The sequence below is a fragment of the Marinobacter sp. EVN1 genome (genome assembly GCF_000475375.1).
Classification (GTDB): Bacteria; Pseudomonadota; Gammaproteobacteria; order Pseudomonadales; family Oleiphilaceae; genus Marinobacter; species Marinobacter nauticus.
In genome coordinates this window covers 56,364-114,034 of sequence record NZ_AXCB01000014.1, presented here as the reverse complement: position 1 = coordinate 114,034, position 57,671 = coordinate 56,364, and the positions used below count along the sequence as shown (strand labels likewise).

Here is a 57,671-nt window from a genome sequence, read left to right as displayed (position 1 = left end):
TGCATGAGGTTGCGGGTCGGGCTCAGCATGCTGGTGGCGTGGGCCTGGGCCCGGGGCAGCAAGCGCTCATAATAGAACTCGGCGGTCGCCAGCTTGGTGCGGTAAAAGGCGTCAGATTCATCGCCGCCGTTTTCCAGTTTATCGCTGGCCACCGCCGCCTGGCGTAGCCACATATACGCCATGGTCACGTAGCCGCTGTACATCAGGAAGTCGTTGGCGGCGGCGCTGACCACGTCGCGATCCTTGCGTGCTGCCAGCATCACGCGCACGGTCAGCAGGTTCCACTGGGCGGTCAGTTTCAGCAGCTCCACCGCCATCGGCCGCAGTTGTTTGTTGGTCAGGTGCTTGCGGGCAAAATTGGCCACCTTGAGGGTGAATTCCCGCACTGCTCCGCCCTGGGTCATCAGCAAGACCTTGCGCCCGAGCAGGTCCAGCGCCTGGATGCCGGTTGTACCTTCGTACAGGGTGGCAATACGGGTATCCCGGACAATCTGCTCCATACCGTGTTCGCGGATGTAGCCATGACCGCCGAACACCTGCATGCCCAGGTTGGTGGCCTCACAGCCCAGCTCGGTCAGGAATCCCTTAAGGATTGGCGTCAGGAAGCCGAGTTTGTCGTCATATTTCTCAACCTTGGCGGTATCGCCTGCGGTATGCGCTTCCACCATATGGTCCGCGATCTTGGCGGCGTAATAGAGCATGGAGCGGCCGCCTTCCGCGATGGCTTTCTGGGTCAGCAGCATACGCCGGACATCGGCATGGTGAATCAGGCTGTCTGCAACCTCATCCGGCTCTTTCTTGCCGGACAGCGCCCGCATGGAACGGCGCTCCCTGGCGTAATCCAGAGCCCACTGATAGGACAGCTCGGCGGGGCCAACCCCCTGAATTGCCGTACCGATGCGGGCTGTGTTCATAAAGGTGAACATGCACTCCAGGCCCTGATTCTCCGGGCCGATCAGATAGCCGGTGGCGCCATCGAAATTCATCACACAGGTGGCCGAAGCCTTGATGCCCATTTTCTTCTCCAGCGCGCCGCAACTGACGGCGTTGCGCTCACCGACACCGCCCTGGGCATCGGGCAGGAACTTGGGCACGATAAACAGGCTGATGCCTTTGGTGCCTTTCGGGGCATCCGGCAGACGGGCCAGCACGATGTGAACGATGTTTTCGGTCAGATCGTGCTCACCTGAGGAAATGAAGATCTTGGTGCCTGTGAGTTTGTAGCTGCCGTCGGCCTGGGGTTCGGCCCGGGTTTTGACCTGGCCCAGGTCGGTACCGCACTGGGGCTCGGTCAGGCACATGGTGCCGCCCCAGCGGCCTTCGGTCAGCGGCGCCAGATAAGTCTGTTGCTGCTGCTCATCGCCGTGCAGATAGATGGTGTTCATGGCCCCCAGGGACAGGCCCGGGTACATGGAAAAGGACCAGTTGGCGGTGCCCATCATTTCCTGCTTCAGCAGGCCCATGGAGGCCGGCAGGCCCTGGCCCCCGAATTCCTCCGGTGCCGAAAGGCCCTGCCAGCCGCCCATCACATATTGCTCGTAGGCTTCTTTATAGCCCTTTGGGGTGATCACTTCACCGTTTTCCAGGTGGCACCCTTCTTCGTCGCCGGACTGATACAGCGGGCTCAGCACCTCTTCGCAGAAACGGCCGCATTCGCTCAGAATGGCGTCGACAATGTCGGGCGTGGCGTTCTCACCGGAGGCCAGTGTCTGGTAGTGCCGCGGGTAATCGAATACGTCATTGAGCAGGAATTTCATGTCCCTCAGGGGCGCTTTATACACAGGCATAGCCAGTCCTCACATGCATTGATCATCCGGAATTGGTTGGGCCAGAAAGGCCACTGTGTGTGCAGTTGTACGGTATTCCCGGCGGGCTGCCATTGACGGAAAGCGCTGGTGCTGATGTCAGAATGGACAATTGGCTGAAATGACGGTTGGGCCCGGGGACTGATCGGGCACGGTCATGGGACCGTAATGCTGTAAACGTTCTGTTGCTATCCGGTAGTCGCCAAGGAGTGTAAAAGTCATGCAAACGCAGCCTTTCCCCGGTCTTTTCCATGGTCTTCGAAGCGGTGGTCTTATACTGTTAATGACCCTGATGCTGGCAGGGTGTGCCGGGCCGAATCTGGAGGATTATCAGGGCCAGGCACCGGAGCTGGTGCCCTCGGAGTTTTTCCGGGGCGAACTTTCGGCCCGGGGTGTGGTCAAGGACTACGCCGGCCAGGTTATCCGTACCTTCGACGCAGACATTGTGGCCAGTTGGGATGAAAACGGTGTCGGTACGCTGGATGAAGTGTTCCGTTTCAACGACGGCGAGGTCCAGACCCGGATCTGGACGCTGACACCGGACAACGGCAGCTATCACGCCAGCGCCGGCGACGTGGTGGAAGCCGGCACCATGCGCTGGCAGGGCAACGCCATACACATGAATTATGTCCTGCGGGTGGCATACGGCGATGGCACGATCGATGTCCGGATGGACGACTGGATGTACCTGGTTACTCCCGACACCCTGATCAACCAGACCACCATGAGCAAGTGGGGTGTCGATGTGGGTGAAGTGGTGTTGGTGATTCAGAAACATGAAAGCGGGGCTGTCCCGCAGAACTGAACTCGGAAAGGTTTGCGATACCCATGTGGAAGCAATGGCTGATTGCGGTGGTACTGGTTGCAGCGGGTGCCGGAAGTGCGGTGTTCTTTCTGTCAATGGATTCCTCGTCCACAGAACAGGCCGGTGAGGAGCCGAGGGCCAGCAAAGTCAGTGCAGTGGCGCCCAGATTGCAGCAGGTCAGGGATGAGATTCGTTCGGTGGCCAACCTCAAGGCACTGAATGCCGTGGAACTGACCACCGAAGTCACCGGTCGGGTGGTGCAGATCAACCTCGAACCCGGACAGAAAGTATCTCAGGGCGATGTCCTGTTACGTCTCGACGATCGTCAGGCCCGTGCCGATCTCCAGGTGATTGAAGCCCAGCTGGCCGATGCCAGGCGGCAACTGGAGCGGGCCCAGCGTTTGCGCTCCAACAATAGCGTGTCCCAGTCCCAGGTGGATGAACTGGTCACCGCCGTGAGTGTGGCTGAAGCCCAGCGACAGGCTGCCCGGGTGCGGCTGGAAAACCATCGCATTGAAGCGCCGTTCTCCGGTGTGGTGGGCCTGAGCGACATCAGCGTGGGGGCGTATTTGCAAGCGGGCACCACCATTACCACGCTGGACACCACCGATCGTATGGAAATGGGTTTTGCGGTTCCGGAACGTTTTGTCGGCCAGGTTCGGGTAGGCCAATCGGTGATTGCCTCCTCGCCGGCATTCCCAGACGAGGTCTTCCGGGGAGAGCTGGTGGAATTGGCCACCCGCATCAGCGAATTGAGCCGAACCCTGTCGGTGCGAGCCATTATCGATAATCCGGACGGTCGTCTGCGGCCGGGCCAGTTCATGTCGGCGTCACTGACCCTGCAGGAACGGGAAGGGCTGGTGATTCCGGAGCAGGCAGTGATGATTCGTGGCGACGACAAGTATGTGTTTGTTGCCGAAGACGGCGTGGCACGCCGGGTATCGGTGGCGACCGGTTCGCGCATGCCCGGTCTGGTGGAAATTACCTCCGGCCTGACCCTGGACGACGCCGTAGTGGTAACCGGGCAGGATCGCCTGAGTACCGGCGACCGCATTGAAGTACAGAGTAACGACCAGGCGATTCCGGAAAACCGGTTTGCCCGGACCGTGGAGTCCTGATCGATGGTGCTGTCCGATGTCTCCATCAAACGCCCGGTGTTTGCCACCGTTCTGAGCCTGCTGATTGTCGTATTCGGCGTGGCCGCCTTGCTGGGCTTGCCGGTTCGGGAATATCCGGATATTGATCCGCCGGTGGTTTCGGTGTCCACCGATTACACCGGCGCTGCGGCGGAAGTGGTCGACACCCAGATTACCCAGGTGATTGAAGGGGCCATCAGTGGCATTGAAGGCATTCGCTCCATCGAATCCTCAACCGAACAGGGTGAATCCAGAACCTCAATAGAATTTGATACCTCCCGGGATGTAGACATTGCCGCCAACGACGTACGCGATGCGGTGTCCCGGGTTCTGAACCAGTTGCCGGATGAGGCCGATCCTCCGGTGGTTCAAAAAGCCGATTCCGATGCCCGGCCAATGATGTGGATAACTCTGATCAGTGACGTCTGGGACAGTGCCGAACTCAGTGACTTCGCCGATCGGGTTCTGGCAGACCGGTTATCGGTTCTGGACGGTGTTGCCGATGTCCGGATTGGCGGTGAACGCCGTTACGCCATCCGGGTCTGGCTCGACCGCACCCGCCTGGCGGCCCGGAACATAACCGTTGCTGAGGTGGAGCAGGCACTGCGGCAGAACAACGTGGAGTTACCGGCCGGTTCAGTGGACTCCTCCACCCGCAACTTTACCGTGCGCGCGGAAGGGCGGTTGTCAAATGTGGAAGATTTCCGCAATCTGGTGATCCGCCGGGATGGCAACGACCTGTTGCGCCTGGGCGAGGTTGCCAATGTTCAGGTCGGGGTGGAATCGGATGTTGGTCGTTTGCGGGCCAATGGCGAAACCGCTATCGGGATGGGGGTAATCCGCCAGTCCAAGGCCAACACGGTAGCGGTGTCGGATGCGGTGAAGGCGGAGCTGGTGAAGATTCGCGAGACCTTGCCGCCGGAAGTGCGTATTGCCGAGAGCTATGACGAATCGGTGTTTATTCGGGCTTCGATCAAAGAGGTTCTGACCACGCTGGCGATTGCGGTATCGCTGGTGATACTGGTTATTTTCCTGTTCCTGCGCTCCTGGCGCGCAACCCTGATTCCGGCGGTCACCATTCCGGTGGCGGTGATCGGTGCGTTTATCGGCCTGGGTTTCCTGGGCTTTTCCATCAACGTGCTGACCCTGTTGGCCATCATTCTGGCCATCGGCCTGGTGGTGGACGATGCCATTGTCATGCTGGAGAACATCCAGCGTCGCATTGATGAAGGCGAACCACCGTTGCTGGCGGCCTACCGGGGCGCCAAGCAGGTGGCTTTCGCGGTGATCGCCACCACGCTGACTCTGGTGGCGGTATTTGTGCCCATCTCGTTCATGGGCGGCAACGTGGGCCGGTTGTTTGCGGAATTCGGCTTCACCCTGGCTGCCGCCGTGGTGGTCTCCAGCCTGGTAGCTCTGACCCTGGCGCCGATGCTCTGTTCCAAGTGGCTCCGGCACAGTCCCGAAAGTGCCGAGGGGCATCGGCTCTGGGCCTTCAGTGAGCGCATCCTGAACGGCCTCACCCACGGCTATCAGAGAATGCTGCGGTTTTCCCTGAACCAGCCCGGGCTGTTGCTCGGGCTCGGTATCGTCGGGCTGATTGTGGCGGTGGTGATTTTTCCCCGTTTGCCCCAGGAACTGGCCCCGACCGAAGACCGCGGCGTAATCATCATGCCCGTCAGCGCGCCCCGGGGTTCGACGGTTGAATTCACCGATCACTTTGTCAAACAGGCCGAAGAGCGACTGTTGCCCTACCTGGATGACGGTATCGCCGAGCGTTTCCTGTCCATCGTCGGATTCCGGGATGAAGAAGACAATGCCTTCATGATCATGGGGTTGGTGCCCTGGGAACAGCGGGAGATCAAGCAGCAGCAGGTCACCACCGAGATTCGCGACAAGCTGTCTGACATTTCCGGGGTGCGGATCAGTGTCATTAACCCGCCGGGGCTTGGCCAGCGCGGCTTCAATCAGCCAGTGGAGTTTGTCATTGCCGGCCCCGACTACGAGTCGGTGCAGGCCTGGAGTGAGGAGATCGTTGAACGGGCAAAGGAAAACCCGAATCTGCTGAATGTCGACACAGATTTTGAGCTGACCCGGCCGGAACTGAAGGTCAACATTGACCGCGACCGGGCAGCGGATCTGGATATCACCATCGAAGACGTAGGCCTCACCCTGCAGACCATGCTCGCTTCCCGGCAGGTAACCACCTATCTGGATCGGGGCCGGGAATACGACGTCATTATACAGGCGGACGATGCCGACCGGGCCACGCCCGGTGATATGGAGCAGATCTTCCTGCGGCCTCGGGCAGGTGGGGAACTGATTCCGCTCAAGGCTCTGGTATCTGTGGAAGAGATCGGGGCCAATCCGGATCTGCGCCGGATTGACCGGCTGCCGGCGGTGGTGGTGAGTGCGTCCCTGGCCGAGGGCTATGACCTGGGTTCAGCGCTGACCTACCTGAATAACCTGGCTGTGGATAACCTGCCGCCGGAGGCTCGCCTCAGTTACAAGGGCCTGTCCCAGGAATTCCAGGATTCCTCGGCGGCCATCTACCTGACCTTCGGGCTGGCGTTTATTATCGTGTTCCTGGTGCTGGCGGCCCAGTTCGAGAGCTGGATCCACCCGCTGATTATCATGCTGTCGGTGCCGCTGGCGGTGACCGGTGCGCTGATCGCGCTGGCCTGGTCGGGCATCAGTCTGAACATCTACAGCCAGATTGGCATCATCATGCTGCTGGGACTGATGGCCAAGAACGGAATTTTGATCGTGGAATTTGCCAACCAGCTTCGGGACAAGGGCTACGAGGTGAAAGAAGCCATTCTGGAAGGCGCCAGCCTGCGCTTCCGTCCGGTACTGATGACCACCATATCTACGGTGTTCGGGGCGGTTCCGCTGGTGATTGCCACTGGTGCCGGGGCCGAGAGCCGGGCGGCTATCGGCATGGTGATCCTGGGTGGCCTGATTTTCGCCACCACCCTGACTCTGTTCATTATCCCGGTGTTGTACAACCTTCTGGCCCGCTTTGCGAAATCCTCGAACGCGGTGGAGCAGGAGCTGGAACGCCTGGCAGCGGGCCCATCCGGCGGTAGCAGTTCGGCGGCGGTGCCACAGCGCAAGGCGGACGATTTCTGAACCCGACCGGGTGAAATCCCGGTATCAAAGGGTGTCCGGGAACAGAACCTGACCGTCCAGGACCTCATCCGGATGGATATCCACGCAGAAGATCCGGTGGCCCTGGGCCTGACGACAGCGCTGGCGAGCCTGCGTGGAAATTGGCCCTTTGTTGGTGCACTTGCGTTCAGGGGTACCGGTTGTTGCACCGTATATAGGCATTCGGTAAAAACGCTGTGGATAATTACTGGGATAATTTGCGAATAATGCCAGAGTAATTTAACTAAATTTTTATTTAACAAATAGTTACCGACGTTTTTGGCTGTAAGTGAAGGCATCAATTGTGTGGATAACTTTTTGAAAACTTTTTTGAACAATGTATGACAAGGCTATGAAATCCTGAAACTTTCGGAATTTCCTTATCCTGTACGAACCCTGTCAGAGAGCCGCGTCGCACTGATATTCGGCCAAGGCCAGCCGACAGGGTTTTTATTCACCTCGTTGCTGGTTAAAATTTGCACATTCCGACTGCAATTTCCCGGGCGAGGCGTTATACTCGCCGCCCTGTTTTTTTCCCCGATTTCCGAGGTGTAGTGTGGAGTTTCCGACCCGTTTCGATGTCATTGTCATTGGTGGTGGCCATGCCGGTACTGAAGCCGCCCTGGCGGCAGCGCGTATGGGTTCGCAAACCCTGCTGCTGACCCACAACATTGAGACTCTGGGGCAGATGTCCTGTAACCCGGCCATCGGTGGCATTGGCAAGAGCCATCTGGTGAAGGAAATCGATGCCCTGGGCGGTGCCATGGCCCGGGCTACAGACCAGGCCGGTATCCAGTTCCGGGTACTCAACAGCCGCAAGGGCCCGGCCGTACGCGCCACCCGCGCCCAGGCTGACCGGATTCTGTACAAGGCAGCCATTCGCCACATGCTGGAAAACCAGCCCAACCTGACCCTGTTCCAGCAGGCGGCCGATGACCTGGTTGTGGAAAACGACCAGGTTGTGGGCGTGGTCACCCAGACCGGCATCCGTTTCAACGCCAAGACGGTGGTGCTGACCACCGGCACCTTCCTTGGCGGCGTTATCCACATCGGCATGCAGAACCATGCCGGTGGCCGTGCCGGTGATGCGCCGGCCAATGCCCTGGCCAGGCGCCTGCGGGAACTGCCGTTCAACGTCGGCCGCCTGAAAACCGGTACACCGCCGCGTATCGACGCCCGCACCGTGGATTTCTCCGCGATGCAGCAGCAGTGGGGCGACGACCCGACCCCGGTGATGTCGTTTATCGGCAGCCGTGACGAGCACCCGGAGCAGATCTGCTGCTACGTGACCCGCACCACCGAAGAAACCCACGACATCATCCGCAGTGGTTTTGACCGCTCGCCCATGTTTGCCGGCAACATCGAGGGCGTGGGCCCGCGTTATTGCCCGTCCATCGAGGACAAGGTCAACCGCTTTGCCGACAAGGATTCGCACCAGATTTTCGTCGAGCCCGAAGGCCTGACCACCAACGAGCTGTACCCGAATGGTATTTCCACCAGCTTGCCGTTTGATATCCAGCTCAAGGCAGTGCGCTCGATTCCCGGTTTCGAGAACGCCCACATCCTGCGCCCGGGCTATGCCATCGAGTATGACTACCTGAACCCGCAGGACCTGCGCCACACCCTGGAAACCAAGTTTATCCAGGGCCTGTACTTTGCCGGCCAGATCAACGGCACCACCGGTTACGAAGAAGCTGGCGCCCAGGGCTTGCTGGCGGGCATCAACGCCTCGCTGCGGGCCCGGGACCAAGAAGAGTGGTACCCGCGCCGGGATGAGGCCTATCTGGGCGTACTGGTGGACGACCTGATCACCATGGGCACCCAGGAGCCCTACCGTATGTTTACCAGCCGTGCCGAATACCGGCTGATCCTGCGGGAGGACAACGCCGACCTGCGCCTGACCGAAACCGGCCGCAAGCTGGGCCTGGTGGACGACGAACGCTGGCAGAAGTTCAGCGAGAAGTGCGAAGGCATTGCCAAAGAGCGTAGCCGCCTGGAAAGCACCCGCATCCATCCGAACACCGAGGCGGGTGAGCGAGCCAATGGCTACCTGAAACAGCCGATGACCCGTGACCAGTCTCTGGCAGAGCTGCTGCGCCGTCCGGAGATTGTCTACGATCACATCGCCGAGATCGGGGCCGAACGGGCGGAGGACCCGAACGTTGCCGATCAGGTGGAAATCGAGATCAAATACGAAGGCTATATCTCCCGGCAGGCGGACGAGATCGAGCGCCTGCGCAAGAACGAGAACACCGCGTTGCCGCTGGATCTGGATTACGACGTCATCGGTGGCCTGTCCAACGAAATCAAGCAGAAGCTCAAGGACGTGCGCCCGGAAACGGTGGCTCAGGCGTCCCGTATCCAAGGTGTGACCCCGGCGGCGGTCAGTCAGATTCTGGTGCATCTGAAAAAGCGCGACCTGTTGAAAAAGCAGAGCGCCTGAGATGAGTTATCCACAGTGGCCCGGCCAGCTTCGGGACGGCCTCGCGGCCATGAACCTGTCTTTGTCCGACAGCCAGCAGCAACAGTTGCTGGCTTTTCTGGCTCTGCTGAACAAGTGGAACAAGGCCTACAACCTGACCGCCGTGCGGGATGAGCGGGTCATGGTCTCCCGCCAGTTGCTGGACAGTCTGAGCATCCTGCCCTGGGTGACCACAGACCATTTGCTGGATGTGGGCGCCGGCGGCGGCCTGCCGGGTATTCCGCTGGCCATTGTGTTCCCGGAAAAACGCTTTACCCTGCTGGACAGCAACGGTAAGAAAACCCGATTCCTGAATCAGTGTGTGCTTGAGCTCGGGCTGGACAACGTTGAAGTTATCCACGGCCGGGCGGAAGACTGCCAGCCCGATCAGCCCTTCACCCAGATCAGCAGCCGGGCCTTCACCGCGCTGGAAAACCTGGTGACCTGGTGTGGTGGTCTGCTCGCGAATGACGGCGAGTTCCTTGCCATGAAAGGCCAGTATCCGGATGATGAAGTAGCTGCCCTTCCGGCGGGCTGGCAGGTAGAATCCAGCCATTCCCTGACCGTCCCCGGAGCCGACGGCGAACGGCATTTACTGATCGTCGCCCGGGCTGAACGACACCGGTAACCCTCAACAGCAGGAGGCAAAGCATGGCGCGCGTGATTGCAGTGACCAATCAGAAAGGCGGTGTGGGCAAAACCACCACCTGCGTCAATCTTGCCGCGTCTCTGGCGGCCACCAAGCGCCGGGTGCTGCTGGTGGATATGGATCCCCAGGGCAATGCCACCATGGGCAGCGGTGTGGATAAAAATTCCCTGGAGCTGTCCGGATACGATGTGCTGACCAAACGGGCTACTCCGGCGGACGTGATCGTCCACGCCGAGGCCTCCGGTTTTGACCTGCTGCCCGCCAACGGTGACCTGACCGCCGCCGAAGTGGAGCTGATGAACGAGATTGGCCGGGAACACCGGTTACGGCTGACCCTCAACACCGTTCGGGAAAACTACGACTACATCCTGATTGATTGCCCGCCTTCACTCAGTCTGCTGACCGTGAATGCTCTGTCTGCCGCGGATTCGGTACTGATCCCGATGCAGTGTGAATATTATGCCCTGGAAGGGCTGGCGGCACTGATGAACACCGTCCAGCAGATTCAGGAAACGGTCAATCCCAATCTGGAGATTGAGGGTATCCTGCGCACCATGTACGACCCCCGCAATAGCCTGACTCTGGATGTCTCCGGTCAGCTCAGTGAATATTTCGGTGACAAGGTTTACCGGGCGGTGATTCCCCGCAACGTCCGGCTGGCAGAAGCGCCCAGCTACGGCATGCCGGCACTCAAGTATGATCGGGTGTCCAAGGGTGCGGTGGCATATCTGGCGCTGGCTGGCGAGATGGTACGCCGGCACGGATCGAAAAAGACATCGCCCGCGGTTGCGGTGTAACATAGACCGCCGTCAGGCAACCATGCACCCACTATTTCAACAGGAAGAATGACAACTACCATGGCGGCGAAGAAGCGAGGCTTGGGCGAACGGGGACTGGGGGCACTGCTCCAGGGCTCGAAGGTGAATCTCAATCAGGAGATCAGTGATCACGATGGTGAACTGCGTGAGATCCCGGTCGACCTGATCCAGCGTGGTCGTTATCAGCCGCGCCGGGATATGGACCCCGCCGCTCTGCAGGAACTGGCAGACTCCATTCGTCAGCAGGGCGTGATGCAGCCGGTCGTGGTGCGTCCGGTTTCGGAAGGCCGTTATGAACTGATTGCCGGTGAGCGCCGCTGGCGTGCCACCCAGCTGGCAGAACTGGACCGTATTCCTGCCATTATCCGCGATGTCCCGGATGAAGCCGCCATTGCGATGGCGCTGATCGAGAACATCCAGCGCGAAAACCTGAACCCTATTGAAGAAGCCTTCGCCCTGCAGCGCCTGCAGGACGAGTTCGGCCTGACCCAGGCTCAGGTGGCCGAGGCGGTGGGCAAGTCCCGAACGACGATCACCAACCTGTTACGGTTGATCGGCCTGACCGAAGACGTAAGGGTAATGCTGGAGCATGGTGATCTGGAAATGGGCCACGGCCGTGCCATGCTCACCCTGCCACCGGAGCAGCAGATGCAAGTGGCCCGTCAGGTGGTCGCCAAATCGCTGTCGGTACGCCAGACTGAAGCCCTGGTGCGCCGGGTTCAGCAGGAAAAACCGGAAGACAAAGCCAGCGCTAAGCCGGCTCTGGATCCGAACATCCGGGCCCTGCAGGACGATCTGTCTGACCGGCTCGGTGCCCGGGTGGCGATCAATCATGGTAAACGCGGCAAAGGCAAGCTGGTGATTGAGTACAGTTCACTGGACGAGCTTGACGGCATTCTGGGCCACATCCGTTAGTCGGTCCGATAAAACCTGAAAATCATCCTAAAGTCCCGTCTGGTGCCGGAAACACCACATGTGGTTGTGGTGATCGATGAGCAACACAACCTGTGTAAAACTTCAGGTTTCGGCGGCAAAATCTGCTCACTTTTTCGCCAATTTTTCCGTGCGGTTATGTTGAACACCTATCGGTTAACACATATAATTCCGCGCGCTTGGAATGACAGCTGGTGATATGAACCGTTCTTCGAGAGCCATCACGTACGTACCACTTGGCAAGTGGTTGATTATAGAGATGGCGGTTCTGCTGATTCTGAGCCTGTTGTGGTTGTTGGAAAGTCGTTTGGCCGGGTATTCCGCCCTCATTGGCGGTCTTATTTTTGTCATACCAAACGCGTACTTTGCTCACCGCGCTTATCGTTATCAGGGTGCCCGACAGATGCACCTGGCAGTGAGCAACATATTCAGGGCAGAGAGCATCAAGCTGGCCCTTACCGCAGTGTTTTTTGCGGCCGTTTTCACTTTAATGGAGCCAGTCCACGTACCGGCTCTGTTATTCACTTTTGCTGTGATGGTTGTGTTGGGTACGGCATTGCGCTGGCTCATCCGGCCGCGACCACAGCGATGACTGGACGAGAGCAGTATGGCAGCTGATACCCCAGTAGAGTATATAAAACACCACCTCACCAACCTTACCTATGGCAAGCTCCCGGAAGGCTATGAGCGCGCGGATGGCAGTGTCGTGCAGGAGGCCACCTGGACCTTCGCACGAACTGGTCAGGAAGCCACAGACATGGGCTTCATGGCAATCCACGTCGATACCCTCGGCTGGTCAATCGCCATGGGTATTCTGTTCCTGGGCCTGTTCCGCTTTGTGGCCAACCGGGTCACCGAAGGCACGCCGAGCGGCTTGCAGAACCTGATCGAGATGACCTTTGAATTTGTTCAGGGCATCGTGCGCGACGTTTTCCACGGCAAGAATCCGCTGATTGCGCCCCTGGCGTTGACGATTTTCGTCTGGATTCTGCTGATGAACATCCTGAAGCTGATCCCCATCGACTATATTCCGTCGATCGCTCACGCGCTGGGGCTTGAGTACTTCAAGATTGTTCCGACCACCGATCCAAATGCCACCTTCGGCATGTCGATTGGTGTGTTCCTGCTGATTCTGTTCTACAGCTTCAAGGTGAAAGGCGTCAGTGGTTTCAGTAAAGAACTGGCCTTCAACCCGTTCAATCATTGGATCATGATCCCGTTCAACCTGCTGCTGGAAATCCTGGCACTGATCATCAAGCCAATCAGTCTGGCGCTGCGTCTGTTCGGTAACATGTACGCTGGTGAAGTTGTGTTTATCCTGATTGCGCTGTTGCCACTGTGGATTCAGTGGACGTTGAACGTTCCCTGGGCGATCTTCCACATTCTGGTTATTCCGCTTCAGGCCTTTATTTTTACGGTGCTTACTGTGGTTTACCTCAGCGCGGCACACGAAGATCACTGATTAACCCTTAAATAAACAAACCCTTAACTATCTGAAAAAACTGAGGAGTCTTCAATGGAAATGGTATTTATCGCAGCTGCGTTGATCATCGGTCTGGGCGCTCTGGGCGCTGGTATCGGTTTCGGTCTGCTGGGCGGCAAACTGCTTGAGTCCACTGCCCGTCAGCCGGAAATGGCCAACCAACTGCAAACCAAAGCCTTCATCATGGCTGGTCTGCTTGACGCGGTTCCCATGATCGGTGTTGGTATCGCGATGTACCTGATCTTCGTTGTTGCTGGTTAATTAAACCGAGAGCTGTGGGCGCCGGCTAAGGCCGCGCCCCTCCTTCCGGAAACCAGGACGCAACGAATAGCAAGAGGTATATCGCCGTGAATATAAACCTTACGTTGATAGGGCAATCGATTGCCTTCGCTATTTTCGTCTGGTTCTGCGTCAAATATGTATGGCCGCCGATTACGGCTGCCATGGAAGCGCGCCAGAAGAAAATTGCAGATGGCCTATCCGCGGCCGATCGGGCATCACTCGATCTCGAACTGGCCCAGGAAAAAGCCACCAAAGAACTGCAAAAGGCGAAAGAAGAAGCTGCAGCCCTGATTGACCAGGCCAACAAGCGTGCCGCCCAGATTGTGGAAGCCTCCAAAGAGGATGCCCGCAAAGAAGGCGAAAAGCTTATTGAGCAGGCCAGGGCGGAAATTCAACAGGAGCGTGTTCAGGCTCGCGACGCACTCAGAGCAGAAGTGGCCACCCTGGCCGTTGCCGGTGCCGAGAAGATTCTGGAAACCTCTGTAGACGCCAAAGCTCACAGCGAGATGCTGGAAAAGCTGGCCGCAGAACTCTAAACGAGGGTCATCATGGCAGAACTTACAACGTTAGCCCGACCCTACGCGAAGGCCGTTTTTGATGCCGCGCAGGACCAGAACGCCGTTGATCAATGGGATCAGGCTCTGGCTTTTGCCGCTCAGGTTGCGGCTGACCAAGAGGTAAAGAACATCCTGGCCAACCCCGGCCTGTCTGAGCAACGCAAGGCGGAACTCTTCGCAGAGTGTTTTGAAGAGCCGCTGCCTGAAGCACTCAGAAACTTCCTGTTGATTCTTGCTGAAAACAAGCGTCTGGCCCTGCTGCCGGAGATTTCTGCTCTGTTCCGTTTGTATCGTGCAGACCTCGAGAAGTCTGTACACCTGACAATCGATACCGCATTCGACTTGTCTGCAGACGAGCAGCAGAAACTGATCGACGCACTGTCCAAAAAGCTGGAGCGCAAGGTCGAACTCGAGACCACCGTGGATCAGTCCCTGATCGGTGGCGTGATCGTACGAACAGGCGACCTGGTTATCGACGCTTCAGTCCGTGGCAAACTGGCCAGAATGGCCAGGGCTCTGGGCTCCTGATTTCAGCACAAGGTTTGAGGACAAAGGCATGCAGCAACTGAATCCATCCGAGATCAGTGACATCATCAAGAAGAGAATCGAGAAACTCGACATCTCTTCCGAAGCAAAAAACGAAGGTACGATCCTGTCTGTATCTGACGGTATCGTGCTGATCCACGGTCTGGCCGACGTTATGTACGGCGAGATGATTGAATTTGCCAACGGCACATACGGCATGGCGCTGAACCTGGAGCGTGATTCTGTTGGTGCGGTTGTTCTGGGTGACTACGAAGGTCTGGCCGAAGGCCAGAAGGTACGTTGTACTGGTCGTATCCTGGAAGTACCCGTTGGTAACGAACTGCTGGGCCGTGTGGTTGACTCCCTGGGTAACCCCATCGACGGTAAGGGCGAGCTGGGCAACAGCCTGACCTCCCCGGTCGAGAAGGTTGCACCGGGCGTTATCGCCCGTCAGTCCGTTGACGAGCCGGTACAGACTGGTCTGAAAGCCATCGATACCATGGTTCCCATCGGCCGCGGCCAGCGTGAGCTGATCATCGGCGACCGTCAGATCGGTAAGACCGCGGTTGCCATCGACGCGATCATCAACCAGAAGCACACCGGCATCAAGTGTATCTACGTTGCCGTTGGCCAGAAGCAGTCTTCCATTGCCGCCGTTGTGCGCAAGCTGGAAGAGCACGGTGCCATGGACCACACCATCGTGGTTGCTGCTGGTGCCGCCGATCCGGCCGCCATGCAGTTCCTGGCTCCGTACGCCGGTACTTCCATGGGTGAGTTCTTCCGCGACCGCGGTGAAGACGCCCTGATCGTATACGATGACCTGTCCAAACAGGCCGTTGCCTACCGTCAGATCTCCCTGCTGCTGCGTCGTCCGCCAGGACGTGAAGCATTCCCGGGTGACGTTTTCTACCTGCACTCCCGCCTGCTGGAGCGTGCGTCCCGTGTAAATGCTGACTACGTTGAGCAGTTCACCAACGGCGAAGTGAAAGGCAAGACCGGTTCCCTGACCGCGCTGCCGATCATCGAGACTCAGGCTGGTGACGTGTCTGCGTTCGTACCGACCAACGTAATTTCCATTACCGATGGTCAGATCTTCCTGGAAACCAACCTGTTCAACTCCGGTATCCGTCCGGCCATGAACGCCGGTATCTCTGTATCCCGGGTAGGTGGTGCAGCCCAGACCAAGATCATGAAGAAGCTCGGCGGTAACATCCGTCTGGCCCTGGCCCAGTACCGGGAACTGGCGGCGTTTGCCCAGTTCGCTTCTGACCTCGACGAAGCAACCCGTAAGCAGCTGGAGCATGGTCAGCGCGTCACCGAGCTGATGAAGCAGAACCAGTACAGCCCGATGACCGTTGCGGAAATGGGTACCGTACTGTTCGCAGCGAACGAAGGCTTCCTGGACGATGTGGATGTCAACAAGGTTGTGAAGTTCGAAGCCCAACTGCTGGACTGGATGCGGTCCGAGCAGAAGGAACTTCTGGACAAGATCGGCCCTGAAGGTAACTTCAACGACGACATCACTGCCGGCCTCAAAGCTGCTCTGGAGAAATTCAAGACCACTCAGAGCTGGTAAATCCAAAAGGCCCGCCGTTGTGCGGGCCTGCTGGTCCATTTGAGTGTCTAACTTGAAAAGGCAGTGACATATGGCCGTCGGAAAAGAAATACGTAACCAGATCGGAAGCATCAAGAGCACGCAGAAGATCACGTCTGCCATGGAAATGGTAGCCGCGAGCAAGATGCGTAAGGCTCAGGAGCGTATGCAGGCAACTCGCCCGTACGCTGAAAAGATGCGCCAGGTAATCGGACACATTGCGAAGTCCAACAAGGATTACCGCCATCCGTTCATGCAGGAGCGCGAGGTCAAGCGGATAGGCTACATTGTGGTCTCCTCTGATCGCGGTCTTTGCGGTGGTCTGAACACCAACGCGTTCAAGCTGCTCGTCAGAGAAATGCGTGAATGGAAACAACAAGGTATTGAGACCGATATCTGCGCTATTGGCCAGAAGGGTGCCTCCTTCTTCCGCAACTACGGCGGGAACGTGGTGGCAGCCGTGACGCACCTGGGCGATAGCCCGAGTGCAGATCAGCTGATCGGTAGCGTCAAGGTGATGCTGGATTCGTTCGTGGAAGGCAAGATCGACCGCCTGTTCCTGATCAGCAACGAATTCGTCAACACCATGACCCAGAGCCCGAAGGCGCTGCAGTTGCTGCCGCTGCCGGAAGGCGATGATGAAGAAATCGGTCACCAGTGGGATTACATCTACGAGCCGGATTCCCGTCCGATCCTTGACGGGCTGATGCCACGTTATATCGAATCCCAGGTGTATCAGGGTGTGGTAGAAAATCTGGCCTGTGAGCAGGCTGCCCGGATGATTGCCATGAAGAGCGCGACAGATAACGCTGGCAGCATCATTGACGAGCTTCAACTGGCCTACAACAAGGCCCGTCAGGCAGCGATCACACAAGAGATTTCGGAGATTGTGAGCGGCGCGGCATCTGTTGGTTAACGCTCACAGACCTACTGGTTTTATTGACTATCAAGATAACGAGGAACCGAGCATGAGTAGCGGACACATCGTTCAGATCATTGGCGCGGTTATCGACGTGGAATTTCCACGTGACTCCGTTCCAAGCGTTTACGACGCACTGCTGCTTGAAGGTGGCGAAACAACTCTGGAAGTCCAGCAGCAGCTGGGTGACGGCATTGTTCGTACCATCGCCATGGGCAGCACTGAGGGCCTGAAGCGTGGCCTGAAAGCAGAAAACACCGGCAAGCCGATCTCTGTACCTGTTGGTACACAGACTCTGGGCCGGATCATGGACGTTCTGGGTCGTCCCATCGACGAACAGGGCGACATCGGCGAAGAAGAGCGCTGGGCTATCCACCGCAAAGCACCGGGCTATGCCGATCAGGCAGCGTCTGCCGACCTGCTGGAAACCGGCATCAAGGTTATCGACCTGATCTGCCCGTTCGCCAAGGGTGGTAAGGTTGGTCTGTTCGGTGGTGCCGGCGTAGGCAAGACCGTAAACATGATGGAACTGATCAACAACATCGCGAAAGAGCACTCCGGTCTCTCCGTATTCGCAGGTGTTGGTGAGCGGACCCGGGAAGGTAACGACTTCTACTACGAAATGAAGGAGTCCAACGTTCTCGATAAGGTTGCCATGGTTTACGGCCAGATGAACGAGCCCCCTGGAAACCGTCTGCGTGTGGCCCTGACCGGTCTCACCATGGCTGAGAAGTTCCGTGACGAAGGCCGTGACGTACTGCTGTTCGTTGACAACATCTACCGTTACACCCTGGCCGGTACTGAGGTATCTGCACTGCTGGGTCGTATGCCTTCTGCGGTAGGTTACCAGCCGACCCTGGCGGAAGAGATGGGTCAGCTGCAGGAGCGTATCACCTCTACCAAGACCGGTTCCATCACTTCTATCCAGGCGGTCTACGTACCGGCGGATGACTTGACTGACCCGTCTCCGGCCACCACCTTCTCGCACCTTGACGCGACCGTGGTACTGAGCCGTGACATCGCTTCCAAGGGTATCTACCCGGCGATCGATCCGCTCGACTCCACCTCCCGTCAGCTGGATCCGCTGGTGATTGGTGAGCAGCACTACAACGTTGCTCGTGGTGTTCAGAACGTTCTGCAGCGCTACAAGGAACTGAAAGACATCATCGCGATCCTGGGTATGGACGAGCTGTCTGAAGACGACAAGCTGATCGTATCCCGCGCCCGTAAGATTGAGCGTTTCCTGTCGCAGCCGTTCCACGTTGCTGAAGTATTTACCGGTTCTCCGGGTAAGTACGTGTCTCTGAAAGAGACCATCGCCAGCTTCGAAGGCATTCTCAACGGTGACTACGACGACATGCCGGAGCAGGCGTTCTACATGTGCGGCGGCATCGAAGAAGCGATTGAGAAAGCTAAGGCAATGAAAGAGAAGGAAGGTAAGTAAGACACCTTTTTTCCTTTCTGACCCAAGAGGCGTATGAAATGGCTATGACCGTACATTGTGACGTCGTAAGTGCCGAGGAAAAAATCTATTCGGGCCTGGTGGAGATGCTGATCGCCACCGGTACCGAAGGTGAGCTTGGCATCCAGTATGGCCATGCTCCGCTACTGACCGAGCTGAAGCCCGGCGCAGTGCGGATCATCAAGCAGGGTGGCAGTGAGGAGATTCTGTACGTATCCGGTGGTTACCTGGAAGTACAGCCCAATCTGGTTACCCTGATGGCCGACACCGCCGTTCGTGCAAAGGATGTGGACGAAGCAGCGGCCCTGGAAGCCCAGAAGCAAGCCGAGAAGGCACTGGCGAACAAGACAGGCGAGTTCGAGTACTCGCGTGCTGCCGCCGAGCTGGCCGAAGCTGCCGCTCAGCTGCGCACCATCCAGAAGCTGCGCAAGCACCTGCGTTAAGCAGAGCCTGTGTCAGCGCCCGGACTGGCCTGACAGTGAACCGCATCCTCAGGTGGAGGGCCCGGTATTCCGGAAACGGAGTGTCGGCGATTCCACCGGGACGCGGTTTTTTCATTTATGGACGTTTTGAATACCGGAGCTGATTGCCCCATGAGCCCGTTACACGTTGTGATCCTGGCCGCAGGCCAGGGCTCCCGCATGAAATCCTCCCTGCCTAAGGTGCTGCACCCGGTGGCGGGTAAAGCCATGCTGCACCATGTGGTTGATACCGCAAAACAACTGGGCGCGGAGAAAATTCACACAGTGATTGGTCACGGGGCCGATCAGGTTCGGGCGTCTCTGGAAGACGACTCGGTGAACTGGGTGTTGCAGACCGAACAGCTGGGCACCGGCCATGCCGTGGCCCAGGCACTGCCGGCACTGCCGGATGATGCCCGGGTGTTGGTGTTGTACGGTGACGTCCCTCTGACTCGCAAAGATACCCTGGAAACCATGGTCGCCGACCTGGACGAACGGAATCTGGCTTTGCTGACGGTGGATATGGACAACCCCCACGGTTATGGCCGGATCGTTCGCAACGAACAAGGCCTGGTTCAGGCCATCGTTGAGCAGAAAGACGCGACCGCTGAACAGCAGCAGATTCAGGAAGTGAACACCGGCATTCTCGCGGTATCCGCCCGTCATCTGAAGCAATGGCTGCCCGCTCTGTCCAACAGCAATGCCCAGGGCGAGTATTATCTGACTGACATTATCGCGATGGCGGTCGACCACGGCTTGTCAGTGACGGTTTCCCAACCGCTGAATCCGTTTGAGGTTCAGGGCGTGAACAACCGCCTGCAACTGGCGGAACTGGAGCGCTGGTACCAGCGTCAGCAAGCCGAGCGTTTGATGACCGAGGGTGCATCCCTGGCGGACCCGGCCCGCATTGAGGTGCGCGGTGAGCTCACCATTGGCAACGACCTGTGGATAGACGTAAACGCGGTCTTTGAAGGCCGGGTGAGCCTCGGCAACAACGTCGTGATCGGACCCAACTGTGTGATCAAAGACGCCACCATCGCCGACGGTGCCGAGATCAAGGCCAACAGCGTGATTGAAGGTGCTGTAGTGGGTGCCAACGCCCAGATCGGGCCATTCGCGCGTCTGCGCCCGGGCACTGAACTGGCCGCCAACACCAAGGTTGGCAATTTTGTCGAAACCAAGAAGGCCGTGGTGGGTGAGGGCAGCAAGATCAATCACCTCAGTTACGTTGGTGATGCCTCACTGGGCCGTAATGTGAATGTGGGTGCAGGTACCATCACCTGCAATTATGATGGTGTGAACAAACACCAGACGGTATTGGGTGACGGGGTATTTGTCGGCTCCAATACCTCACTGGTCGCCCCGGTGAACGTAGCGGAACAGGCCACCATTGGTGCCGGCTCGACCATTACCCGCGATATCAGCGAAGGGGAACTGGCGGTGGCCCGTGGCAAGCAGCGCAACATCGCCGGCTGGGAACGGCCGAAAAAAGCGTAACCAACGATTAACGAACAGGTGATAACAGCATGTGTGGGATTGTAGGAGCGGTATCTGAACGGGATGTCCAGGGTATTCTGCTGGAGGGCCTGCGCCGCCTGGAATACCGGGGGTACGACTCCGCCGGCATGGCCGTCATCAATGGCCAGCACCTGGTGCAGCGAGCCCGGGAAGTTGGCAAGGTGGCGGCCCTGGCTGATGCCATTGAAGCAAACCCCCTGGCTGGTCACCTGGGTATCGCCCACACTCGCTGGGCCACCCACGGCGAGCCCTCTCAGGTAAACGCCCATCCCCATATGTCCGGCGAGCGGCTGGCCATCGTCCATAACGGCATCATCGAGAATTACCAGGAACTCCGGGATGAACTCAGGGCCGAGGGTTTTGAGTTCACCTCCCAGACCGATACCGAGGTGGTCGCGCACCTGATCGAGAAATACTTCCGTGAACAGGGCAAACTCTATGAGGCGGTAAAGTCGGCCATTCAGCGTCTGCGCGGTGCCTACGCCCTGGCCGTTGTTCATGCCGATGAGCCGGATCACCTGGTGGTCTGTCGCGAGGGCAGCCCTCTGGTGGTTGGCGTCGGTATTGGCGAGAACTTTATCGCGTCTGACCAGCTGGCCCTGTTGCCGGTGACCGACCGCTTCATGTTCCTGGAAGAGGGCGATATCGCCGATATCCGCAAGGACAACATCCGCATCCACGATCGCAGTGGTCAGCCGGTGGAGCGGACCATTACCCGTTTTGAACACGGTGCTGACTCTGCGGACAAAGGTGAATACCGCCACTTCATGCTCAAGGAAATCTACGAGCAACCGAAAGTGATCAAGGCCACCATGGAAGGCCGGATCACCGACAGCCGGGTCCTGGAGCAAGCCTTGGGAACCGATGCGGCCAACCTGCTGGATAACGTCCGTCACGTCCAGATCATCGCCTGTGGCACTTCGTACCATGCCGGCATGGTGGCCCGCTACTGGATTGAGGAACTGGCCGGCGTGCCTTGTTCGGTGGAAGTCGCTTCCGAGTTCCGCTACCGCAAACACGTGATTCAGCCCGACACCCTGTTCCTGTGCATTTCCCAGTCCGGTGAAACCGCCGACACTCTGGCGGCATTGCGCCAGGCCAAACAGGCGGGCTTCCGCGCGGCTCTGGCCATCTGCAACGTGCCGGGCAGCTCGCTGGTGCGGGAATCCGATCTGGTCATCATGACCCAGGCCGGTCCGGAAATTGGTGTGGCGTCGACCAAGGCGTTCACCACCCAGCTGACCGCCTTGCTGATCTTCACCCTGGCGCTGGCGCGCCATAATGGCCTGAGTGAAGAGAAAGAGGCAGACATCGTTGCCGCCATTCATCAGTTGCCCAAGCAGGTGAGTGATGTCCTCGCCCTGGATGCCGACATTGAAGAGATGTCCAAGGCGTTTATGGACAAGAACCACAGCCTGTTCCTGGGCCGCGGTTCCCAGTTCCCGGTGGCGATGGAAGGGGCCCTCAAGCTCAAGGAAATCTCTTACATCCACGCCGAGGCCTATCCCGCCGGCGAGCTCAAACACGGTCCGCTGGCATTGGTGGACAGTGAAATGCCGGTAGTCACGGTGGCACCGAACAACGACCTGGTGGAAAAGCTGAAATCCAATCTGGAGGAAGTTCGCGCCCGTGGCGGTGAGCTGTTCGTTTTTGCCGACAAGGCCGCGAATGTGAAGCCTGAGGAAGGCATCCACGTAATGCAACTGCCGTCCGTGCACGAGATCACCGCGCCCATCGTGTACACCGTGCCACTGCAGCTGCTGTCTTATCATGTGGCGGTGTTGAAGGGTACGGATGTGGACCAGCCGCGGAACCTGGCCAAGAGTGTGACGGTGGAATAACCGGTTTTCCCTTCCAGGTGTTTGTTGTGGCCTGGTAATAAAGTCGGTAACAAGGTAATAAAGTTGGTAACTTCCGGCTTCGCCGCAAACCTGAATTCATTAAGTCACAAGGTTTATCAACAACTTAACCGACCACCACCGCACCTTAGTTCGTTCTGAGAACGTGACTTTCCGCCTGAAAGTTACCAACTCTATTTTTTATTCAGGTTTTTTCAGTGCGGAAGAATGCGGACTATAGCGGCGTTTTGTTACCAACTTTTTTATGATCTGACAGTTTGATGTGGAATGGTAATAAAGTTGGTAAAAAGGTAAAAGAGTTGGTAACTTTGGAATAAAGTTGGTAACAGACGGCCGGTGTGGCAAAGTTTGGCTATTCTCCTATGGAGCTCTCGGGAATGGCCAACTACAAACTCGACAAAAAAACTGAAAAGTGGATCAAGGAAAACCGTGGCAAAGGTAATGGTAAAGACTACCATCCATGGCTCACCGTCAGAGACCTACCCTCCGAGGGGCGTTCACACCGGGTGATGGGCCACCTGACAGGGCGAACCCATCATTTCTTTTCTGACACAGAACTTGCGGCTTTTTTGTTAATTGAATGGAACCCGGATGTCATCGATATCCGTGAGCAGTTTCCGCTAAGAATAGAAGACACTTTCTCACTGGCTGAACAAGCGAAAATTCCTCATCCCGCAGCAAGCGGATACCTCCAGATCATGTCCAGCGATTTTTTTGTCGACCTATCCACGTCGACTGGGCCACAGAGCATGGCCATCCAGGTGAAAGTCTCATCCGACCTAATGGATCCACGAACAGTAGAAAAACTGGAAATTGAGCGTCGGTATTGGAAGCTTAAAGGTATCCCCTGGTATCTGATAACCGAGAAGCAGATGCCCTCCACTGTAATGGCGAATCTTGATCTGCTTTATTCCGCGCGAGTGCAAGATGAGAGCCTGGAGGTCCTATTTCAGAGTTTGCCGATCTATGTAAGTACGTTGGCAGATAACCCTAATACCAGACTCCCGGATATTGGAATGCTGATTGACCACTCTTACTCACTTGAGCCAGGCACATCGCTGGCTAGGTTACGGGCGCTGGCAGCTTTGAGAGTATTAACGTTCGATATCTCCATCCCGTGGAACAAGCTGGTATCACGAGACCTGCATGTAGTAGAGGATATAGGGTTACTGAGGGCGGGTTATGCTGCGAATCAATGACGTCTTCAAGCTCGGGCAGGAGCGGTATCGCATATTGGCATTGGTGGGCCAACACGCTATCTGGATGAATATTGACTCAGATAAAGCGTGGCCTGAGCTAGTCAAAGCCACAGAGATCGAGCAATGGATATTGGATGAATCACTTCGCCGGGTAGAAGATCCCTACTCGGAGCTCGCCTCGCTAGCCGTTGAACAGGGCAGTAAAGCCCAAGTGATTCGGGACCAGCGGTATGAGTTAATAGCGCCTTTGATTGTTGATGAAGAAATTTATTACCGCAGTGGCAGGGGCCGGTTAGTCCAGTCTCGTAGTGACGAAACCGACAAACCCAGAAAATCGCTTTATAAAAACCTCCGTCAGTTTTGGCAGAGAGGAGCGGTGCCTAATGCCTTGTTGCCTGATTACCGAAAGTCCGGAGGAAAGGGCCAGAGAAAAGTATCCAGGAAGAAATTGGGTCGACCCCGGAAAATTTCGCCGGGTACCGGGATTACCGTCGATGGCGCCATCGGAAAGATGTTTCGTCTGATACTTGATCGCTACTACGTGAACGACAAGGGCTATAGCCTGCCGTATGCCCATCGACGATTCATCGACATGTTCGAGGCTGCTAATCCCGATGTACGGCCAGAAGATTATCCAACACTTGATCAAATCAGATATTTCTACCGCAGAGAATATGAAAACGCCGATCGGATTCGCTTAAGAGCAAACAGAATTTCCTACCAGAAAGATATAAGACCGTTAACAGGGACCGCCACAGCAGGAGTGCTGGGCCCAGGCTCAAGATATGAAATTGATGCAACGATTGCTGATGTTTACCTGCTATCGGCAGACCGGCAACGGATCATCGGTCGTCCGACTCTGTATGTGGTGGTTGATGTCTTTAGTCGCATGGTAGCGGGCTTTTACATAGGGTTGGAAAATCCATCCTATGTCACAGCCATGAGTGCTCTGACTACCTCCATGTCAGACAAGATTGAACTCTGCGCCCATTATGATCTGGAGATTACGCAAGAGCAGTGGCCAACCGTTGGGATCCCAAATGCCATCCTTGCGGACCGTGGGGAATTACTAGGGCATCAGATTGAATCCCTGGAGAAAGCGTTTGGCGTGCGTATTGAAACTGCACCTCCATATCGCGGAGATGCGAAAGGGATAGTTGAGCGTTATTTCCGAACCCTGCAAGCAGAATTCAAACCGTTTACGCCGGGTGTCGTGACAGGAACAAAAGTCAGAAAACAGGGGGGAAAGGACTACAGGCTTGATGCAACACTCACGCTGGATGATTTCACCCAAATTATGCTCGCCTCGATCCTTCACCGGAACCAATATGCCGTGCTGTCAAAGTACGACCGCGATCCGGACATGCCAAACGATATGGCGTTAACCCCTCTCAACATCTGGAATTGGGGTATACAGAATCGAACCGGTCGCTTGAAGAACGTATCGGAGCAAGCCTTGCGCATTGCTTTGTTGCCACGCCAAAAAGTTCACCTTTCTGATTTGGGGGTTAGCTGTTTTGGTGCTTATTACACGTCTAAGGAGTTATTAGCATCTGGCTGGCTGCACAGGAACGGAGATCGCAGAGTCACCGGCCTCCAGGCAGCTTATGATCCTGCAGTAGCTGATTATATTTATCTGTTCCCGGAAAAAGACAGTTCGGAATACTGGGTGTGTTCTCTAACAGATCGTTCGCGCCAGTTTCGCGGCAAGTCTATGTGGGAGTTATGGGCCAGTCAGGAAGAACAACGAAAAGCGATGAGCGTTGCCAAAGTGGCCGAGACAACCAGCAAACGGGAGTTGGAAAATCTGGTCAGCAACACTATCAAAAACGCTGAGCGTTCGCGCCCCGCCATCAAAAAACAGCAATCGAAAGCCGCGACAGTCCGAGGCATACGTGATAATCGCAAGCAAGAGCGAGATGCTCAAAGAGCTGAACAAACGAAGGCGCGGCAACCTGACACTAGTAAACCGAAATCTGATGTAACCTACCTACATGGCAAGCCCGACGATGGCGCCTTCCCGGATTTTTTGGATGAGCTGTTTGGAGACGATGAATGACTTTACCTTCAGGCATGGTGAGGGCCGTTTACCAGGACACCGGGATACCGTCATATCATGGCAATCCATTGATTGAGGCTTTACCGCCAATACCAGACCGTAAACAGCTCATAGCGGGGCTCAGTGAGGCTATGGAGCTTCGACCGACAGAAGTATATCTGGACGGCCAGACACGAGTGCACATTATCGCCCAGCTTCTGGACGGTTTTTTTCAGCCGTTGGCGCGCCACATCGAGCTTGAATCAAAAATCTCGATCATGCTGCGTCAGGGATATGTGGGGCGCAATATTGCCACTGGTGATCTTTCGGCCCACCTACAAAACGGATATGAGCGAATCAAGAGCGGAGACTTGAAGGCATTTCGCTTTGATCACGTGGAGTCGACTGCGAAAAGCCTGGTGTTTATCGGGTGCTCAGGTTCCGGGAAGACGAGCTCTCTAAACCGTATTCTGGCAACGTATCCGCAGATGATTCACCACCCGGAACACAATTTCACACAGATTGTTTTCCTGAAAATCGACTGCCCCCACGACGGTGCTCTCAAGAGCCTGTGCCATAACTTTTTCCGGGAAATTGATTCCATCCTTGGGACAGATTATGTCCGGCGCTATGGCGAAAAACGCCACGGCGTAGAAACAATGATTGCGTTGATGTCGCAGCTGGCAAACACCTATGCTATTGGCCTACTGGTCATTGATGAAATTCAGCACTTGAATGTTCGTGCCTCCGGCGGTGCAGAGAAAATGCTGAACTTCTTCGTAACGTTGGTAAACGAGATTTCTGTACCGGTGGTAATGGTCGGTACACCGAAGGCTCGACCGGTCTTTGAAACAGACCTGAGGTCTGCTCGGCGAGGGGCAGGATTTGGATCAATATTATGGGAACCCTTGCGCCAGCCTGCGCCTGAAGAAAACATAAATAAAACCGAATGGGGCGCATTCACAAAAAAGCTCTGGAGATACCAGTGGCTGAAAAAGGCCAGTGATACTATCTCGGATGATTTGAGGGATCTTTGGTTTGATCTGTCTCAGGGCATCATGGATGTCGTCATCAAGTTGTTCGTGTTGTCCCAGATACGGGCGGTTGTAACAGGCACGGAACGAATCACGCCCAATATCATGAAAAAGGTTTATCACGACGAACTGAAGCCGATACACCCGATGATGGAAGCTCTGCGTTCCGGAGACCCGAGCAAGATAGCCCAATACTCAGACCTCACGATCCCTGATGTGGATAAGAAGATTCTGGAACTCAGTGCCCTCTTGGAATCAAGTAAAGACCAGATCCGGAAATCCGTTCAGTACAACGGCAACGATCAGGCAATTCGGCTGCACAACCTGCTGGTCGATATGGGCCATGAATCAGACCTTTTGGAGCCGTTAATTCAACGAGCGTTCGAGGAGTACCCTGACTTACAGCTGAAATACCTGATGCCCATCATTCTTGACTGGTACCATTCTTCCGAAAAGACGCTACCGGTGACGGGAAAGCGAAAAATCAAATCGATTAAAGTGAAAGAATGGCACACCCTTGAGTCAGACGATTTGCGATTTCTGCACTCCCAGGCGGCAAACGAGGACGAAATGCTGGATGCCGCGCGTCAATCGGGTCTGGTTTTTAACAGCGACGAGTGGCTCGGTTCTGGTAACCAGGCATAGCTGCCATGTTGAACTTCCCGATTCCGTACCCTGAAGAGCTGATATATAGCACCGTGGCCAGGGCAGGTATTCGGAAAGGAATTGCCAGCCCCAAGGAATTACTGACCGAAATTTATGGCAACCGCAATGTTATTGCAACGCTGGATTTGCCCAATCAATTGTCGAGGATTTCTCGGTGGCTGCCCCCTGATTATAGCGTTGAAGTGATTGCCTACTGCCACACGCTATTCCCCTTGTATGCCCCGTTTATCCCGGAAGAACGCCGAAAACGGTGCCTGGCATGGATGGCTGGAAAATCTCGAGGTGCGGCCCACCTGGCGATGGGTGTCGCTGCATCGCTTGTAAAAGTGCCTGGCCGTGTTCGATATTGTCCCGGGTGCCTCAAAGAGCAACAACGTACCTATGGAGAGTATTTCTGGAAGCGGGAGTGGCAGATAGCCGGAGTGGACTGTTGTGAGAAGCACGGCGAACTCTTACATACGGCCATTACCCGCCCCTTAGTTGATCAGCACCGCTACCATGACGCTTCGCCAGCCACTTGTCCGATATTCCCTCAAAAACCTGCTCGTAACGAATCAAAGATGGTTCTGACTCAGGTTAGGGAGCTATTGGAACAGCGACCGGCCATTTCACCGAGTTATGACCAGTGGTCTTCTCACTACCACCGATTGGCTCAACAGTCTGGTTTTATTCGCGGCCAGGCTCACATTGACCATGCTGCCATTGCCAAGTCTGTTTCAGATCACTGGCCTGCGAGGTTTTTGCGCCGATATGGTTTGGGGATAGATCGGAATTCGGATTACTGCTGGCTACGAGCGATTTTCCGGAAGCACCGGAAATCCTTTAGCTATCTGCAGCACATCGTTGTTCACCAAGCGTTGATCCCTGAGTGCTGGTCTATTACCGATGTTATTGAGGGTGTCAGAGAGTTGCCCTTGCCCGTACCTCCAGAATCATTAGAGTCAACCGGAAAGGCACACATTGGGTCTAAAGATGGTTTGACGCCAGATCAGAACGACTGGATTAAAATGCTGGCAGACCGGTCACCGAAAAAGGCCCGTGTGGCGGCCCCGGCACTTTACGCCCGGTTGTATCGGTACGATCGATTGTGGCTGAAGCAGGTCAATCAAGCTCAACCACGAACACAGGTTCTTAAAAGAAAACCGAGAATTGATTGGCGGCAGCGGGACCGGCATTATTTAACCAAACTGCGGGAAATTCTCAGGTTTTTGCGTGCGGCCCCACGCGGCCCCCGGCATTCACAAACGTATTTGCTGAAACAACTGGGTAAGCTCTCCACGCTGGAAAAGGCACTCAATCGGTTGCCGCGAACCCGTCGACTGCTGGCACGTTATACCGAAAGCGTTCCCGAATACCAGGTACGGCGGCTGAGAAATGCTTGGTGGGAATTAAAGCAGGAGTTTCAGTACCCACCACGTTGGCGTTTGATCCGTATCGCCGGGCTAAGTGAAACACGACTTACAGACCAAGCACGGAAATACCTGCATGGCCTCGAAGAAAACGAAGAAGACACCAACGTTCAGGGGAATCAAGGACAATAGCCAGGTTAAAGAAATCGGCTCAATGGTTCGTGATCTGCGAAATCCAAACTGGTACATCGAGGTGAAGCTGGATCCGGCCCAAGACAAGGAAAAGTTTGGCATATCGCAGCTGGGTCTGATACCGAGGCGACGTGTATTAAATGTGACACACGCCGGAGCCTCCAAGGTCGCCGGTTATGAAAAGGGCTTAAAGATAAACAGTACCAGCACCTGGTCACATTGCCGGATAGCCGACTGTCCAATAGTCAACATTCGTAGGCAGGGAGACCGGCAACAATGGTGTTTTAGCTTTAAAGCCGGCGATACACAGTTTTTCCTGCCACAAATAGAACTGGCCCGGGCTCTTTTTTTCCATTCGGCCTATCTGACCCGCCTGGCATTGAATTCAAATGGACTAGACGAGGAGTTCGACGTTCAGATGGGTGAGAACCCGAATAGGGCAGAGATACATATCTTGCCAAGTAGTTCTCTGCCCATGGTAGTGCGAGGTAACCCCAGCCAACGCAGAATTCTGGCGTGGCTGTTGTTGAATAAAGAGGTCCGGAACTCGTTTCAAAGCATCGCCCAGTACCAGCTGACAGAGGGCGAGATTAGGAATGGGCGCCGGTACTGGCCGTTCCGTTTTGATCCTCCTCCTTTGGAAAAGGTGAAAATGAAGGTGCGAGGTCAGTACGTCAAAGAATCCGAGCTTTTCTTCGTGTATGAAATCCACAGCCTTACAAACCTGAGTAGCCAGATCCCGAGAGAGATTGAGTTCATTGATCCGAAATTCACTGAGCAAAAAACAGGGAAAAAAGGAAATTCTATAGAAAGGAGGAGATCGGATGGCCCGCCTGAGATTAATGATGACGAGATGCCAACCACGGATGCAGATGAGTATGTTCTGGACGTCCCAGAAGTAGAATTGGAGTTCTCCGAACCTGCTTATACCACCCGCAAGTCTTCGGATGGCAGACGCCGGTCTGGCTCCAGTAAGGGACAATCAGAGGAAGGCCTTGATGATTCGACTAATAGCCAAACGGATGTCAGTACTGATGAGCCAACCGTTCGGGGAGAGATACCAGTCGGCGTTCCTGATGGCATTGATGACCAAAGTGACGATTCACATCTATTCACCCGCAAATTTGAAGCATTTATTGCCATGAGCAACCTATTGGAAATCAAAGGTTGCCGAATCGTGGCTGAAGAAATGATTCCGCTACCGGCGTTGAAAGGACACTCGAAACATCGACTGCCAGATGGTAACCCAAGATACTTGCTTTACCGTGTGTTCAGATATAAAAACCAGAATTATGCATTGGTGGAGGTTGATACCGTAGACTCTGAAGCAAGACTCTCGACACTGCTTCTGAAGCAACCATCTGAAAAATATGATTGGCACTCAAAGCTTTCGAATATGGGCTGGTCGTTGGTGAAGACTTCCTTACGTTGGCCCACCAATAAGAGGCTTGAAAAGGACTTTCCTGCCGGGTTTCGTCGAGTTCCTCATCAACAAAACATCCAATCAAGACTGGGCCGAAAAGACACCGCTACATTGAGCCATTGGATGGGCCGGCTCTATTCTGTACTTGCTGATTTACATACTACTCAGTTGCCCTAGGTACACGAGCCCAATCCTGGCTTAGTGCTACTCCATAGGTTCGATGGTTACTGCCCCTGTCATATCCCGCCCATTGTTCACCAGCAGAGTGAACTCATCATCCGGATGGATTCCCTGCTGAAAACATTGCGTATGCCGTAGCCATCCCTCACTGCACAAGCCACTGAAATAGGGAGGTAGCCCACCCTCTGTGACATACGGCTCTTCCCGCAGAGGAAGGCTCAAAGAGAGTATGGGGAGGCCGTTCCTTACATAGTCCCGGTCGTACTGAAACGACACCATGTTGCCTGTGCGTTCGAGTATGCCGGCGACGCGGTCATGCAGTTTAACGATGGCTTTCATATCACTCCGATAGGCATAAATTGATAGATGCCTGTGGCTACAGACTTAATCAGCGTTGGATTTGTCATGTCGGGATGCGATGGCGTACTGCACCGTTCTGGTGATGCCGACAACAATCGGTGCTGCGGTAGCCACAATTATGGGATGCATGGTGATGACCTCAAAACAAAGTTGATGAATTCAGTATAACCCGCGTCAGGGATCGAAGGTCTGGCCTGGCATTGGGTTCTTTAGTCAGCCTACATGCGTTCTGCAAATTTCGTTGGTTCAAGTGTTTTAGGTGACCTGACCGTGATGATCGTAAAAGACGTTGCGAGTTCGCCGTCACACTCCCTCTGCTCGTATAGATCGGTAAAGGCAATGACGCTGTGTTTTGGGTGTATGTTATAGCACTCACCCTCCATAGCTCGTGTCAGATTGGCTATCCACCAGATTTGACAATCTCTCTGACAGCATCGCGCAGCAGTTAAGAGTCCTTGCCTTCACTCTATGGAATTTCAAGTCTTTATGAGAAATTTACAACCTCTATTTCTTGCGCAAATTATACGCCCCTCGTCATCAAGGCCCTTCACATACTCTAACCCTTCAAGATCTGCCACATCGAAGATTGGATTCCAAAACTCAATGTCGGTATAGCTCTTCGGAATCTTATCGTAACGATACTGGCATTCAGAAAAGCCACCTTTCAATTCAATAAACAGAGACTCACCAGCACTCACGCCAACAACTATCTTCGGGACGAAGCGATTGTAGTACCAGGACAATTCCAGTTTTCTTTTTCTGAGTCGAACGCGGCAGCCGAAGCACCCGGGATAGCCGCGTGTCTTGTCGGTACGATGAGCTATGTTGTGGGACCAGAAGTGACCACAGAGTCGCTGCGCCAGATAGCGGTATCTCGCTTGCTCCTATTTGAAACGGCACTCGCGATCCTAATCGCACGATGGGTCAGAGCTGCCACGGGCTTTTGCCCTTTTCGGGCACACAAGGCAGATTCAAGTGCTAAAGCAACGGAGGTGCTTCAAGCCAACGCTGTTTCGGCAGTGTAAAGATCCAATTGATATCAATGTTGAGAGAGAAATCCGATGACAATCGAACTAAAGCCTACCCTCGGAGCGACGAACAAAGTGAGGAACGCAATGGGCCTTCAGCAGCGGCAAATCGTTTCTAGCACAAAATCGGCTCGGTCGGTCACACTGGTGTACGGAAGCAACCTGACTTCGTAGCCAAGTGCCCGGTAGGTTGCATCCAAGTGAGCGTATTCAGCCTTAGCCTCGAGAAAGGTATGCCGCCGTGCCTCGTCGACGCAATAGATTTCCGGCCAAGGCGGTGCGAGGAACACGAGCCGCCCATAGGGGCGGGATTTGCCCAGACTTCGCGCCAACGACACACCACAGAGTCGCTGAAGCGCTGCAGCGGCGTCGATCAGCCCGCGATCGAAGAAAACCGGTCCAGCTACCCATGCCGCCCCTTCGAGATCCATTGTGGCGACACGCAGCACCTCACGCAGAAAGGCCTCCATGTCGGTCCATGGCAGTGCGTTGCCGCCTTGCTGAATCTGATCAAGGATGACCCTCCGCCCAGGTTCGTCGATGGTCGCACGATCACGCCGCCGCAGCTCCCCGAGCAAAGTCGACTTGCCGCCGCCAGAGCACCCCGAAATGACTACCTGAGATGGCATCGACATCACCAGACCGGTGCATCGGTGCCTGGCGGCGCTGATGGTCGCGCATAGCCTGCCGGCGTTTTCGACAGTTGTGCGCTGGGGCGCACAGCGCGCAACTGGCCGAAGTGGGAGATTTCGTCGGCGAGCCAGGGGCTGAGGTCCGGTTTGCCGGCCCGCAGCCCCTCTTCGATGCGCCCCAGCCCGCGCAGCCAGTGCCCGGTTTGCGCCAGCGACACCTGCACGTGCCAGCTTCCCCCTACGCGCGACTGTCGCCACAGCGCGGCGGCGGCGCCGAAAGCCATCAGGAAGCCGCTGGCCTGGTCGAGGATCTGCATCGGCAGCGCGCGCGGCTTGTCGTCCCCCGCCGCCTCGCCCTCGGCGTGGTTGAAGCCCATCGCCGTCTGCACCAGCGAATCGAAACCGCGCCGGCCGGCCCAGGGCCCTTGCGTGCCGTAGGCAGTCAGCGACACGGCGACGATGCCTGGCCGGCGCGTGGCCAGGGCCTCGGGCGAGAAGCCGAGCTCAGCCAGGCCGCCGGGCCGGTACCCCTGCGAGAACACGTGGGCGCCTTCCACAAGCCGCCACAGCGCTTCGCGCCCGGCCTCGCCGCGCAGGTCGATATGCGCCGAGCGCTTGCCCCGGCTGGTTTCGGCAATGGCGGCGATGTTGGGCAGGTTCGGGGAATTGACCAGCATCACGTCCGCGCCGAACGACGCCATCGCCCGCCCACCGACGGGACCGGCCAGGATGCGCGTGAGGTCGAGCACGCGCAGGCCGGCGAGCGGCTGCTCATCGGCCGCCAGAGGCGGCAGAGCGCGCGGTGGGGCATCGGCGATTCGGGTGATGGTTATCAAGGGTAGCGAGGCCACCGCCTGACCCTGGGGCGTGGCATCCCACTCGGCGAAGCTGCGCAGCGCCGTGGCCACCAGCGCGTGGTCGGCCGCGGCCTGCTCGAAGTCCAGCGCCTTCCAACCCCGCAGGGCCTGCTCTGCGTCGGCGCGTGTGGCAGTTGCGGGGTCCAGGCCCAGCAGGTGCAGCGCGCCATCGCGGTGGTGCGGGAAGTTGGTGTGGACACGCACGTGGCCATCGGCGCAACGGTAAAGGCCGGCGAGTGGGTCCCACAGATCGGGCTCCTGGCCGTCGACCGTGAACCAGCCGGTGCATTCGGCGGCGGCGTGGGCCATGTCCACGGCGACACGCTGGCGCGGAGCACCCCGCTCATGGCCCAGTTCGCAGGCGGCGAGTGCGGCCGCGGCAATGCTGGCCTGCGCGGCGGTGCCGACGGCGAAGGACGAGGGAAACACCGGGTCGCTGCCCGTCAGCGCGATCCCGGCCAGCGCCTGCGGCGGCAGCCCGCCCAGCGACCAGAGCGCAGTCAGTGCATCGAGTGGATTCATCGTATGGACTCCTCACAGAAAATTACAGATGCCGCCGGTCATGCCGGCACCGGCCAGTAGCATGAAGGTTTCGATGTCTATGCCGCTCGCACCTCAGCTCGTCGGCCTGGACAGGGCCAGACGCAGGCCAAACCCCATCAGCGCCAGGCCCGTGAGCGCATCGAGCGAGCGCATCACCGTGGGCCGGCGCAGCCAGCGTGCCAGGGGCCGCGTGGCCAGCACCAGTGCGGCGAACCACAGCAGTCCCATCGCGGCGTGGATGCCCGCCAACAGCACGCTGAACCCGACCATCGGCACGTCGGCGGGAACGAACTGTGGTAGGAGGCTCACGTAGAACACCCCGACCTTGGGATTGAGCAGATTCGTCAGCAGGCCGCGCAGGAACCAGCGCTCGCCACGCACGAGCGGCGGATCATCTGCGGGCAGCGCCGGCTGGCTCTTGAGCGCGCCAGAGATCAGCTTCCAGCCGAGCCAGAGTAGATAAGCCGCGCCCGCGATCTGCAGCAGGGTGTAGGCGAGTCGGGAGACCGCGAGCACCGCGCCGAGCCCGAGGGCCGCGACCAGCCCCCAGATCAGCACGCCGGTCACGATGCCGCCGCCCGCCCTCATCGCCTTGCGCCCCCCTTCCACAGCGACCGTGCGAAGTACCAGCGCCGTGTCCAGGCCGGGGGTCAAGGTGAGCAGCAGCGCCGTCAGTGTGAAGCCCAGGATCGCAGTCGATGCATTCATTGGGGGATCTCCGTCAGAGCACAGGCAAGTTGAGTGACTCGCTGCACGTCGTCGATTCGTTGTTCTTGACGATGGCCTGGCCGCAGATCACTGCGCCACGCGCCGAGTCGTAGGTCAGGCTCGGCTCGCCATACAGCTCCCAGCCGCTCTTCAGAGTGGCGGTGACGGGGTGGCAGAACGCCGCGTCGTCGATGCCGGTCAGGTAGCGATACGCGAGCATGCTCATTCTCCCGCTCGATTCGATGCCGGCATCTGGACGCGCAGCCCCGCTCCGAATGCCTGCAGCAGATGCCAGCCGGTATCCCAGTCGCCCACGCCGCTGGCGGCATTGATATGCCCGAGGGCGCCGACTTCCACGCATCCCGCTGCCCAACCCATGGCCATGCGCCGGGCGTGCTCCGGCGAGCCATAGGGGTCGTCGCTGCTGGCGACCACCAGTGCGGGAAACGGCAGGGGTTCGGTCGGTGGCGAGCCGAACTCGCTCGCCTCGCCCGGAAACGCCGGTGCGCCGTGGTCAGGGACGGCAACGAGGAAGGCGCCTCGGACCTGGGCGATCCGGTGCTGGTTGTCGTCTCTGATTCCCCCCCGCAATGCCCAGTGCGCGACGAGCAGGCACGAAAGGCTGTGTGCGACCAGGACGACGGGACCGGCGCACTCGTCGATGGACGTATCCAGAGCCTGTAGCCAGTCGGCCAGATTTGGCCTGTCCCAGTCGGCGGGTTGGAATCGCTGGCAACCCTTTTGGCGCGAAGCCCAAAGTGTCTGCCAGTGTCGGGGCCCAGAATTGCCGATACCGGGGAGCATTACAGGGTGAGCGATCTGATTGCTGGTCATAGTGAGTTATTTGGATATCCGGAACGAGTTTTTTTTGATCGAAAATGCTATGACTTACAGGTCGAATTGGCGAGTGAGAAGGCCTCAGCGAGCATAGAGAAAAACTCAATAGTCAGGTTTGCTTGCCTTGGTTAACGTTTAATCGCACATCCTCATAGCCGATGACGACGTATCCCATGTTAGATATCTCACTCCCGATTTCCTACGTCCTGGCGGCCTGGCTGTCCATCCTTACGCCAGGCCCGGCCATCCTGCTTGCGATGCGCAATGGCGCTAGTCAGGGTGTGGTCGCGAGCCTGTGGTCGACTCTTGGCAATATGTTAGGGTTGCTTGTGATTTCGGCGTCGGCCGCCTGGGGGCTTGGTCTGTTCCTGCTCGCCTCTGCCCACGCGATGACCGCGCTCCGGGTAGCCGGCGCTGTGTACTTGGCCTACCTAGGAATTCGCCTGCTTGTCCAGAGTCGAAGAGCGCTTCCGGCGGAGTTCGATGATGATGCCCCCAGGCCGGTTCACGGTTTCGCGCTTGCGAAAGAAGGATTTCTGGTGGCGACATCCAATCCGAAGGCGATCCTCTTCTTCACGGCCTTCTTTCCACAATTTATTCAGGCCGACCAGGCACTTCTACCCCAGTTCATCGGTCTGACTACAATCTTCGTGATCCTCAGCGGAGGGACCTTAACCGGCTATGCCGCCATTGCAAGCCGGTTGCGGAAGTCATTTGGAGCCTACGTCTGGCGCCAGCGCTGCACGCGCCTTGCGGGGATCGGCTTTCTCGGATTCGCCGCATGGATTCTCCTATGGAAACCATCGAGCGGCGAAAAGGTCTTGGGTACGTGATTCCGGTTTCTGGCCATTGCATGAAGCCGATTGCAAGCTGTCCGACAGAATCTGGAAACGCGATCAACAAGTCCTTACTGCATGTCCATGCGTTCACGATCCGAACGCTCAAAGGCAATCTGGTTACCTTAGTGTTCGAGGCCGAAAATCTCGATACACGAGCAATGCAGCAGATCACGCATCATATGAACTTGTCCTGGCGATTTTCGTGCTGGCCTGGGAAGCTCCCCACACCGACTATTTAGTGAGTGTCTCCACAGCCTTCATGCTCACATCAACAGCTCGGTCGACGCAAGTCCGCTACGGTAGGCCTGTAAGATAGCTATCGTGCCCCTCGAAATCTTTTCCACCAAGCGTTCTCTCATCTAATATCGTCCATGGCAGCCGCATGCAATCTTTAGTTGTGGTCGCTGATTTCCGGATCTAAGCACAGGTACTAGAAGTGTTCGCGCGCCACAGCCCATGACGACTCGAAGCAGCTATGTAGGTGCCAAGGCTTGAAGGAAGCCAAACTACATCACCCGAGCGCGCGCGGAGATACAGCGCCTCTCCAGGCCGCACGGTCAACAAATGACGTATCCAGCCCCACAGCCGTAAGCAGAACACAGGCTTCTGATGGGAGAATCGTTGCGTCGTTGCCTGCGCATAGACCACCTGTACCTGGATGCTGATGACAGGGCGGGACACCGAAATTCAGGACATCCCCGTGTCTTGTTACCGGTCCAGCCAAGCGCCGATCGTCCGGCGGGCCGCTGCCGCCAGAGCTGCACCATACCGCTCGGCATCCGCGCGCAGCGTGCCCGGATCGACGCCGGCCTGGCCCAGCTCGCAGCAGTGGCCGACCAGCCAGCGTTCGATTCGGCTGGCATCGGCTTCCAGGTGGAACTGCAGACCCAGCACCCGGTTGCCGACCGCGTAGGCCTGCTGCGCGCAGCTTTCGGTGCTCGCCAGCAGTTCACTGCCCTCAGGCAGCTCGAAGCGGTCGCCGTGCCAATGCAGAACTGGCACGCCAGCCAGCGGGGCCAGCACCGAGCGGCGGCCAGCATCCGTCAGCGTCAGCGCGCCGAAGCCGATCTCCTTGAAGCCCATGGGGGCGACGGCGGCGCCGAGCAGGCGCGCGATCAATTGCGCGCCCAAACAAATGCCGAGCAGCGGTCGGCCGCTGGCCAAGCGCCGTTCGAGCAGACGCAGTTCGTCGGCAAGAAAGGGATAGGTCCGCTCGTCGAAGGCTCCGATCGGCCCGCCAAGTGCAATGAGAATATCGCTTGACTCGGCTTCTTCACGGGCCAGGTCGTCCGTCGCGGGGTCAAGGTAGCGCACGTCGAATCCACGCTCGCGCAGCAGCGGTTCGAGCGTGCCGAGGTCTTCGAAATGGATATGGCGCAGTGCCAGGGCGGTCTTCATACGATCTGCTCCGATGCGGTCGATGTTGCGGTCCGGTTGTCGTCGGGCCAGTAATGGCTGTTCGGCGTCGCGCGAGCGCCGAAGATGGCTTGGCCGACACGCACGACGGTGGCGCCTTCCTCGATGGCCAGCTCGAAGTCGCCGGACATCCCCATCGACATTTCATCCACGCCCATGCCTGCCGGCGTCTCTTGGCGCAGCCGATCGCGCAGTTCGCGCAGCAGTGCGAAACAGGGGCGGACCCGCGCCCGGACGAAGTCGGCCACCTCGGAAGGCGGCAAGCCGAACTTGCTGGCCTCGCCCGAGGTGTTGACCTGCACGAACACATCCAACGCGCGCCCTTCGGCTTGCAGGCGACGGTCCAGTGCCTCCGCAACACGCAGGCTGTCCAGGGCATGGAACTCGTTGGCGAATCTCGCCACGACCTTGGCCTTGTTGGTCTGCAGGTGGCCAATGACCGACCAACGCAGGTCGGCGAGGTCTGCCATCGCTTCGGCCTTGCGCTGCGCCTCCTGCACCTTGTTCTCACCCAGCTCGCGGCAGCCGGCGGCGTAGGCCAAACGGATGCGTTCCTCCGGCACGGTCTTGCTGACCGCGAGGAGGCGCACTTCAGACGGGTCGCGTCCTGCACGGGCGCAGGCATCGGCGATGCGCCGATGCACCACTGCCAGATTCCGCCGAAAGTCCTCGACGCTGTGTGCGGTAGGCCAAGGATGGGGTTGCTCGTTCATGGATAACGAGGAGCTCCGAGCTGCTTATGAAGCGACGACATCGCGCTTCGCAAAGCTCTGCAAATTGCCGGGCGCAGAGTGCAAATCCACCGAGAGACGCTCTGGGGGCTGCAATGTATGGATTCCATTACCGGGAGCCAAGGCCCAGCGGTCAGGTGACGCCTTCGCGATTTCACCGGAGCTTCCCGTGCTGCACGCTACTATCTCCACGTTCGAATCCTCTGACACGGCAAATTCTGCCTCGCAATTGCTTGATTCTATTATAAAAGTAGTAATCACACGACAGAGCATGGCGTCTGCCCCATTGCACGGCCGCTTGCGCACCAGTCCATCGCGCATTATGTCGTCTGCGAGTGGGCGACGCGAGCGGGCCATGGGCGACGCTCCAACAATCCGGTCTCCCGTTCCCGCAGGGTCCGGCTGATCTTACTCGCTTCGGTCACGGACGCGCGAAAGTCCAGAATCATTTGCCGAGTCACCGGCCCCACTGGCCATTCGGTGGTCGCCGCATCCTCGACCAGCGCAACCACCGGCTGCAGTTCGACCGAGGTGCCCGCGGTGAATACCTCGGAGGCGGTGCGCAGTTCCTCCAGCGTCACTGTCCGCTCCTCTACCCGCAGCCCGCGCTGGCGCGCCAGTCCTATCACATGCCGCTTGGTAATGCCATCGAGGAAGCAGGTCGGCAATGGGGTCACCAGCACCCCGTCGCGGACCATCAACAGGTTGGTCGCCGTGGTCTCGGCGACCCGCCCTTCGCTGTCGAGCAGCAGCGCGTCGTCGCAGCCCGCCGCTGCGGCGGCATGGCGTGCGAGGGTGCCGATCATGTACAGCCCCGAGCACTTGGCCGCGGTGGGCGCGGTGTCGGGATGGGGACGTCGCCAACTCGCCAGTTGCAGCCGAATGCCTTCCTCGGCGCGACCCTGGGACGCTGCTGTGGGCCAGTCCCAGGCCGCGATGGCCACGTGGATGCGGGCGCGCGGCGAGGCAATGGAGACGCTTTCCGCACCGCGCCATGCCAATGGCCGGATGTAAGCATTATCGAGCTGGTTGGCCCACAGAACTGCCTCAATTGCCTTTGTTAGTTCGTCTCGCGACCACGGCAGGTGATAGTCCAACATCGTGGCGGACTGCTGCAACCGTTCCAGATGTTCTATATTTAAAAAAACATGTCCGTCATAGGCGCGCATACCCTCGAAGACGGCACCACCCATGTGCAGAGAATGTGTAAGTACATGCAGGCGAGCCTGGCGCCAGGGTAGCAGCTCGCCATCAAGCCAGATCAGACCGTCGTTATCGTCAAGGGAATTGAGCATGGCAGGCACCATCACGTGAATTGCAGTTGTATTCAGTTTGCGTCCTGTTCGCGGTTGTAGCAATTGAGTAAATCTAAGTTGTTGATGAAATTTGGTCCGCGCGACGATGCACGCAATAGCGACGATTTCATGTTTAATAAACCTACGAACTTCGAATGATTCCGAGGAGGATATATCCTCAATGCGCATACCTGTTTCGTTAAACGCTTTGCAAGCCTTTGAGGCCGCCGCGCGCCATCTCTCGATCAAGGATGCGGCCCTGGAACTGGCGGTCACGCCCTCGGCGGTCAGCCACCAGTTGCGCACGCTGGAAGACATGCTCGGCGTCGAACTGCTGCGCCGCATCGGCACGCGGCTGGAACTGACCAGCGCCGGCCGCCGGCTGGCGCCCGGCCTCAACGAGGGTTTCGCCCTGATCGCCGAGGGCGTGAGCAGCTTGCGCGAGGAGCGGCGCGATGGGCCCCTGCGCGTGAACATGCTGCCGACCTTCGCGACCAACTGGCTGTCGCCCCGCCTGAGCCTGTATCCGTTCGAGCGGCGCGGCTTCTCGCTGGACATCTCCACCACGCAGGACGACGCGGATCTGGCAGCCGGGGTGGCCGATGCCGGCATCTGGTATGGCGACGGCCAGTGGGCCGGCCTACAGGCCGACCTGTTGTTCGAGGCCACCATCGATCTGTACGCGCGCCCGGGCTTTGCCACCGGCTCGCGCCGGGAACGCCTCAAGCAAGTCGCACACGCCAACCTGTTCGTGTCGCGGCATTGCCTCACTTGGCAGCGCTGGATGGACAGCCTGCCCGGCGGGCCGTTCGAGCCAGCTGTCGTGACCCGCGTGGATTCGGGCGGCCTGACGATGCAGGCGGCCGCCGATGGGGCCGGTGTGTCGATCGCCGTCTGCGAACTGGCCGAGAGCGCCGTCCGGCTCGGACGTCTGGCCTCGGTCTTCGACCACCCGGTGAGTGCGGGCGTCGGCTTCTGGCTCGTCTATCCCGAGGCGCTGCGCGAAGACCGACGGCTGGACAACCTGCGCGGCTGGCTGCGCGAGCAATGTCAGTCGGAAAGCGGAACTCGGAACCCAGAGGCGCGGACAGCGTAGATGCGTATGAATATCGAATATCCGAAAGACCAGAAAGCACCGCCGGATGACGATGTGACGCTTCGACTACTCGTTGCCAAGGACGCCGTTGCGCTTGCCTCCCTGCTGGCCGCCTATGGCGACGAAATGCGCCACGGGCAAGGCGCGGGGGCGAATGCACTGACCCGGGCCGATGCCTTGATCGCCGATCCGATCGCGGAAGTGCTGGGTGGCTTTCTCGGCGCCGAACTCGTCGCCTTCGCGGTGTTCTTCGATCTCCCCGAGGCGATCTCCGGAGGGCGTTCGGGCCAGCTCGACGACCTGTACGTCTTGCCCGCCGCGCGCGGGAAACGACTCGCGCAGCGGCTCATCACGGCCATCGCCGATACCGGGCGATCACGCGCCTGGATCCATCTGCGCTGGCTGGTCCCCGAGGACAACCCCGATGCCATCCGGGCCTACGCGCGCTTCGCCGAACCCGCCGGCTGGAAGAGCTACGTGCTTTGGCTGGCCGGTAACGAGCGGTGGTAAAGCCATGAACAACCTGCAACAGGTCGATTGGTCGCGTCTTCCGCAGCCGGAAGATGATGGCGGCGCCCGCCACCTCGCGGGCATGCGCCTGCCCACGCTTGAACTGGCATCGACGGATGGTGGCCGTATCGATCCTTCGCGCCTGCGCGGACGCACGGTGCTTTATCTCTTCCCGATGACGGGCCGGCCGGATGTCGCACTGCCTCCAGGCTGGGACGAGGTTCCAGGAGCACGGGGCTGCACCCCGCAATCCTGTGCCTTCAGGGATCATTTCGCCGAACTGAAGTCCTTGGGCGTCGCCCAGTTGCTCGGCGTGTCCACGCAGGACACCGCGTACCAATGCGAGGCGGTGGCGCGCCTGCACCTGCCTTTTCCCTTGCTGTCCGACCATCGCCTTTCATTCGCAACCGCGCTCGGTCTGCCGGTCTTCGAGGTGCAAGGCCTGACGCTGCTCAAGCGGCTGACCCTGATTGCGCACGATGGCGTGATCGAGCATGTGTTCTATCCGGTGTTCCCGCCGGACCGGAATGCCGACGATGTCATCGAGTGGCTCAAAGGCCATCATGCCAATCAATCCGGCAAACCATGAATATCGGATCGTTCGGCGGTTCCTGGAGTGAATTTCCCGACATGCAAGACATTGCCAGCTTCCACCGCTGGGTTCACCCGGTGAACAGGGCCGAGCGCTATCTGGTGCTGCCCGACGGATGCCGAGACGTACTGTGCATCCGCCATGCGGATGGCTTGGTTCAGATCGTGTCAACCGGTTTTGATGTTCGGCCTCGGCTGGTCGATCTGCTCCCCGGCACCACGATCACAGGCTATAGGTTGCGCCCGGGCGCGGGCGTGAGCGCGCCTGCCATGCAGGCGATTGCCGCAGACCATGATCGAATCGGGGAAATTCTCGACGAGCAGTGCGAAGCCTGGACGCATCTGGACGAGGCCATCCTGGCGCTCAGTTTTCCGGGTGCAACGGTTGGCGCCGCCTGCCGCAGCATTGGCATTTCCATCCGAACGATGCAAAGAGTCTTTCTGGGCAGAAGACTCCCACCGCCGGACTACTGGCGGCTCTTGGGACGAGCGCGCCGGGCAACCGGACTGCTTTCGTCGGGTGAACCTCTTGCCGAAATAGCCAGCATATGTGGCTTCAGCGACCAAGCCCACATGACCCGCGAACTTGTCCGCTGGTTCGGCCATTCTCCGGCGCAGTTGCGCAGGCAAGCCGACGTCCTTGAGCGCCTGCGTCAACCCGGGCTGGGCAACTGGGCGGGCGAACAAATCTCCACCAGATAACCGTTGATATCGGTGACGTAACACGTCGTCTGCCCCCAAGGTTCACTTCTAACCTCCTGCACAGGTTGTGCGCCGGCGGCTACGGCGCGCGTATAGGCCGCATATACGTCTTCCGTTTCAAAGGCGATCTCGAATACCGGGGTTTCGGGTGCGGGCTTGCCGGGTGTCTTGCCCAGAGTTCGCATCAATTTGACGGAAGAAAAAGCCAGCTTGGTTGCCCCCGTGACGAGTTCACCATAGTCCCCCGACTCGTGCAGAAAACCCCGCTCCATGGCAAAAGCACGTTCGTAAAAGGCCAGCGAGGCGGCCACGTCTTCGACGTAGAGAATCGTGTATCTGAAAATCATCTCAGCTCTCCAAGTTAGATGGAGAAATGGATTCTGGGCCAGGCTTCATCCCCTGTATTGAATGATCGCGACAGGTGCATGTCAGTGAGCACCCCACCATCACGTTCAGTCAAGCCGCAGAATCGCTACTGATGTGATCTTGATCGGCCAGCGCTTCCGCTTCAGTCGTGGTGAATGGGCCTCATCCACAGTCATGCCGTACCTCTCGCTGCCCGAGGATTGTCCGCAGGTCGATGCTTCAGTGCGTCGAGGGGGCGGGTCGGTGGCTCGCCGGTGCGCAACCAGTCCAGCGCCAGGGGCCACAGCGCCTCGCGGAAGCGCTCGTGGAAGAAGGCAAAATGGCCGATTTCGGCCTGCCCGATGGCCGCGGGAGCCAAGCGCAGGTGATGGCGCTCGCTGCCGGTGTAGTAATCCAGCAGGCGGTCCAGCGCCGGTACCGTGCCGAATGGATCGTCCTCGATGCCCAGCGCCAGGATCGGTGCGCGCACCTGGCCGAAGCGCCGTGCCAGCATTTCGGCTTCGGGCTCGCCTTCCAGTGTTTCCCGGCCGCGGCGTACCGTGCCCTCGAAGCGCGGACCCATGCGCGCCCAGTCCAGCGCCACGCCCTTGGGCGTGTCCTCCATCCATCCCAGTCGCTTGGCCGGCACGTAGCCAAGCACCCGCGCCAGCAGCGGCATGGCCACGTGCCAGCGCAGGAACATGGCGCGGCGCGCGGCGGGCGCATAGTCGCGCCAGTAGGCGTACTGCGCCCCCATGGTGAAGATGCGCCGCACGCGGTGTGCGGACGCGGCCAGCCCGATCACGAAGCCTCCGGCAGAGTGGCCGACCACGTCGATCGGCTGGCCGGGGAATCGCCAGGCGAGGTACTGCAGCACACCCTCGAAATCGTGCTGCCCCCAGTCGATCCAGTCGGCCTGCAGCCGACGCAGCCCACGGTGTCGCGATTCGCCGATGCCACGGTAGTCGTAGGTCACCACGTCCCATCCGTGGCTGTGGAGCCAGTCGGCAAAGCGCGCGTAGTACCGGCAGCGCACCGAGGTGGCCGCGTTGATGACCGCGACCGGATTCGGGCGTCGTGGATCGCAGGGACGGCGCCAGGCGAATCCACCCAGGGCATAGCCGTCGGCGGCGCGAATGTCGATGGGCTCAGCCATTCACAGCGAGACCCTGGACCAGCAGCACCACGGCCTGTGCGCCGGCCTTGCGATCCTGGGCAATGCGTTGGTACTCGGCCGATTCCGCCCAGTCATGGAAGGCGGCTTCGTCGGGAAAGGACATGAGCACGAGCTTCTGGTGCGGCCAGGTGCCTTCAATGGTGCGAGGCTGCTCGTCCGCGGCCAACAGACGTCCCCGGTGGCTGCGGAATACATCCATGAAGCGGGCCTGGTAGCGGTCGTAGGCGGTCCGGTCGTGGATTGTGAGTTGGGCGATGGCGAAAACGGTCATGACGAAGACTCCTCGTCGCGATGGCGATCCGGCTCGGCGGCCGAGGTAGATTCGATGCGGTCGCCCCTCGGCGCTGCCTGTGGGCATCCATTCCTGCCGCATCTGCATGTGTTGCAGTTCCAGCAGGAGCCAACCGAGGAAGATCCCGCCCCAGTCATAGCGGTTACCACCGTCGGTTCGGACGCCCCGCACGGGATCCAGCGCTCTTTTTTTCCCGTCCGCTAGGGTTCCTCTCGGTTCCAGGTTCCAATGGCCGGCGTTAAATTCATAAAGACAGATTCTTGAGGGTTGACGCCGACCAGTCGAGTGAAAAAAACTCAATCCAATCTGAGATATTCGCATTTGGAGACCGACAGCATCGCATATTAGGTTTTCAAATGACCGCCTGGGTCTCCACGGTCCTGATGGCCCCAGCGCATCGGAGCAAATTTCACAGGAGAACAACATGAGAACAACATGCGATCGAAATCTCATTCGATGCGACTTGCAACCCGCCGGCTATGCCGAGCTGGTCATCAACCGACCGGCAGCCCGCAACGCTCTGTGCCGGTCACTGACCGACGCGATGGCTGCTCAGCTTGAGAGTTTGGCAGCCGACGCTGCGGTGAGGGTAGTTCTCTTACGCGCCGAAGGCGAACACTTTGCGGCTGGCGCTGACCTCAAGGAAATGCTTGGCATGGACGAGGAGCAGGCGCGCGCCATTGATTTCGCCGGTTGCTGCGCGCATCTGGGCTTTTTCCCAAAGCCCGTGGTGGCATTGGTGCAAGGTTTCGCGCTTGGCGGAGGCTGCGAACTGGTGGAGATGTGCGACATTGTTCTAGCCGCCGAAAACGCCGTATTCGGCCACCCCGAGATCCGGGTCGGCACCATGCCTGGTGCGGGCGGCACTCAACGCTTGCCACGTCTACTTGGCATGGCCAAGGCGCTGGATCTACTGCTGACTGGGCGCCGAATGGACGTGCGCGAAGCCGAGCGCAGTGGTCTGGTTTCACGAGTCGTGCCCACAGACCTTCTCCTCGAAGAGGGCCGTAAGCTCGTGGCTGACATAGCATCATTGCCAGGCGAGGTATTGACGCTCATTAAATATAATGCTCGTTCAAGCGCCAACTTGACATTGAATGAGGGATTACGAAAGGAGCGAGACGCCTTCCACTATACCCTCTCTTTGCCCGATCGCGAGGAAGGCATGCGCGCGTTCCTGGAGAAGCGGCCACCCCGATTTAACAGTCTCTCTATCCTGAAGGACCGATAAAACCATGTCCCAAACCATTCCATCCTACCCCCTTGATCCTCAGGTCGAGCAGATTGTCCGTGAAAGCTTCTCTCGCCAAGGTCTGATGCAACATTTGGGCGCCGAGTTAAACGAGGTTTCGCGTGGACGGGTAAGCATTGTACTGCCTTTTCACGAGACTCTTACCCAGCAGCATGGCTATTTTCATGCCGGTGGAACGAGCGCCATCGCTGATTCAGCCGGTGGCTATGCGGGATTAACCGTGTTTCCATCAGATAGCTCTGTGCTGACCGTCGAATTTAAGATCAATCTGCTTGCTCCTGCGCAAGGAGACTATCTCGAAGCGGTCGGCACGGTGGTACGCTCCGGGCGGACGCTGACCATCTGCCAACTCGAAGTCTTCGGTGTCACCGATCAGAAGCGTGCGCAAGTAGCCCTTGGCCAGCAGACATTGATCTGCATGCAGGGCAGACCAGACCGATGACACACTCACCATTCAGGCAAGCATAGGCCCAATGACAATCGTCACACGGCAAGGAGAGAATCCATGAACTTAGCCTCGGGCCTTGGAATTGCCCGACTAAAGGCTATCCACCGTGTCAGAAGCAAGACAGCGCATCGATGATATGCGGCCTTTCCAGTTCCTATCCACGTAACTACCTGATTTGGGACTTTGCCGCTACGCTCCCACGCCCCATGAAATAGCCCGCATGGGCTGAAAGATCCGCGCTCCATTACCGCGTCACAAAATGACGCAGTGATGATGGCGGCTAACAGCGATTGTTCATATTTTCACCAGATTTTGCCCGTAAAGTGATGCATCCTTAGGCGACCTTGGGCACGGAAGTTTCGCTAGCATCTGGACACCGCTCTGGGCTGGACTAGGCCGGCGATTGACGGCTTAGTCAGGTTTGAACCCAATCTCGTGTGCAGGCCTATTCGAGTCGGCTGTACAAGCAAAGACAGGCCAAGCTATAGGGTTATCGTGGGCAGCCATATGGTATTCGACCTTACTCGAAGGAATGCGATTGTCGACAAGAAAATACCCGATCAAGGGTTTGCGCATAGTGACACGCTTCCAGGCGCCACCTTCTTCAAGCTCATAATCAGATGCGATTAATGCCTGCTGCTCACCACTTAGGTGAGGGTTCGGCTTCAACTCAAGCTCAACCATCTGATCCCAATCGGTATCCGCTTCAGGTGGTACTCCGTTGCACTGCTCGAATGCGGGCGCATTTTTTGCCGAGCTCATACCGCTCCTTGGTGCCGTAACAACTTCTGGATTGCTCTTGAAACGGCCGATAAGGAAGTCTCGATAACCCATGTGGTCCCAGCAAAAGGCACGAACGTGGTAACGGTTGTTAACGAAGGCAACAGCTGTCGGAGTTAAACGCCTGGTGCGGCCCTTTGGAGAATTCATTGTTGCGATCACAGCTTCGATAGACCGCTGGTGCTCAATAGCCGACAACAATCGAGCCAGAACAGGCAAATTATGCCGGCGCTTAAGCATGGGCATTTCTGTGGCATGTCCAGCACTGGGCGGCGCGTAATCTTCAATTGACTGCCACTGGAGGTCCTCTCCCGATAATAGTACCGGCTCAAAGCCTTCCGTTGGCTGATGGTAGGGAATACCAAGTTGGTAGGGTTTCATCGCTGTTGGAGCGAGCTGCTGATAGAGCTTGATGTCTTTCTGAGCCTGAGGCCGCGAAATTCCAAACGTTTCCATCAGCATGGTAGTGGTCAGCCGCCGCTCCCATAACAGTTGACGTTCGATGAAGCACAAACGCAGCCACTGTGGGTGCGAAAAGGCCCCGGCCTCAATCCGCCGACCAGCCAGATTCGTTGCAGACAGAGTGCTAGTATCTGCGGTGATCGCTGGTTTTATGTACTGCAAATACTGCATGGCAGGGCCCTTCAGCTACTGATTGTGTTCGTCTGCCCAGAATTTTAAGTCAATACTGTATAAATATCATCTACCGATATTAATTATAGGGGTGTATAAAATAGGCACCACCCGGCAAGTCCGGGTACCAATCTATAAGGGGTGCGTCGGTGAGTTTCGCCACACTTAACACCAATTTGTTCAAAGCGATCGCTGGCGATAATGGGCGGTTAATGCTCGACCTGCTATTAGAGCTCGATGCGTTTCTTGATCCGGCGCAGCTGGCGGATGAGCCGACGCCACTACAGGTGAGAGTTTTTCTTCGCGACTATCTCGCCAACAGTCACTTACGCCTGGAAATTGAATCAGGTGAGGCGGCAACCACCCCACAAAGCCCAGAACATTATGTTTACTACCGGTTGCGCGATACAGGATGGATCCGGGAAGAGCTGGAAATCGGATACCGTTATGTGGTCTGGATGGCTCAAGAAGGTAGGCGACTACTGCAATTCCTCAGGAGTATGGGTGCTGAACACCCATCGCTTGGTGTGGTTTGCCTGTCGGTGCGCTCCAATCTTGCCGAAGTGGTTAAGGATCCGGCCAATGGGTCTTTGATCCGGAAAGCAGCCGATGACATGGAAGGCTTCCTCAACCGCCTCCGAGCCCTCGTGGGCAATATTCGCGAAATACACTATGTGATTAGCGGCGGAGACGTGTCAGGCAGTGGGAACTTCAATTTCTACTTTGAAGAGTACCTGGGTGAGCTATTTCTGCCGAACATTGAGAAACTCGCGTTGAAGGGCAACCCCAACCTTCACGCCAGCAAAATTCGCAAGCTGGTAAGTGATATACGGTTTAGTCTGGAGCGGTTGGAGGTGTGTGCTAAGGCATACCAGCGGGACGATATAGCGAATCCATCGATTGAAACGGTCGAAGCCGATCTGGATCGACTGAGTCTTGCGTTTGACGGTATTGGGCCCTTGTTCAAAAAAACACAGGACTATGCGCGGCGCATTACTCGTCGAATGCATGAAAGAATTAAATACACCGTGCACACTCCCAGCAATATAGGCCAACAGATCGAGGATTTGCTCGATCTTATTGGTCGGGATGATTCGATTGAAACCCTGCCCAGTCCGGTGATCAGCGAAAAACTGATCTCCGAAAGCCGTTTGGCCAAACCTAAGGCGAAATCGGTACCGGCGGTCGCAACGGTTCGCAGGCAATCCAAACCTCTGTGGGAAAAGCGAGCCTATAACCAGCTCAAACAAGAGCACATACACTTCCAGAGGTATGACCCTGACCGGGTGGTGAGCTTTATTGAGACAAATATGGGCGACCGAGCTCAGATGACCACCGATGACCTGACCATCAAGACTGCTGACGACATGATGGCAGCGTTGCACTTGCGCTTATTGGCGCAAGGTGTTTCCAAAACCCATGCTCTTTATCCCCTGTTAGCTGAGTACAGCGTAACCTTCGACGAGCACGAATGGACACAGCTTGAATACATGGCCGGTCGTCGATTGATTATCACCAGGCAGGCCTTCTCGGAGATATCACGAAATGATTAATGACATTGTGCTGAGAGAGCTAAAAGAAATTGCGTCGCGAAACTCCGACGACTACGCCGATACTCTTCGAAATACAGCTGCCTACCTGCTCCAGAAGCAGTGGGTCTGGAAAGGTAAGCGAGGGCAGAAAGAGCATTTCAAAGTCTGCGAGGACAATGCCACATACTTCCATAAGCTATTCGATGCACTGGACATGGACTGGTATTACGATCGCAACTTTGGGTATGTGGGGGTGCTGCCCAGAGGCACTGGAAGCCAGCTGGATGTCACGGCCACCGTGTTTCTGCTGATATTGCGCAAAATGTATGACACTGAGGCCTCGATGGGGCGCACGGACCTTGGCCGCGTCACGCCGCCAACCGTGGAGCTGCTTAATCAATATGAGCAAGTTAAAGGTGAAAGACCGATACTGACCGCTACCGTCGAGGCCCTGGATACCCTTCGAAAGAGGGGCATCATTGAACTTGGGCCCAGAGATCCGGACACCAGGCTTCCTGATGTGACGGTGTTGCCCAATATAACGCGAGTGGTAGGCCCGGCCTTTCTTGGATCGCTCGAAAACTTCATGAACAGCTACGCTCCAGATTCAGAACCCGGAGATGAGTCACACCTGAGCACTGACCCTGCGGAGGCGTCTGATGACAACGCTGAATAACCCAATGCCAGCGCATTTCCTTCAAAATTTTGTTTTCGCACAGTGGTATCTCTTGGATCTGGAAACCCTGGAGGTGGGAGTAGCCGCATCTCTCTTGTCGGGTGAGAATGGGGCCGGGAAAACAACGATATTTGATGCTATCCAGTTTGTTCTGATGGGAGGAGATCAAAGGCGTATTAGCTACAACGCCGCCTCCGACGGAAAAGCGTCGGGACGCTCTGCCAGAAGCTACGCGCTGGGCGAATTCAAAGAAAACGATGTCACCACGTTCGAGCGGGAAAGTGCCAATACCTACATTTTTCTGAATTGGTACGACCATCACCAGCAGCCCTATTCGTTTGGGGTCTCTATCCACGCTACTCAGCAATCGGCCAGCATTGAAACTCGTGGTCACATCATCAAAGGGCGCCATGTCTCCGAGGTAGACCTTTTATCGTCGGAGGACACATTTTTACCGTGGCGTGAATTTGTTGATCGTATGAAGTTGACCGCCAAAGAGTACCGGGGTTCGATGAGCTACGAGATGATCGACGGGGCAAGGATTATGCGCGAAAAGTTCGCCGAGATGATGTCGGTTGATCAAACTCGCAGCGGGAAAATTGAGCCCGAAATGCTGGTCAAAACATTGTCCAGTGCGTTGCAGTTGAAGATGGATAGTCCGATTGATTCGTTTATCCGCGATTTCATTTTGCCACCCGAACCTATAGAAACAGAGCAGCTTCGTGAGGATCTGCTTGAGCACCGCCGCATTGAGGATGAAATCACGCGCGCGGAGAGTCACAAATTGGCTCGTGAAGCTTTGATCACTGAAGCAGATAAGGTGACGAAGCACCGGACTGATGCTCACTTTGAGTTATGGGTCTCACAAGAGGCTGAAGTGGCCCGGCTTGATGAACGAAACAGCGGTCTAGAGGACCGTCTGGATCAGCAGCAAGACAAGCTTGAAGAAGCAGAGCGGACGATCAAGCAACAAACCCCTCGACTGCCTGAACTCAAAAAGCGTCATGAGGAAGCTCTGATAGCATGGCAATACTCAGATGCCGCAAGTCTGAGTAAAACCGTCGAGGCGGCGGAGCAAAATGTCACGCAAGCAACTACCCGTTTCGCTGAGCTAACCACTTCCCTCAGAAACACGGTAGGTGAAATCACGCGCCAACGCTTTGCTGACACTCTGGATATTACCAGTTTTGAACAACTGGCGGAGCGGTGGGTCGAATGTTCCGATCTTCTTGCCCGCGCTGACGTTGCCAGTCTCAGTCCATCAGATCACGAAAATACCGCCAAGGTCACTGCGGATCTTTTGGATGCCAGACCGGTTTTGGATGAAATTTCCACACGGCTTGAAACAGCAGATAAACATGTCAGCCATGAACTGAAACAAATCACAGATGATGGCGCAGCACTTCAATCACGAGTTGAAAGGTTGAAGAACGGGCTTTCGGACATTCATCCGTCAACCAGCCTAACCATTGAGCTATTAAAGCAGAAGGGCATTCAGGCGGTGCCCGTTTGTGATGTATGCGAGATCACTAATTCAGAGTGGCAAGAAGCTGTTGAATCCTATCTCGGGCCGAATCGTGAAGCTCTTGTAGTTGCAACAGAAGATTTTGGTCACGCACTTGAGATCTACGAAGCCACTCAGAAACAAAGCCCGCGCATAAGGCGAGCACGCCTTATCAACCCAGATTTAGCTTTGCGCGAAAACAAATCTCCTACTGTGGGAATGGTCTCGACACTCATCGAAACCCAGGACCCGGTAGCCCGGGGCTTCATGAACATCATCTTGGATCGAACCAAGATGGCCGCGACCCGTGATGAACTCAGGCGCGAACGTAAAGCACTGATGGCCTCCGGTTTAACGGCTGGCGGCGCAACGATTGGCGGCACCTCTCAAATTGACGGTCTGCTGATTGGTAAACATGCCAAAGCTCAACAGCTGGAACGGCTGGAAAAAGAGCTTGATAGTTTGGCCCGGCGAGTAGCCAGGTTAAGTGGCCCGTCGACAACGCTGAGCAAGCTTAATCGCCAGTGGGCGGGCGTTTGCGCGGCGGTCAACGATGGCGCCGTCGCGCTGCAAGAGCAAAGTCAGAGTCTGGCAGCCTGTGAGCAAACTCTCTCTCATGCCAGGGAACAGCTGCAGCCTCTTACCTCTGAAGATGAGCGTCTTAAGAGCGCCAAAGAGAAGGCGGAGCAGGCCCACTATAACTGCAATGAAAAAATCACACAGGCAAGAAGCGACAAACAACAGGCAGAGGCTACCATCAAAAGCCTGAAAGCTGATTTGGAGCAGGTTCGTCCTTTCCTGGAGAGGGCCCGGGAGCAACGCCGCCACACAGAGGCATCTGAATTGCACGACATGAATAAGGCGCTGGAACGCTGGGAAGCCTATGAACAGAAATATGATGGGGCTGAGGGGCGCTACGCACTGATTCGAAATGAAGCGGAAGGGAAGAAAAATACTGCCCGGGAAAAAGAACTAAGGTCACGTGGAGACCTGCATGTAAAAGTGATCCAATTCACCAATGATTTTTCAGAAGACATTGCCAATCGGGCTGAGCTTCTGGGGGCCGCCAAGCCTGAGAACGATGACTCTGATGCCTATTCTGTCATAAAGACCGACTGCACCGATTGGGTAGAGCGCATCCTCGAAGCTCAGTTACTGGATCATAGACAAGCCGCTCAGGAAGCTGCTGAGCAAATGGAAATGAACTTTCGGGGCATCATCGTCGGGGAGCTTCAGAATCGCTTTGATCAGATGCGATACACTTTCCAGCAGCTCAACAGTGTCCTCAAGAGAATTCCTTTCCACGACAACATCTACAGCTTTCACTTCAAGCTCCGTGAGACCGAGAGCTTGGCCACTGTTTACGAATACATAACAACCGTGGATAGGGAGCAGGCCGAGTTGGTTGGCACCTTGTTCGAGAAAGATTCCGAGCATCCGGCCCTCGAACTTCTGAAAGAGGCTCTGATCTCCGGGGATGACCTGATTAATGAGATCCGGGATTACCGCTCGTTCTTCCAATACGATATGAAAATGCGTAATCCCAATACGGGTGAAGAGCGTCGGGTAACCGAAATGCAAAGCACCGGTTCTGGCGGGGAGAAGCAGACTCCCGCTTATATCGCTCTGGCGGCGAGTTTCATGAATGTTTACAAGATTCGTGAAAACTCTCCTCGGGGTGCCTCTCTGGTTCTCCTGGATGAAGCGTTCAACAATATGGATGGGGGGAACGCCAGTGGTGCCGTTGCCTTTCTGAAAGAGATTGGTCTGCAGCTAATAGTGGCTGCGCCGCCTGAGGTCACCCTCAAGATCGGTAAGGAAATGGACCAGATCTATACCATCTGCCGGGAAGGTCGTGATGTGGTTATCGACCACACAAAAATTTTCGAGGGAGGGCATAAGTTGATTGATCAACGCAACCCTGTCTACCACCCTGAGCTTGTCATTGAGCGAGCCGCTGAATTAAAAGCCAAAGCGGAGACAATCACTGGGGTATGAGCAATCACGTCGAGACATTTCTCGCGCAACTGATCAAGCACATCGATAGGCCGGATGGTGTAGTGCCCCAAGCACGGATACGCATTACAGATCACGCCTATCGGTGGTACTTCGCACTTAACAATAGTGCGAAGACAGCCCTTCACCGAAGTTTAGAAGCGCTGGAGCATCTCGACATTCAGTATCAGCGTAGAGTGGCCCTGGGTGCATTCAAGCATATTGAGGCGGTCCAAATTACTGATGGATGCCGGCTCATGGCGTCTCAAGGGCTAACCCCGTTGGCGGATGACATAGAGCTCGCCTTCGAACAGCTTGAGGCTGCAGAATTCAATATACCCTGGTGGGAAACGACTAAGCGAGATATAGCGGAGGCATGGTCAGCCAACAAAACATTCAATGGTGTTAAGCGACAGCAATCCGCGCGGCTTTTCGATGCCATGAAGGTTGTCGAGTGGATCGTTCAGTCTGAAGACACCTCGCCAGTCCCTGAGATGAAAACCCTCAGCACGATGCTCTTTAATGACTCCAAGAAGCTTGAGGAAAAGAGTTTCGCGAATCTGATTCGTCGTTTGATGGTCGGTCAACTGGACGATGACGTGGCAAACCTGATGGACGATGGACCGAAGTTGCTGGAGCATTATGGGATCAGCAAATACCCAATGCCAATGCGGTTTAAAGCGAACGCCCTGCTATTCTGCCGAGGTGTTGTTGATTTGTCCGCGCTCCACTACGGGATCGGTGTTTCCCCGGATGAAATTAAAGGTATTGAGTGGCGCCAACGACCACCGTATTTGCTCTTCATTGAAAACCGAGCCAGCTTTGAGCGGTATGTGCGGGAGATTGATGATGCGGGTGTCGTCATTTACACCGCTGGGTTCCCGCCCCGTGCCTGGCTGCATGCAATAGAGATCATTATCGCTGAAGTCCAAGATGAGGTGCCGGTTTATCACTGGGGCGATCGTGACGTGGGTGGTTATAGAATCCTGGCGTTTCTGGCGAAACGACTTAATATCGATATTCAGCCATACCTTATGGGGCTGGATGCTTCGATACGAAGCCAAGGTGACGACGAGCTCAAGGAAATACCTGTGGCAGGGTTGATGCAAGCGATTGAATCAGCGCGAGGTTATCCTGCCATTTCTGAGCTTTATGAACATCTTGGTAACTGCCAACGAACAAGCTTACTGTGGATTGAGCAGGAACAAATTGCGCCTCTCAGCCCGCTAGACAAAACCAGGGCCCTATAGAGTCGAATAGGGAATTGGCGGCCTGATCTGGCTGGATCACGGATGAGAGGTGGATGAAAGAGTGGTTCTGTGATGATTCTCCTATGTTTCTGATTATACTGGTTGTATGAAGCACTCTGAGATCGGCTTGCATTTACGAACCTACGAGGAGGAGGGAAAAAGCCACTCCCACGACCACCACCAACTGGTATTGCCGTTGGTGGGAACGTTATCTCTGTCAGTAGATGCCAAAGAAGGGAAGGTTGCGCAGCATCGAGCGGCAATCATTCCCGCAGGAATTGGCCATGGATATGCTGCGACTGACGATAATCGGTTTTTGGTTGCAGATGTTCCCGAAGGCTTGGCCCCGGCGCTAGACAAGCTACCTTGTTTCGTAGACCTCGATCCGGCATTGCTCCATTACGTCCAGTTCCTTCACGCACAGCTCCAACATGGGACTGAGTCGGATTTTACCCAGCATCAAATGCTGCTTCTGCTGATTCAGTTGCTTCAGGAGCGCCATGGAAGTCAGCTGAAGCTGGACCGCAGAGTCCTCGCCGCGAAACAATTGCTGGACGAACACTTCAGCCGACCGCTGTCCTTGGCTGAGGCGGCTGCAGTGGCACATCTGAGCATTCGGCAGTTGAACGATCTGTTTCGGCGCCAGGTCGGCATGACGCCGCATCAATACCTCACAGAGTTACGAATGAAAGAAGCTTGGCGGCTTCTGGAGCAGTCGGGGCTCAGCGTCCAGCGAGTTGCCGACGCTGTTGGCTATTCATCGTTATCGGCCTTTAGCGACAGGTTCAGAGCCCACTTTGGCAAAGCGCCCAGCCACTTCCGCCGTATTTCGAAATAGTTCCGCCAGGATTTGAAAGTTCCTACCCTTCGCACTGGATACCCTTCTGCAATCATTCACACATGAGAGTTTCGGGAGGGTTTCATGGCATCCGTTAACGCCGCAACCTGGATCGGGTCAATTTCGGTTCTGTTATGGGGCACTTTGGCATTGCTGACCAAGCTTTCCGGTGGTGAGATTCCTGAGTTCCAGCTTATGGCCATGACCTTCGGTATCGCTTTCCTGCTGATGTGCGGTCGTTGGGTCTTCTCGGGACATTCCGGTGTGCATTATTTACGGCAATCGCCGCTTGCATGGTGCATCGGCATCGTTGGCTTGTTCGGGTATCACTTTGCCTACTTCAAGGCCATGACACTGGCCCCGGCCGTTGATGTCAGCCTTCTGGCTTACCTATGGCCGCTGCTAATCGTCCTGCTGTCGGCCTTCCTGCCGGGCGAGAAACTACGAGGTCAGTACATCGTTGGGGCCCTGGTTGCCCTGGCAGGTTGTTGGTTGTTGATCAGCCGTAATGCCGATGGATTTTCCTGGGAGAACCTGCCGGGTTACATGGTGGCTCTGTCCTGTGCTCTGATCTGGTCATCTTATTCCGTTCTCAGCAGACTGGTTCGCTCGGTACCGACCGATGCGGTGGGCTGGTTCTGCGGTGTCACGGCTTTTCTGGCGTTGATTTGTCACCTTTTGTGGGAGGAAACAGTGTGGCCAGAAGGCGCACTTCAATGGATTGGCGTGGTGGGGCTCGGCCTCGGACCGGTGGGCATAGCATTCTTCACCTGGGACCATGGTGTAAAGCACGGAAACATCCAGTTACTGGGAACCCTGGCATACAGTGCGCCACTGATTTCAGTGATCCTGTTGATCATTGCCGGATTCGGCGAGGCTACAGTTGCCGTGTTGAGTGCCAGCATCCTGATCGTCATTGGTTCCTTGATCGCGGGTCGTGCGAAGAGCCAGAAGGTCGCCGAGCCAGATTTGTTAACAGACTAACTACGTCAAAGGAGCAGTGAGATGATTACCTGGGACGATTTCGAGAAGGTTGAACTACGGATCGGGACCATCATTGAAGTGATGGATTTTCCTGAAGCGCGCAAACCGGCTTATAAATTACGAGTGGATTTCGGGCCGGACATTGGTGTTCGTAAATCGAGTGCACAGATTACAAACCTCTATGGCAAGGAGGAGCTCATCGGCAAGCAGGTTCTGGCCGTCACCAATTTTCCGCCTAAACAGATCGGCCCTTTTCTGTCTGAGTGCCTGGTCACTGGCGTGCAGACGGCGAACGGCGCAGTTACTCTGGTAAGACCTGATGCCAAGGTGGATAACGGGGAACGCTTGTTCTGAGTTCCGGCGGCTTACACCTTCCTTCGATTCGCTGCTCCAAAATAGCCGCAAAGCTCCACGCAATCGTCTAAGGCAAATGTTCGCTTTGCGACCATTAAAGCTGCCCAAACTCCTAAACAAAAGCGAACACTCGAATCAGGGCTTGCTTCCGGAGCTTCCAGGCCCATCACATCCATTTGATCCAGTATGATTGGAGGAGCAAATCGCGGGCGCTCAATGATTACATGGCAGAGATGGCCATGCTTGGCTAAGCTATTGTTTCATTGATTTATGTGTGGCGTGATTGATGGTTTACCGGCAGTAATAATGACCCAGTCAAATTTCTTCAATGATAAAGCGCGCGGCCTAATTGCTGTTAACAATATGGAGATCAAGTGAGATACGTAGTATTCCTTGCCTTAGCCTTATACGCGGCCAGCTCGTTGGCTTTTGATAGTTTCAATAACGAATCTGATAGGGTTACGGATCAGATTAAATGTGCAAGTCCAAAAATAACCCCCGGAAGTGGTAGCTGGGGAGCTCTATACGGCTGTGTCGGCGGACAGTCAGAGACTGTTAAGTTTTTCATCAATGAAGATCCGAGCAACGGTCAGGTGAAAAATGTGAAGTTCCTATGGAACGATTGGACTCGAGATGGGGGGTATGGCAAACATGCGGATGAAGCCCTAGCCCGAGCATGGGTATCTGTATTGGGGGCAATGTATGCGCCTCGAAAAGTGGATCAGGTGCTTGACGCTTTTTTCAGCAGTACTGACACCTCAATTGATGGTGAGTCGCACCTTTTGAAGTATACCTACCGCTCAGGGTCCGGAATTGACGAACGTATGTTTATAGTCGTCGAGAAATAATTGTTAAAAAGTCGCTGTAGTACGCGGCCGATGTCCGCCGGACGCCCTTTCCATTGCGGCTACGCCTCCGCCTCCGTTACAAGGTCGCCGCTAAGCTCATTCGTTATGCCCTAGGTAGAA

Annotated in this window: 54 protein-coding genes (1 of these 54 only partly in view); 38 read left to right on the top strand and 16 right to left on the bottom strand. The window is 56.8% G+C overall.

Features of this window, described 5'->3' with window-relative positions; genetic code table 11:
* Window positions 1-1,787, bottom strand: partial view of an acyl-CoA dehydrogenase C-terminal domain-containing protein gene (locus Q674_RS27760; RefSeq protein ID WP_014423148.1) — the 5' portion only. 34 nt of this gene lie to the left of the window's left edge; 1,787 of the gene's 1,821 nt are visible here — the first part of the coding sequence; the start codon lies at window positions 1,785-1,787; its stop codon lies beyond the left edge, outside the window.
* Window positions 1,788-2,097: 310 nt separating this feature from the next.
* Between Q674_RS27760 and Q674_RS27755 the strand changes: the two genes are divergently transcribed.
* From Q674_RS27755 to Q674_RS27745, 3 genes are read left to right on the top strand one after another with little or no spacing between them, the layout of a single operon-like run.
* A complete protein-coding gene (locus Q674_RS27755) occupies window positions 2,098-2,610 on the top strand; it encodes a DUF3833 domain-containing protein (RefSeq protein WP_374730301.1) in 513 nt (170 codons plus the stop codon).
* A gap of 23 nt (window positions 2,611-2,633) precedes the next feature.
* On the top strand, window positions 2,634-3,728 hold the full coding sequence (locus tag Q674_RS27750; RefSeq protein WP_023008492.1) for an efflux RND transporter periplasmic adaptor subunit: 1,095 nt from the start codon (window positions 2,634-2,636) through the stop codon (window positions 3,726-3,728).
* A gap of 3 nt (window positions 3,729-3,731) precedes the next feature.
* A complete protein-coding gene (locus tag Q674_RS27745; RefSeq protein ID WP_022992620.1) occupies window positions 3,732-6,878 on the top strand; it encodes an efflux RND transporter permease subunit in 3,147 nt (1,048 codons plus the stop codon).
* A gap of 24 nt (window positions 6,879-6,902) precedes the next feature.
* Here the strand turns inward: Q674_RS27745 and Q674_RS41310 are convergent, their stop codons facing one another.
* The gene (locus Q674_RS41310) at window positions 6,903-7,079 is read right to left on the bottom strand and encodes a hypothetical protein (RefSeq protein ID WP_023008491.1); all 177 of its coding nucleotides are present in this window, start codon (window positions 7,077-7,079) and stop codon (window positions 6,903-6,905) included.
* 373 nt (window positions 7,080-7,452) lie between these two features.
* On the opposite strand from Q674_RS41310, the gene mnmG reads away from it, so the two are divergent.
* From mnmG to Q674_RS27650, 20 genes are all read left to right on the top strand, one after another.
* Window positions 7,453-9,339, top strand: coding sequence for a tRNA uridine-5-carboxymethylaminomethyl(34) synthesis enzyme MnmG (gene mnmG / locus Q674_RS27740; RefSeq protein WP_023008490.1), 1,887 nt, complete (start codon window positions 7,453-7,455; stop codon window positions 9,337-9,339).
* A gap of 1 nt (window position 9,340) precedes the next feature.
* A complete protein-coding gene (gene rsmG / locus Q674_RS27735; RefSeq protein ID WP_022992616.1) occupies window positions 9,341-9,985 on the top strand; it encodes a 16S rRNA (guanine(527)-N(7))-methyltransferase RsmG in 645 nt (214 codons plus the stop codon).
* Between the two features lie 23 nt (window positions 9,986-10,008).
* A complete protein-coding gene (locus Q674_RS27730) occupies window positions 10,009-10,803 on the top strand; it encodes a ParA family protein (RefSeq protein WP_014423140.1) in 795 nt (264 codons plus the stop codon).
* 60 nt (window positions 10,804-10,863) lie between these two features.
* Window positions 10,864-11,739: a ParB/RepB/Spo0J family partition protein gene (locus Q674_RS27725; protein ID WP_023008489.1), complete on the top strand. Its 876-nt coding sequence runs from the start codon at window positions 10,864-10,866 to the stop codon at window positions 11,737-11,739.
* Window positions 11,740-11,956: 217 nt separating this feature from the next.
* A complete protein-coding gene (locus tag Q674_RS27720; RefSeq protein ID WP_036149719.1) occupies window positions 11,957-12,349 on the top strand; it encodes an ATP synthase subunit I in 393 nt (130 codons plus the stop codon).
* 15 nt (window positions 12,350-12,364) lie between these two features.
* Complete coding sequence (gene atpB / locus Q674_RS27715; protein WP_011787282.1) at window positions 12,365-13,219, top strand: F0F1 ATP synthase subunit A; 855 nt, start codon at window positions 12,365-12,367, stop codon at window positions 13,217-13,219.
* Window positions 13,220-13,273: 54 nt separating this feature from the next.
* A complete protein-coding gene (gene atpE / locus Q674_RS27710) occupies window positions 13,274-13,501 on the top strand; it encodes a F0F1 ATP synthase subunit C (RefSeq protein ID WP_014423137.1) in 228 nt (75 codons plus the stop codon).
* Between the two features lie 86 nt (window positions 13,502-13,587).
* Window positions 13,588-14,058 (top strand): F0F1 ATP synthase subunit B, encoded by a 471-nt coding sequence (locus Q674_RS0120685; protein WP_011787280.1) that lies wholly within the window; start codon window positions 13,588-13,590, stop codon window positions 14,056-14,058.
* 12 nt (window positions 14,059-14,070) lie between these two features.
* Window positions 14,071-14,607: a F0F1 ATP synthase subunit delta gene (locus tag Q674_RS27705; protein ID WP_011787279.1), complete on the top strand. Its 537-nt coding sequence runs from the start codon at window positions 14,071-14,073 to the stop codon at window positions 14,605-14,607.
* 28 nt (window positions 14,608-14,635) lie between these two features.
* Window positions 14,636-16,180, top strand: coding sequence for a F0F1 ATP synthase subunit alpha (gene atpA, locus Q674_RS27700; RefSeq protein ID WP_011787278.1), 1,545 nt, complete (start codon window positions 14,636-14,638; stop codon window positions 16,178-16,180).
* Between the two features lie 70 nt (window positions 16,181-16,250).
* Window positions 16,251-17,114, top strand: a complete 864-nt coding sequence (gene atpG, locus Q674_RS27695; RefSeq protein ID WP_023008488.1) for a F0F1 ATP synthase subunit gamma — start codon at window positions 16,251-16,253, stop codon at window positions 17,112-17,114.
* Between the two features lie 52 nt (window positions 17,115-17,166).
* Window positions 17,167-18,561, top strand: coding sequence for a F0F1 ATP synthase subunit beta (gene atpD / locus Q674_RS27690; protein ID WP_011787276.1), 1,395 nt, complete (start codon window positions 17,167-17,169; stop codon window positions 18,559-18,561).
* Between the two features lie 38 nt (window positions 18,562-18,599).
* Complete coding sequence (locus Q674_RS27685) at window positions 18,600-19,022, top strand: F0F1 ATP synthase subunit epsilon (protein ID WP_014423136.1); 423 nt, start codon at window positions 18,600-18,602, stop codon at window positions 19,020-19,022.
* A 150-nt stretch (window positions 19,023-19,172) separates the two neighbouring features.
* Window positions 19,173-20,537 (top strand): bifunctional UDP-N-acetylglucosamine diphosphorylase/glucosamine-1-phosphate N-acetyltransferase GlmU, encoded by a 1,365-nt coding sequence (gene glmU, locus Q674_RS27680; protein WP_023008487.1) that lies wholly within the window; start codon window positions 19,173-19,175, stop codon window positions 20,535-20,537.
* A gap of 29 nt (window positions 20,538-20,566) precedes the next feature.
* Entirely contained in the window at window positions 20,567-22,399 is a 1,833-nt protein-coding gene (gene glmS, locus Q674_RS27675) for a glutamine--fructose-6-phosphate transaminase (isomerizing) (protein ID WP_023008486.1), read from the top strand.
* Window positions 22,400-22,794: 395 nt separating this feature from the next.
* Window positions 22,795-23,616: a heteromeric transposase endonuclease subunit TnsA gene (locus tag Q674_RS27670; RefSeq protein WP_023008485.1), complete on the top strand. Its 822-nt coding sequence runs from the start codon at window positions 22,795-22,797 to the stop codon at window positions 23,614-23,616.
* A complete protein-coding gene (locus Q674_RS27665) occupies window positions 23,600-25,675 on the top strand; it encodes an integrase catalytic domain-containing protein (protein ID WP_023008484.1) in 2,076 nt (691 codons plus the stop codon). The genes Q674_RS27670 and Q674_RS27665 overlap by 17 nt, the downstream gene beginning before the upstream one ends.
* Entirely contained in the window at window positions 25,672-27,333 is a 1,662-nt protein-coding gene (locus tag Q674_RS27660) for an AAA family ATPase (RefSeq protein WP_023008483.1), read from the top strand. The genes Q674_RS27665 and Q674_RS27660 overlap by 4 nt, the downstream gene beginning before the upstream one ends.
* A gap of 5 nt (window positions 27,334-27,338) precedes the next feature.
* Window positions 27,339-28,895, top strand: a complete 1,557-nt coding sequence (locus tag Q674_RS27655; RefSeq protein WP_023008482.1) for a TnsD family Tn7-like transposition protein — start codon at window positions 27,339-27,341, stop codon at window positions 28,893-28,895.
* A complete protein-coding gene (locus tag Q674_RS27650) occupies window positions 28,840-30,495 on the top strand; it encodes a Tn7-like element transposition protein TnsE (RefSeq protein WP_023008481.1) in 1,656 nt (551 codons plus the stop codon). The genes Q674_RS27655 and Q674_RS27650 overlap by 56 nt, the downstream gene beginning before the upstream one ends.
* 27 nt (window positions 30,496-30,522) lie before the next feature.
* Here Q674_RS27650 and Q674_RS27645 read toward each other — a convergent pair whose 3' ends face one another.
* From Q674_RS27645 to Q674_RS27615, 7 genes are all read right to left on the bottom strand, one after another.
* A complete protein-coding gene (locus Q674_RS27645) occupies window positions 30,523-30,837 on the bottom strand; it encodes a HipA N-terminal domain-containing protein (RefSeq protein WP_023008480.1) in 315 nt (104 codons plus the stop codon).
* 497 nt (window positions 30,838-31,334) lie between these two features.
* A complete protein-coding gene (gene mobI / locus Q674_RS41430) occupies window positions 31,335-31,721 on the bottom strand; it encodes a conjugative transfer protein MobI(A/C) (RefSeq protein ID WP_227501200.1) in 387 nt (128 codons plus the stop codon).
* Window positions 31,722-31,981: 260 nt separating this feature from the next.
* Window positions 31,982-32,515, bottom strand: coding sequence for an AAA family ATPase (locus Q674_RS27635; RefSeq protein ID WP_031209969.1), 534 nt, complete (start codon window positions 32,513-32,515; stop codon window positions 31,982-31,984).
* A gap of 5 nt (window positions 32,516-32,520) precedes the next feature.
* On the bottom strand, window positions 32,521-33,897 hold the full coding sequence (locus tag Q674_RS27630; RefSeq protein WP_023008477.1) for a CoA transferase: 1,377 nt from the start codon (window positions 33,895-33,897) through the stop codon (window positions 32,521-32,523).
* A 93-nt stretch (window positions 33,898-33,990) separates the two neighbouring features.
* Window positions 33,991-34,626 carry a LysE family translocator gene (locus Q674_RS27625; protein ID WP_023008476.1) on the bottom strand — a complete coding sequence of 212 codons (636 nt, stop codon included), beginning with the start codon at window positions 34,624-34,626 and terminating at the stop codon, window positions 33,991-33,993.
* Window positions 34,627-34,639: 13 nt separating this feature from the next.
* Window positions 34,640-34,846, bottom strand: coding sequence for a DUF1737 domain-containing protein (locus tag Q674_RS27620; RefSeq protein WP_036199088.1), 207 nt, complete (start codon window positions 34,844-34,846; stop codon window positions 34,640-34,642).
* A gap of 2 nt (window positions 34,847-34,848) precedes the next feature.
* Window positions 34,849-35,460, bottom strand: coding sequence for an RBBP9/YdeN family alpha/beta hydrolase (locus Q674_RS27615; RefSeq protein ID WP_023008474.1), 612 nt, complete (start codon window positions 35,458-35,460; stop codon window positions 34,849-34,851).
* Between the two features lie 176 nt (window positions 35,461-35,636).
* Between Q674_RS27615 and Q674_RS27610 the strand changes: the two genes are divergently transcribed.
* The gene (locus Q674_RS27610; protein WP_023008473.1) at window positions 35,637-36,296 is read left to right on the top strand and encodes a LysE family translocator; all 660 of its coding nucleotides are present in this window, start codon (window positions 35,637-35,639) and stop codon (window positions 36,294-36,296) included.
* A gap of 714 nt (window positions 36,297-37,010) precedes the next feature.
* Here Q674_RS27610 and Q674_RS27605 read toward each other — a convergent pair.
* The 3 genes from Q674_RS27605 to Q674_RS27595 form a co-directional block, all read right to left on the bottom strand.
* Window positions 37,011-37,700 (bottom strand): glutamine amidotransferase, encoded by a 690-nt coding sequence (locus Q674_RS27605; protein WP_023008472.1) that lies wholly within the window; start codon window positions 37,698-37,700, stop codon window positions 37,011-37,013.
* Window positions 37,697-38,431: a YggS family pyridoxal phosphate-dependent enzyme gene (locus Q674_RS27600; RefSeq protein ID WP_036199085.1), complete on the bottom strand. Its 735-nt coding sequence runs from the start codon at window positions 38,429-38,431 to the stop codon at window positions 37,697-37,699. The genes Q674_RS27605 and Q674_RS27600 overlap by 4 nt, the downstream gene beginning before the upstream one ends.
* A 338-nt stretch (window positions 38,432-38,769) precedes the next feature.
* Window positions 38,770-39,933 (bottom strand): branched-chain amino acid transaminase, encoded by a 1,164-nt coding sequence (locus Q674_RS27595; protein ID WP_227501197.1) that lies wholly within the window; start codon window positions 39,931-39,933, stop codon window positions 38,770-38,772.
* Here Q674_RS27595 and Q674_RS27590 point away from each other — a divergent pair.
* The 4 genes from Q674_RS27590 to Q674_RS27575 are packed head-to-tail and all read left to right on the top strand — an operon-like array spanning window position 39,926 to window position 42,643.
* The gene (locus Q674_RS27590) at window positions 39,926-40,840 is read left to right on the top strand and encodes a LysR substrate-binding domain-containing protein (protein ID WP_023008469.1); all 915 of its coding nucleotides are present in this window, start codon (window positions 39,926-39,928) and stop codon (window positions 40,838-40,840) included. The two genes, Q674_RS27595 and Q674_RS27590, sit on opposite strands and share 8 nt — an antisense overlap.
* The gene (locus Q674_RS27585) at window positions 40,841-41,350 is read left to right on the top strand and encodes a GNAT family N-acetyltransferase (RefSeq protein WP_023008468.1); all 510 of its coding nucleotides are present in this window, start codon (window positions 40,841-40,843) and stop codon (window positions 41,348-41,350) included.
* Between the two features lie 4 nt (window positions 41,351-41,354).
* A complete protein-coding gene (locus Q674_RS27580; RefSeq protein ID WP_023008467.1) occupies window positions 41,355-41,939 on the top strand; it encodes a peroxiredoxin in 585 nt (194 codons plus the stop codon).
* The gene (locus Q674_RS27575; RefSeq protein ID WP_023008466.1) at window positions 41,936-42,643 is read left to right on the top strand and encodes an AraC family transcriptional regulator; all 708 of its coding nucleotides are present in this window, start codon (window positions 41,936-41,938) and stop codon (window positions 42,641-42,643) included. Before Q674_RS27580 ends, Q674_RS27575 begins: the two co-directional genes overlap by 4 nt.
* Here the strand turns inward: Q674_RS27575 and Q674_RS0120675 are convergent.
* The 3 genes from Q674_RS0120675 to Q674_RS27565 form a co-directional block, all read right to left on the bottom strand.
* Window positions 42,595-42,990: a VOC family protein gene (locus Q674_RS0120675; RefSeq protein WP_031209962.1), complete on the bottom strand. Its 396-nt coding sequence runs from the start codon at window positions 42,988-42,990 to the stop codon at window positions 42,595-42,597. The two genes, Q674_RS27575 and Q674_RS0120675, sit on opposite strands and share 49 nt — an antisense overlap.
* Window positions 42,991-43,181: 191 nt before the next feature.
* Window positions 43,182-44,144 (bottom strand): alpha/beta fold hydrolase, encoded by a 963-nt coding sequence (locus Q674_RS27570; protein WP_023008465.1) that lies wholly within the window; start codon window positions 44,142-44,144, stop codon window positions 43,182-43,184.
* Window positions 44,137-44,436 (bottom strand): DUF1330 domain-containing protein, encoded by a 300-nt coding sequence (locus tag Q674_RS27565; RefSeq protein WP_023008464.1) that lies wholly within the window; start codon window positions 44,434-44,436, stop codon window positions 44,137-44,139. The genes Q674_RS27570 and Q674_RS27565 overlap by 8 nt, the downstream gene beginning before the upstream one ends.
* 445 nt (window positions 44,437-44,881) lie before the next feature.
* Here Q674_RS27565 and Q674_RS27560 point away from each other — a divergent pair, with 445 nt between their 5' ends.
* On the top strand, window positions 44,882-45,688 hold the full coding sequence (locus Q674_RS27560; RefSeq protein ID WP_023008463.1) for an enoyl-CoA hydratase/isomerase family protein: 807 nt from the start codon (window positions 44,882-44,884) through the stop codon (window positions 45,686-45,688).
* Window positions 45,689-45,692: 4 nt separating this feature from the next.
* On the top strand, window positions 45,693-46,151 hold the full coding sequence (locus tag Q674_RS27555; protein ID WP_023008462.1) for a PaaI family thioesterase: 459 nt from the start codon (window positions 45,693-45,695) through the stop codon (window positions 46,149-46,151).
* A 417-nt stretch (window positions 46,152-46,568) separates the two neighbouring features.
* Here the strand turns inward: Q674_RS27555 and Q674_RS27550 are convergent, their stop codons facing one another.
* Complete coding sequence (locus tag Q674_RS27550) at window positions 46,569-47,570, bottom strand: WYL domain-containing protein (protein ID WP_023008461.1); 1,002 nt, start codon at window positions 47,568-47,570, stop codon at window positions 46,569-46,571.
* Window positions 47,571-47,719: 149 nt separating this feature from the next.
* Between Q674_RS27550 and Q674_RS27545 the strand changes: the two genes are divergently transcribed.
* The 8 genes from Q674_RS27545 (at window position 47,720) to Q674_RS27510 (ending at window position 57,551) form a co-directional block, all read left to right on the top strand.
* Window positions 47,720-49,123, top strand: a complete 1,404-nt coding sequence (locus Q674_RS27545; protein ID WP_023008460.1) for a Wadjet anti-phage system protein JetA family protein — start codon at window positions 47,720-47,722, stop codon at window positions 49,121-49,123.
* Complete coding sequence (locus Q674_RS27540) at window positions 49,116-49,778, top strand: DUF4194 domain-containing protein (protein ID WP_023008459.1); 663 nt, start codon at window positions 49,116-49,118, stop codon at window positions 49,776-49,778. Before Q674_RS27545 ends, Q674_RS27540 begins: the two co-directional genes overlap by 8 nt.
* Window positions 49,762-53,280, top strand: a complete 3,519-nt coding sequence (locus tag Q674_RS27535) for an SbcC/MukB-like Walker B domain-containing protein (protein WP_152526056.1) — start codon at window positions 49,762-49,764, stop codon at window positions 53,278-53,280. The genes Q674_RS27540 and Q674_RS27535 overlap by 17 nt, the downstream gene beginning before the upstream one ends.
* Window positions 53,277-54,527: a Wadjet anti-phage system protein JetD domain-containing protein gene (locus tag Q674_RS27530; protein ID WP_023008457.1), complete on the top strand. Its 1,251-nt coding sequence runs from the start codon at window positions 53,277-53,279 to the stop codon at window positions 54,525-54,527. The genes Q674_RS27535 and Q674_RS27530 overlap by 4 nt, the downstream gene beginning before the upstream one ends.
* A 106-nt stretch (window positions 54,528-54,633) precedes the next feature.
* Window positions 54,634-55,365, top strand: a complete 732-nt coding sequence (locus tag Q674_RS27525) for an AraC family transcriptional regulator (protein WP_023008456.1) — start codon at window positions 54,634-54,636, stop codon at window positions 55,363-55,365.
* A gap of 84 nt (window positions 55,366-55,449) precedes the next feature.
* Window positions 55,450-56,349 (top strand): DMT family transporter, encoded by a 900-nt coding sequence (locus Q674_RS27520; RefSeq protein WP_023008455.1) that lies wholly within the window; start codon window positions 55,450-55,452, stop codon window positions 56,347-56,349.
* 21 nt (window positions 56,350-56,370) lie between these two features.
* Entirely contained in the window at window positions 56,371-56,703 is a 333-nt protein-coding gene (locus Q674_RS27515; RefSeq protein WP_023008454.1) for a tRNA-binding protein, read from the top strand.
* Between the two features lie 374 nt (window positions 56,704-57,077).
* On the top strand, window positions 57,078-57,551 hold the full coding sequence (locus tag Q674_RS27510; RefSeq protein WP_023008453.1) for a hypothetical protein: 474 nt from the start codon (window positions 57,078-57,080) through the stop codon (window positions 57,549-57,551).
* Window positions 57,552-57,671: the final 120 nt, after the last annotated feature.

Coding starts and splice junctions, on each gene's coding strand:
- Q674_RS27720 (WP_036149719.1), top strand. CDS start 11,957: ATGAACCGTTCTTCGAGAGCCATCACGTACGTACCACTTGGCAAGTGG.
- Q674_RS27585 (WP_023008468.1), top strand. CDS start 40,841: ATGCGTATGAATATCGAATATCCGAAAGACCAGAAAGCACCGCCGGAT.
- Q674_RS27580 (WP_023008467.1), top strand. CDS start 41,355: ATGAACAACCTGCAACAGGTCGATTGGTCGCGTCTTCCGCAGCCGGAA.
- atpG (WP_023008488.1), top strand. CDS start 16,251: ATGGCCGTCGGAAAAGAAATACGTAACCAGATCGGAAGCATCAAGAGC.
- atpB (WP_011787282.1), top strand. CDS start 12,365: ATGGCAGCTGATACCCCAGTAGAGTATATAAAACACCACCTCACCAAC.
- Q674_RS27550 (WP_023008461.1), bottom strand. CDS start 47,570: ATGCAGTATTTGCAGTACATAAAACCAGCGATCACCGCAGATACTAGC.
- Q674_RS27685 (WP_014423136.1), top strand. CDS start 18,600: ATGGCTATGACCGTACATTGTGACGTCGTAAGTGCCGAGGAAAAAATC.
- Q674_RS27610 (WP_023008473.1), top strand. CDS start 35,637: ATGTTAGATATCTCACTCCCGATTTCCTACGTCCTGGCGGCCTGGCTG.
- atpA (WP_011787278.1), top strand. CDS start 14,636: ATGCAGCAACTGAATCCATCCGAGATCAGTGACATCATCAAGAAGAGA.
- atpE (WP_014423137.1), top strand. CDS start 13,274: ATGGAAATGGTATTTATCGCAGCTGCGTTGATCATCGGTCTGGGCGCT.
- Q674_RS27555 (WP_023008462.1), top strand. CDS start 45,693: ATGTCCCAAACCATTCCATCCTACCCCCTTGATCCTCAGGTCGAGCAG.
- Q674_RS27515 (WP_023008454.1), top strand. CDS start 56,371: ATGATTACCTGGGACGATTTCGAGAAGGTTGAACTACGGATCGGGACC.
- Q674_RS27525 (WP_023008456.1), top strand. CDS start 54,634: ATGAAGCACTCTGAGATCGGCTTGCATTTACGAACCTACGAGGAGGAG.
- Q674_RS27665 (WP_023008484.1), top strand. CDS start 23,600: ATGCTGCGAATCAATGACGTCTTCAAGCTCGGGCAGGAGCGGTATCGC.
- Q674_RS27560 (WP_023008463.1), top strand. CDS start 44,882: ATGAGAACAACATGCGATCGAAATCTCATTCGATGCGACTTGCAACCC.
- Q674_RS27570 (WP_023008465.1), bottom strand. CDS start 44,144: ATGGCTGAGCCCATCGACATTCGCGCCGCCGACGGCTATGCCCTGGGT.
- Q674_RS27755 (WP_374730301.1), top strand. CDS start 2,098: ATGCTGGCAGGGTGTGCCGGGCCGAATCTGGAGGATTATCAGGGCCAG.
- Q674_RS27750 (WP_023008492.1), top strand. CDS start 2,634: ATGTGGAAGCAATGGCTGATTGCGGTGGTACTGGTTGCAGCGGGTGCC.
- Q674_RS27590 (WP_023008469.1), top strand. CDS start 39,926: ATGCGCATACCTGTTTCGTTAAACGCTTTGCAAGCCTTTGAGGCCGCC.
- Q674_RS27620 (WP_036199088.1), bottom strand. CDS start 34,846: ATGCTCGCGTATCGCTACCTGACCGGCATCGACGACGCGGCGTTCTGC.
- glmS (WP_023008486.1), top strand. CDS start 20,567: ATGTGTGGGATTGTAGGAGCGGTATCTGAACGGGATGTCCAGGGTATT.
- Q674_RS27745 (WP_022992620.1), top strand. CDS start 3,732: ATGGTGCTGTCCGATGTCTCCATCAAACGCCCGGTGTTTGCCACCGTT.
- rsmG (WP_022992616.1), top strand. CDS start 9,341: ATGAGTTATCCACAGTGGCCCGGCCAGCTTCGGGACGGCCTCGCGGCC.
- Q674_RS27615 (WP_023008474.1), bottom strand. CDS start 35,460: ATGACCAGCAATCAGATCGCTCACCCTGTAATGCTCCCCGGTATCGGC.
- Q674_RS27565 (WP_023008464.1), bottom strand. CDS start 44,436: ATGACCGTTTTCGCCATCGCCCAACTCACAATCCACGACCGGACCGCC.
- Q674_RS27595 (WP_227501197.1), bottom strand. CDS start 39,933: ATGCGCATTGAGGATATATCCTCCTCGGAATCATTCGAAGTTCGTAGG.
- Q674_RS27520 (WP_023008455.1), top strand. CDS start 55,450: ATGGCATCCGTTAACGCCGCAACCTGGATCGGGTCAATTTCGGTTCTG.
- Q674_RS27655 (WP_023008482.1), top strand. CDS start 27,339: ATGTTGAACTTCCCGATTCCGTACCCTGAAGAGCTGATATATAGCACC.
- atpD (WP_011787276.1), top strand. CDS start 17,167: ATGAGTAGCGGACACATCGTTCAGATCATTGGCGCGGTTATCGACGTG.
- Q674_RS27575 (WP_023008466.1), top strand. CDS start 41,936: ATGAATATCGGATCGTTCGGCGGTTCCTGGAGTGAATTTCCCGACATG.
- Q674_RS27540 (WP_023008459.1), top strand. CDS start 49,116: ATGATTAATGACATTGTGCTGAGAGAGCTAAAAGAAATTGCGTCGCGA.
- Q674_RS27530 (WP_023008457.1), top strand. CDS start 53,277: ATGAGCAATCACGTCGAGACATTTCTCGCGCAACTGATCAAGCACATC.
- Q674_RS27625 (WP_023008476.1), bottom strand. CDS start 34,626: ATGAATGCATCGACTGCGATCCTGGGCTTCACACTGACGGCGCTGCTG.
- Q674_RS27705 (WP_011787279.1), top strand. CDS start 14,071: ATGGCAGAACTTACAACGTTAGCCCGACCCTACGCGAAGGCCGTTTTT.
- Q674_RS27605 (WP_023008472.1), bottom strand. CDS start 37,700: ATGAAGACCGCCCTGGCACTGCGCCATATCCATTTCGAAGACCTCGGC.
- Q674_RS27730 (WP_014423140.1), top strand. CDS start 10,009: ATGGCGCGCGTGATTGCAGTGACCAATCAGAAAGGCGGTGTGGGCAAA.
- Q674_RS41310 (WP_023008491.1), bottom strand. CDS start 7,079: ATGCCTATATACGGTGCAACAACCGGTACCCCTGAACGCAAGTGCACC.
- Q674_RS27645 (WP_023008480.1), bottom strand. CDS start 30,837: ATGAAAGCCATCGTTAAACTGCATGACCGCGTCGCCGGCATACTCGAA.
- Q674_RS27635 (WP_031209969.1), bottom strand. CDS start 32,515: ATGCCATCTCAGGTAGTCATTTCGGGGTGCTCTGGCGGCGGCAAGTCG.
- Q674_RS27725 (WP_023008489.1), top strand. CDS start 10,864: ATGGCGGCGAAGAAGCGAGGCTTGGGCGAACGGGGACTGGGGGCACTG.
- Q674_RS0120675 (WP_031209962.1), bottom strand. CDS start 42,990: ATGATTTTCAGATACACGATTCTCTACGTCGAAGACGTGGCCGCCTCG.
- glmU (WP_023008487.1), top strand. CDS start 19,173: ATGAGCCCGTTACACGTTGTGATCCTGGCCGCAGGCCAGGGCTCCCGC.
- Q674_RS27535 (WP_152526056.1), top strand. CDS start 49,762: ATGACAACGCTGAATAACCCAATGCCAGCGCATTTCCTTCAAAATTTT.
- Q674_RS27630 (WP_023008477.1), bottom strand. CDS start 33,897: ATGAATCCACTCGATGCACTGACTGCGCTCTGGTCGCTGGGCGGGCTG.
- Q674_RS27600 (WP_036199085.1), bottom strand. CDS start 38,431: ATGAACGAGCAACCCCATCCTTGGCCTACCGCACACAGCGTCGAGGAC.
- Q674_RS27650 (WP_023008481.1), top strand. CDS start 28,840: ATGGCCTCGAAGAAAACGAAGAAGACACCAACGTTCAGGGGAATCAAG.
- Q674_RS27670 (WP_023008485.1), top strand. CDS start 22,795: ATGGCCAACTACAAACTCGACAAAAAAACTGAAAAGTGGATCAAGGAA.
- Q674_RS27660 (WP_023008483.1), top strand. CDS start 25,672: ATGACTTTACCTTCAGGCATGGTGAGGGCCGTTTACCAGGACACCGGG.